The 49,214-nt window shown below is 33.0% G+C and carries 34 protein-coding genes (1 of these 34 only partly in view); 26 read left to right on the forward strand and 8 right to left on the reverse strand.

The genetic code is table 11. From position 1 onward, the window contains the following. From ACTJIW_RS19310 to miaB, 3 genes are all read right to left on the reverse strand, one after another. A protein-coding gene (locus ACTJIW_RS19310) for a sigma-54 interaction domain-containing protein (RefSeq protein WP_149208367.1) crosses the window boundary here: on the reverse strand, window positions 1-656 show its 5' portion. 604 nt of this gene lie to the left of the window's left edge; only the first 656 of its 1,260 coding nucleotides appear in the window; its start codon is at window positions 654-656; the stop codon falls past the left edge of the window. 56 nt (window positions 657-712) lie between these two features. Beyond that, on the reverse strand, window positions 713-1,084 hold the full coding sequence (locus ACTJIW_RS19315) for a GxxExxY protein (RefSeq protein WP_149208366.1): 372 nt from the start codon (window positions 1,082-1,084) through the stop codon (window positions 713-715). An 81-nt stretch (window positions 1,085-1,165) separates the two neighbouring features. Beyond that, window positions 1,166-2,611, reverse strand: a complete 1,446-nt coding sequence (gene miaB, locus ACTJIW_RS19320) for a tRNA (N6-isopentenyl adenosine(37)-C2)-methylthiotransferase MiaB (RefSeq protein ID WP_149208365.1) — start codon at window positions 2,609-2,611, stop codon at window positions 1,166-1,168. A 323-nt stretch (window positions 2,612-2,934) separates the two neighbouring features. Between miaB and topA the strand changes: the two genes are divergently transcribed. The 8 genes from topA to ACTJIW_RS19360 all read left to right on the forward strand — a co-directional run bounded on the left by topA (window position 2,935) and on the right by ACTJIW_RS19360 (window position 13,964). After that, the gene (gene topA / locus ACTJIW_RS19325; protein WP_149208364.1) at window positions 2,935-5,454 is read left to right on the forward strand and encodes a type I DNA topoisomerase; all 2,520 of its coding nucleotides are present in this window, start codon (window positions 2,935-2,937) and stop codon (window positions 5,452-5,454) included. Between the two features lie 3 nt (window positions 5,455-5,457). Further along, window positions 5,458-6,609 carry a formimidoylglutamase gene (locus tag ACTJIW_RS19330; protein ID WP_012023928.1) on the forward strand — a complete coding sequence of 384 codons (1,152 nt, stop codon included), beginning with the start codon at window positions 5,458-5,460 and terminating at the stop codon, window positions 6,607-6,609. Between the two features lie 263 nt (window positions 6,610-6,872). Beyond that, entirely contained in the window at window positions 6,873-8,267 is a 1,395-nt protein-coding gene (gldK, locus tag ACTJIW_RS19335; RefSeq protein WP_012023929.1) for a gliding motility lipoprotein GldK, read from the forward strand. A gap of 81 nt (window positions 8,268-8,348) precedes the next feature. After that, a complete protein-coding gene (gene gldL / locus ACTJIW_RS19340; protein WP_121362161.1) occupies window positions 8,349-8,996 on the forward strand; it encodes a gliding motility protein GldL in 648 nt (215 codons plus the stop codon). Between the two features lie 51 nt (window positions 8,997-9,047). Beyond that, complete coding sequence (gene gldM / locus ACTJIW_RS19345) at window positions 9,048-10,589, forward strand: gliding motility protein GldM (protein ID WP_012023931.1); 1,542 nt, start codon at window positions 9,048-9,050, stop codon at window positions 10,587-10,589. A gap of 44 nt (window positions 10,590-10,633) precedes the next feature. Further along, entirely contained in the window at window positions 10,634-11,623 is a 990-nt protein-coding gene (gene gldN, locus ACTJIW_RS19350; RefSeq protein WP_012023932.1) for a gliding motility protein GldN, read from the forward strand. Between the two features lie 200 nt (window positions 11,624-11,823). Then, a complete protein-coding gene (gene gldN, locus ACTJIW_RS19355) occupies window positions 11,824-12,813 on the forward strand; it encodes a gliding motility protein GldN (RefSeq protein WP_440714770.1) in 990 nt (329 codons plus the stop codon). Window positions 12,814-12,890: 77 nt separating this feature from the next. Beyond that, entirely contained in the window at window positions 12,891-13,964 is a 1,074-nt protein-coding gene (locus ACTJIW_RS19360; protein WP_012023934.1) for an NAD(P)/FAD-dependent oxidoreductase, read from the forward strand. On the opposite strand, the gene ACTJIW_RS19365 is transcribed toward ACTJIW_RS19360, so the two are convergent. Then, the gene (locus ACTJIW_RS19365; protein WP_012023935.1) at window positions 13,945-14,328 is read right to left on the reverse strand and encodes a DUF983 domain-containing protein; all 384 of its coding nucleotides are present in this window, start codon (window positions 14,326-14,328) and stop codon (window positions 13,945-13,947) included. The genes ACTJIW_RS19360 and ACTJIW_RS19365 overlap by 20 nt on opposite strands. 66 nt (window positions 14,329-14,394) lie before the next feature. Here ACTJIW_RS19365 and ACTJIW_RS19370 point away from each other — a divergent pair, with 66 nt between their 5' ends. Continuing rightward, window positions 14,395-16,308 (forward strand): ABC-F family ATP-binding cassette domain-containing protein, encoded by a 1,914-nt coding sequence (locus ACTJIW_RS19370; RefSeq protein WP_440714393.1) that lies wholly within the window; start codon window positions 14,395-14,397, stop codon window positions 16,306-16,308. A gap of 144 nt (window positions 16,309-16,452) precedes the next feature. Here the strand turns inward: ACTJIW_RS19370 and ACTJIW_RS19375 are convergent, their stop codons facing one another. Beyond that, window positions 16,453-17,415, reverse strand: a complete 963-nt coding sequence (locus ACTJIW_RS19375; RefSeq protein ID WP_012023937.1) for an App1 family protein — start codon at window positions 17,413-17,415, stop codon at window positions 16,453-16,455. Between the two features lie 65 nt (window positions 17,416-17,480). Between ACTJIW_RS19375 and ACTJIW_RS19380 the strand changes: the two genes are divergently transcribed. Next, on the forward strand, window positions 17,481-18,350 hold the full coding sequence (locus tag ACTJIW_RS19380) for a diacylglycerol/lipid kinase family protein (protein WP_012023938.1): 870 nt from the start codon (window positions 17,481-17,483) through the stop codon (window positions 18,348-18,350). 14 nt (window positions 18,351-18,364) lie between these two features. On the opposite strand, the gene ACTJIW_RS19385 is transcribed toward ACTJIW_RS19380, so the two are convergent. Together ACTJIW_RS19385 and ACTJIW_RS19390 are read right to left on the reverse strand one after the other, a co-directional pair. Beyond that, window positions 18,365-19,510 carry a peptidogalycan biosysnthesis protein gene (locus tag ACTJIW_RS19385; RefSeq protein ID WP_440714392.1) on the reverse strand — a complete coding sequence of 382 codons (1,146 nt, stop codon included), beginning with the start codon at window positions 19,508-19,510 and terminating at the stop codon, window positions 18,365-18,367. A 118-nt stretch (window positions 19,511-19,628) separates the two neighbouring features. After that, on the reverse strand, window positions 19,629-20,117 hold the full coding sequence (locus tag ACTJIW_RS19390) for a DUF1761 domain-containing protein (protein WP_012023940.1): 489 nt from the start codon (window positions 20,115-20,117) through the stop codon (window positions 19,629-19,631). A 184-nt stretch (window positions 20,118-20,301) separates the two neighbouring features. On the opposite strand from ACTJIW_RS19390, the gene ACTJIW_RS19395 reads away from it, so the two are divergent. The 16 genes from ACTJIW_RS19395 (at window position 20,302) to ACTJIW_RS19470 (ending at window position 47,870) form a co-directional block, all read left to right on the forward strand. Beyond that, window positions 20,302-21,015: a leucine-rich repeat domain-containing protein gene (locus tag ACTJIW_RS19395; RefSeq protein WP_440714391.1), complete on the forward strand. Its 714-nt coding sequence runs from the start codon at window positions 20,302-20,304 to the stop codon at window positions 21,013-21,015. Window positions 21,016-21,259: 244 nt separating this feature from the next. Further along, window positions 21,260-21,565 carry a hypothetical protein gene (locus ACTJIW_RS19400; RefSeq protein ID WP_121362154.1) on the forward strand — a complete coding sequence of 102 codons (306 nt, stop codon included), beginning with the start codon at window positions 21,260-21,262 and terminating at the stop codon, window positions 21,563-21,565. Window positions 21,566-21,975: 410 nt separating this feature from the next. After that, entirely contained in the window at window positions 21,976-23,964 is a 1,989-nt protein-coding gene (locus tag ACTJIW_RS19405) for a fibronectin type III domain-containing protein (RefSeq protein WP_440714390.1), read from the forward strand. A 4-nt stretch (window positions 23,965-23,968) separates the two neighbouring features. Then, window positions 23,969-29,098: a T9SS type A sorting domain-containing protein gene (locus ACTJIW_RS19410; RefSeq protein ID WP_440714389.1), complete on the forward strand. Its 5,130-nt coding sequence runs from the start codon at window positions 23,969-23,971 to the stop codon at window positions 29,096-29,098. A gap of 1 nt (window position 29,099) precedes the next feature. Continuing rightward, entirely contained in the window at window positions 29,100-34,232 is a 5,133-nt protein-coding gene (locus ACTJIW_RS19415) for a hypothetical protein (protein WP_440714388.1), read from the forward strand. Beyond that, window positions 34,229-34,750: a hypothetical protein gene (locus ACTJIW_RS19420; RefSeq protein ID WP_440714387.1), complete on the forward strand. Its 522-nt coding sequence runs from the start codon at window positions 34,229-34,231 to the stop codon at window positions 34,748-34,750. Before ACTJIW_RS19415 ends, ACTJIW_RS19420 begins: the two co-directional genes overlap by 4 nt. A 76-nt stretch (window positions 34,751-34,826) precedes the next feature. Beyond that, window positions 34,827-35,480, forward strand: a complete 654-nt coding sequence (locus tag ACTJIW_RS19425; protein ID WP_440714386.1) for a hypothetical protein — start codon at window positions 34,827-34,829, stop codon at window positions 35,478-35,480. A gap of 3 nt (window positions 35,481-35,483) precedes the next feature. Continuing rightward, complete coding sequence (locus ACTJIW_RS19430; RefSeq protein WP_440714385.1) at window positions 35,484-35,891, forward strand: hypothetical protein; 408 nt, start codon at window positions 35,484-35,486, stop codon at window positions 35,889-35,891. 25 nt (window positions 35,892-35,916) lie between these two features. Next, the gene (locus ACTJIW_RS19435) at window positions 35,917-36,378 is read left to right on the forward strand and encodes a hypothetical protein (RefSeq protein WP_440714384.1); all 462 of its coding nucleotides are present in this window, start codon (window positions 35,917-35,919) and stop codon (window positions 36,376-36,378) included. 166 nt (window positions 36,379-36,544) lie between these two features. Then, window positions 36,545-36,808, forward strand: a complete 264-nt coding sequence (locus tag ACTJIW_RS19440; protein WP_440714383.1) for a hypothetical protein — start codon at window positions 36,545-36,547, stop codon at window positions 36,806-36,808. Between the two features lie 31 nt (window positions 36,809-36,839). Continuing rightward, window positions 36,840-37,685: a hypothetical protein gene (locus tag ACTJIW_RS19445; RefSeq protein WP_440714382.1), complete on the forward strand. Its 846-nt coding sequence runs from the start codon at window positions 36,840-36,842 to the stop codon at window positions 37,683-37,685. 28 nt (window positions 37,686-37,713) lie between these two features. Beyond that, the gene (locus ACTJIW_RS19450; protein ID WP_147408449.1) at window positions 37,714-38,757 is read left to right on the forward strand and encodes a hypothetical protein; all 1,044 of its coding nucleotides are present in this window, start codon (window positions 37,714-37,716) and stop codon (window positions 38,755-38,757) included. Between the two features lie 55 nt (window positions 38,758-38,812). Further along, window positions 38,813-40,156, forward strand: coding sequence for a PKD domain-containing protein (locus ACTJIW_RS19455; RefSeq protein WP_121362143.1), 1,344 nt, complete (start codon window positions 38,813-38,815; stop codon window positions 40,154-40,156). Window positions 40,157-40,163: 7 nt separating this feature from the next. Beyond that, on the forward strand, window positions 40,164-42,620 hold the full coding sequence (locus ACTJIW_RS19460; protein ID WP_440714381.1) for a hypothetical protein: 2,457 nt from the start codon (window positions 40,164-40,166) through the stop codon (window positions 42,618-42,620). Between the two features lie 92 nt (window positions 42,621-42,712). Beyond that, entirely contained in the window at window positions 42,713-47,401 is a 4,689-nt protein-coding gene (locus ACTJIW_RS19465) for a hypothetical protein (protein ID WP_440714380.1), read from the forward strand. 160 nt (window positions 47,402-47,561) lie between these two features. Continuing rightward, window positions 47,562-47,870: a hypothetical protein gene (locus ACTJIW_RS19470; protein ID WP_433815503.1), complete on the forward strand. Its 309-nt coding sequence runs from the start codon at window positions 47,562-47,564 to the stop codon at window positions 47,868-47,870. A gap of 68 nt (window positions 47,871-47,938) precedes the next feature. Here the strand turns inward: ACTJIW_RS19470 and ACTJIW_RS19475 are convergent, their stop codons facing one another. After that, the gene (locus ACTJIW_RS19475) at window positions 47,939-49,033 is read right to left on the reverse strand and encodes a Ppx/GppA phosphatase family protein (RefSeq protein WP_073407722.1); all 1,095 of its coding nucleotides are present in this window, start codon (window positions 49,031-49,033) and stop codon (window positions 47,939-47,941) included. Between the last annotated feature and the right edge of the window lie 181 nt (window positions 49,034-49,214).

Genomic DNA, 49,214 nt, shown 5'->3' on the forward strand with positions numbered 1-49,214 from the left:
TGAACGGCATCGTCATCTAATTTTAAAGGAGGCATTTTGTATTTATGAGCAAAATCAGCTACAAACTTTCTGAATAACAAATGAATATCATCGTTTCTTTCTCTTAAAGGAGGTAAAGTAATTTCGACTGTACTTAAACGATAGTACAAATCTTCACGGAATTTACCTTTTTCAATAGCATTAAATAAATTTACGTTGGTTGCAGCAACGATACGAACATTTGTTTTCTGAACTTGAGAAGAACCTACTTTTATGAATTCACCATTTTCCAAAACACGAAGTAATCTTACTTGTGTAGTCAATGGTAATTCTCCAACTTCATCCAAAAAGATTGTCCCGCCATCAGCCACTTCAAAATAACCTTCACGCGTGCTCGTTGCACCTGTAAAAGCTCCTTTTTCGTGACCAAAAAGTTCACTGTCAATAGTTCCTTCCGGAATTGCACCGCAGTTGACAGCAATATATTTACCATGCTTTCTATGTGAAAGCGAATGTATAATTCTTGGAATATTTTCTTTACCAACACCACTTTCCCCAGTTACCATAACCGAAATATCAGTTGGAGCAACCTGAATGGCTTTTTCAATGGCGCGATTTAATTTCGGGTCATTACCAATAATTTCAAATCGTTGTTTTATTGCTTGAACTGTTTCCATATCGATTTTATCTTTTGCCACGAATTTCTCGAATTTCACAAATTCTTGAAAAGTGGTCAATGAATAACTCTTTTGTGTTGTAATGTCTTTTTATTAAAATTAACGATAATTCCTAAATCACTATCAGCTAATTTTAAATAATTTATTGTTTGAGCGATATATTCATCAATTATTTCTTTTGATGCTTTTACTTCTAAAATGATTTCGTCATAAACTACAAAATCGGCATAAAATTTATGTGCTAAAACAATTTCTTTGTATTGAATATCGTATTCTTTTTCACGTTTATAGGGAATATTATGTTTTTTAAACTCATATTCTAATGCATCTTTGTAAACAATTTCCAAAAGACCTCCGCCTAAAATTCTATGAACTTCCATGCAAATTCCAACAATTTTATAGTACTCTTCTTTTCTGTATAATTCCATGCTTGTTTTTTTTTAAAACAAAGCTATAGAAATTTTTGAAAGAAAATTCGTGTAAATTTGTGAAATTCGCGGCAAAAAAACTTAATTCATGCTGCTAAGCCCAACCGCTTCACCTTTTAAAGTTCCAGAAGTACAGCTTGTGATTTTTACATTTACGAAATCTCCAATTTTATAATTCTCTTTAGGGAAAACTACCGTAATACTTTGAGAATTTCTTCCAGAGAATTCGTCTTTAGATTTTTTAGAAACTTTTTCTACTAAAACTTCAACAGTTTTTCCAACAAATTCCTCGCTTCTAAACCAAGCATGTTTTTGCTGTAAATCAACAATTTCCTGTAATCTTCGGGCTTTGGTTTCTTCTTCAACGTCATCTTTCATTTTTCTTCCAGCCAAAGTTCCGGGACGTTCAGAATACGAATACATATAGCCGAAATTATATTTTACATATTCCATCAAACTCATTGTATCTTGATGATCTTCTTCTGTTTCTGTTGGGAAACCGGCAATCATATCCTGCGAAATCGAAGCATCTGGAACAATTGCTCTGATTTTGTCAATCAAAGCCATATATTCTTCACGAGAATGCAGACGATTCATTTCTTTTAAAATTCTATTGCTTCCAGATTGAACCGGCAAGTGAATGTGTTTGCAGATATTTGGATATTTTGCCATTACATGCAGAATACTTTCGTGCATATCCTGCGGATTTGAAGTCGAAAAACGAATTCTCATTTTAGGGAAACCAACAGCAACCATTTCTAATAATTGGTCAAAATCGACAGCAGTTGCTTTTTGCATTTCAGAAGCGTTTACGAAATCCTTTTTTAAACCGCCGCCATACCAAAGGTAGCTGTCAACGTTTTGCCCAAGAAGTGTAATTTCCTTAAAACCTTTGCTCCATAAATCCTGAATTTCAGCCATGATACTTTGAGGCTCACGGCTGCGTTCGCGTCCGCGTGTAAAAGGTACAACACAAAACGTACACATATTATCGCATCCGCGGGTGATAGAAACCAAAGCGGTGATTCCGTTACTCATTAAACGAACTGGCGAAATGTCTCCGTACGTTTCTTCCTTTGATAAAATTACATTAATGGCGTCACGGCCTTCTTCAACTTCAGCCAATAAATTAGGAAGATCTTTATAAGCATCAGGACCAACCACAAGATCTACTATTTTTTCTTCTTCTAAAAACTGGCTTTTTAAACGCTCAGCCATACAGCCTAAAACACCCACTTTCATTTTCGGATTTGTGCGTTTTACTGCATTGTATTTTTCAAGACGTTTACGAATAGTCTGTTCAGCTTTGTCTCTAATTGAGCAAGTGTTTACCAAAACCAAATCGGCTTCTTCTAAAACAGAAGTAGTGTTATATCCTCCGTCAGACAAAATGGAAGCTACGACTTCACTGTCCGAAAAATTCATCGCACAGCCGTAACTCTCTATAAATAGTTTTTTAGTATTCTCAGGTTTATTTTCTAAAACAAGACTTTCACCTTGTTTGCTTTCTTCAATAATCTTTTCCATTGTAAAAATTCAAAGTGCAAAGATAGCGTAAATACGGTCAATATGACAAGATGGCAGAAAAGAATTTTAGATTTTAGATTGCTGATTATAGATCGTAGAACGAAAAAGATTTTGATGAGATAATCTTGAATCTAAAATTGGAATTCTAAAATAAAGAAATTTCTTGGTTAGAATCTGATAAAAGTTATACCTATATATATAATGCAGAATATTACAGATAAATCTGCAATTTTAAGTTTCATAATATCAAAATACCTCAAAAATGCATTCGTAAGGTTAATATTTAAAAAAAATAAATACTTTTGTTGCAGAAAATAAGAGCAATGGCAAAGAATTTAGTAATAGTGGAGTCACCTGCAAAGGCGAAAACGATCGAGAAATTTCTTGGGAGTGATTTTCAGGTGGAGTCAAGTTATGGTCACATAGCAGACTTACCATCCAAGGAAATAGGGGTAGATGTAGAGAATGGTTTTAAACCTAAATATGAAGTTTCCCCGGATAAAAAAGCCTTGGTAACGAAACTAAAATCGCTATCTAAAAATGCCGAAACGGTTTGGTTAGCATCCGATGAGGACCGCGAGGGAGAGGCTATTTCATGGCACTTGGCGGAAGAATTAAAACTGGATACAAAAAAGACCAAACGAATTGTTTTTCACGAGATTACAAAGTCTGCGATTCTTAAAGCAATTGACAATCCAAGAGAAATTGATTATAATTTAGTAAATGCCCAGCAAGCGAGAAGAGTATTAGATCGTTTAGTGGGTTATGAATTATCTCCGGTTTTATGGAGAAAAATTAAAGGCGGACTTTCTGCAGGTCGTGTACAATCTGTTTCTGTACGTTTGATTGTTGAAAGAGAACGCGAAATTCAAAGTTTTAATGCAGTGGCAACCTATTCAATTGTTGCTGAATTTGTAAACGAAGCTGGAAAAGCTTTTAAAGCAAAACTGCCGAAAAACTTCAATACAAAAAAAGAAGCCGAAGATTTCTTAAACAAAAACATCGGTTCTAAATATAAGGTAGCCGATTTAGAAACTAAACCTACCAAAAAATCTCCAACAGCACCTTTTACAACTTCAACGTTGCAGCAGGAAGCGGCAAGAAAATTATACCTGCCGGTTGGAATTACCATGCAGTTAGCACAGCGTTTATATGAGGCGGGACTTATTACTTATATGAGAACTGACTCGGTAAACCTTTCAAAAGAAGCAATGGATGCTGCACAAGCAGAAATCATAAAATCTTACGGGAAAGAATTCTCTAAACCGAGAACTTTTGCAACAAAAAGCAAAGGAGCACAAGAAGCACACGAAGCAATTCGTCCGACAGATATGTCACGCCATACTGTAAATATCGATCGTGATCAGGCTCGTTTGTACGATTTGATCTGGAAAAGAACTTTAGCATCTCAAATGAGCGATGCACAGCTTGAAAGAACAAACGTAAAAATAGAAGCTGATAATCATGATGAGCTTTTTACAGCTTCTGGAGAAGTTTTGCTTTTTGAAGGTTTCTTAAAAGTGTATTTAGAAGGTCATGATGATGATGAGGAAGAGCAGGAAGGAATGCTTCCGGCTTTAAAAGTAAACGAAAAGCTGACTAATAACTATATTACAGCTACAGAACGATATTCAAGACCGCCTGCACGTTATACAGAGGCGTCTTTGGTTAAAAAATTAGAGGAACTTGGTATCGGACGTCCGTCTACTTATGCACCAACTATTTCAACAATTATCAATAGAAATTATGTTGAAAAAGGAACGCTTGAAGGTCAGGAACGTAACTATACACAGTTGACTTTGCAAAATAGTAAAGTAGGTGAGAAGCTTTTAAAAGAAAATACTGGTTCTGATAAAGGAAAGCTGGTTCCAACAGATATTGGGACTATTGTAACAGATTTCCTTGTTAAGAACTTTGGGAATATCCTGGATTATAATTTCACGGCAAAAGTTGAACAGGATTTCGACGAAATTGCTGAAGGAAATATCGACTGGGCAATCATGATGCAGGATTTCTACAATAAATTTCACCCAAATGTAAAAGAAGTTGAAGCTAATGCTGAGCGTGAAAGCGGTGAAAGAATTTTAGGAAAAGATGCAGATGGAAGACAAGTTTCTGTTCGTTTAGGAAAATTTGGTCCAATGGCTCAAATTGGAGAAGCAGATGATGAAGATAAAAAGTTTGCCAGCCTGATGGCAGATCAAAATATTGGAAATATCACACTTGAAGAAGCTTTGAATTTATTCTTACTTCCTAAAAATTTAGGAGAATACAAAGGAGAAGAAGTAGAAGTGAGCAATGGTCGTTACGGTCCGTATGTTCGTCACGGAAGTGTGTTTATTTCATTACCTCGCGGTGAAGATCCTTTGAGTGTTACAAAAGAAAGAGCTCAGGAATTAATTGACGAAAAAGCACTTGCTGATGCGCCAATTGCTGTTTACAAAGGAGAAGCAGTTCAAAAAGGTGTGGGACGTTTTGGTCCTTTCATTAAATGGAACGGTCTTTTTGTAAATGTGAGCAAAAAATACAATTTCGATAATTTATCTCAGGCAGATGTTGAAGAATTAATTGAAGATAAATTACAAAAGAATATTGATAAAGTTCTTCACAATTGGGAAGAAGAAGGAATTGTAGTTGAAAAAGCCCGCTGGGGACGTTCAGTTATTTTAAAAGGTAAAATCAAAATTGAATTAAGTAAAGATGTTGATGCGACAAAATTAACATTGGCAGAAGTTCAGGAAATGATCGAGAAAAAAGCACCGGCTAAAAAAACAGCAGCAAAGAAAACCACAGCAGCTAAAAAAACTACAACTGCTAAAAAAGCACCAGCAAAAAAGAAATAAAAAATGGAATTTGATTTTCTAGAGCCTTTAAATGACGGAATTTTAAAATTCATTAGTTCATTGTCTACACAAGAACTGGGGAGCAAAATTGTTTTGCATACTCAGGATCAATTTCCGGATATAAGCAAAATTAATATTGCGATCGTAGGTGTTCTCGAAGATCGACGCAACATTAATATGGTTAATGAAGTTAACCTTACTGCAGTTCGTAAAAAGCTTTACGGAATGTTTCCTGGTAACTGGGATGCATCAATTGCAGATTTAGGAGATATTCTTGCAGGTGATTCTGTAGAGGATACTTATTTTGCAGTAAAAAAAGTTGTGGCTGCTTTAATTAAGAATAAAGTCATTCCTATAGTCCTGGGAGGTTCTCAGGATTTAACCTACGCTTTGTATCGTGCTTACGACGATTTAGAGCAAATGGTAAATATGGTTTCTGTAGATAATAAATTTGATTTTGGTAAAGAAAATGAATCGGTTTCGGCTAATTCTTATCTAACGCAGATTATTATTAATGAACCAAATAACCTGTTTAATTACTGTAATATAGGATATCAGACTTATTACAATTCTCAGGAAGAAATTGATTTAATTGAAAAGCTGTTTTTTGATGCTTACCGTTTAGGTGAAATTTCAAATAATATTGCTTTGGCTGAGCCTGTATTTAGAGATGCAGATTTAGTTAGTATTGATTTGAATTCTGTAAAGTCTTCTGCATCAGGTAATATGGTTTCTTTTGAGCCAAATGGTTTCAACGGAAAAGAGATTTGCTCTCTGGCTAGATATGCCGGAATAAGTGATAAAGTTTCTTCTTTTGGAATCTTTAATCATAATAGTACATTGCCGGAATCTCCTATAATGGCTCAGATAATCTGGTATTTTATAGAAGGATATCATTACAGATCAAAAGAATATCCGTTTGGAAGCAGAACAAATTATTTAAAATACATCGTTCCGCTGGAAGAAGAGGAACTTGTGTTCTATAAAAGTGACAAAACTGAGCGTTGGTGGATTGAAATTCCATTCGAAACAAACGGCAGCAATAAATTAAAAAGAAATACGTTATTACCATGTTCTTACGACGAATATTTGTCGGCTTGCAATCAAGAATTGCCAGAAAGATGGTGGAAAGCACAGCGAAAAAACGCTTTGTAGAAGAAAATTTCGAAAGAAATCTTAAAATATTTAATTTTTAGGAAAATAAGTTAAAATTATTAGTAAGAAAAGGTGTATTTATTATAAAATTTAACGTTTTACGTCGATTTTTTTAATCAGTTTATCGAGGAAATATTTTTTTTTTATTTTATTTAACATTATTTTTGAACGGTAAAAGAAAATTCGCAAATAGGTATTGTTTTTTAGATAAATAATAAATACGTTTACGGACTTTTAGTAATGAATAGATAATCCAAATTTATATGAAGAAGTTTATTGCATTTGCAGCAATGTTAACACTAGTAATCGGCTGTGGTAAGTCAGGTGACAAAGGTGAATTAGTTGGTGTTACAGGAGGGAAATGGCATCCTGAAAAACCGTATGGAATGACTTTGGTTCCGGGTGGATCTTTTATTATGGGTAAATCTGATGGTGACTTAGCTAATGTAGAAGATGCTCCAACAAGAACTGTAACTGTTCGCTCGTTTTATATGGACGAAACTGAGATCACTAATAGTGAGTACCGTCAATTTGTAGAGTGGGTAAAAGATTCTACAATGAGAGTTCGTCTTGCTATTTTAGCTGATGAAACTGGTCAAAAAAGTACTGGTGACAAAGGTAAAAAAGGCGGTAGTATTGCTGATTATGCATTTAATGATTCTGAGCCGGATAAAATGACGGCTTATGATAAGTATATGTATGATAACTACTATAGTGTAGGAACAAAAGATGATCCGTATGCTGGTAGAAAATTAAACAAAAAAGTAAAATTAATTAGAGATACTAAAGCTTATCCAGATGAGTATTATGCTGAAGTAATGGATTCTATGTATCTACCAATTGAAGAATCATACAATGGTTTAAGAACAATTGATGTAAATAAATTGAAATTCCGTTATTCTTGGATGGATATTCAGGCAGCTGCAAAAGCTAAAGTTGGAAAAAGAAAAGACTTCGTTAAAACTGAACAAGTTAATGTATACCCTGATACAACAGTTTGGATTAAAGATTTCGCATATTCATATAATGAGCCAATGCACAATGATTATTTCTGGCACAAAGCTTATGGAGATTATCCAGTAGTAGGTGTGACTTGGAAACAAGCTAAAGCATTCTGTGCTTGGAGAACTTTAAATAAAAACAGCTACATTAAATCAAAGAAAAAAGGACGTGATTTAGTTAACGCATTCAGACTTCCAACAGAAGCAGAATGGGAGTATGCTGCAAGAGGTGGTCTGGAGTCTGCTACATACCCTTGGGGAGGTCCTTACACTAAGAGTGACAGAGGATGCTTCATGGCAAACTTTAAACCAAATAGAGGAGATTACGCTGCAGACGAGGCTTTATATACTGTTGAAGCAAAATCTTACGAGCAAAACGGTTATGGACTATATAACATGGCAGGAAACGTTTCTGAGTGGACAGATTCGGCTTACAATCCAAATGCATACGAGTATGTTTCTACAATGAACCCTAACGTAATTGATGGAAACAACCAAAGAAAAGTTGTTCGTGGAGGATCTTGGAAAGATGTTGCTTACTTCCTGCAAGTAAGTACTCGTGATCACGAATATGCTGATTCTGCAAGAAGCTACATTGGTTTCAGAACTGTACAAGATTACATGGGAACTCAAGTAACCGGAGGCGGAAGAAAATAATAATAACTTAGTGTATAATTAAATCAATATACAAAAACCAAATCGAATCTATTTAAAATTAAAACCTAAAAAAGAATTATTATGGCATTATTAAGTAAAAAAGTTATGAATTTCGCTTATGGTATGGGAGCGGCAGTGGTAATCGTTGGAGCTTTATTCAAAATTACTCACTTTGAGATTGGGCCATTAACAGGGACAGTGATGCTTTCTATCGGTCTTTTGACTGAGGCATTAATCTTTGCGTTATCTGCTTTTGAACCAGTTGAGGATGAATTAGATTGGACTCTAGTTTACCCAGAATTAGCTAACGGACAAGCTAGAAAAAAAGAAGTTAAAGCGGAAACTGCAACTGATGCCCAAGGTTTATTGTCTCAAAAATTAGATGCAATGTTAAAAGAAGCTAAAGTTGACGGTGAGTTAATGGCAAGCTTAGGAAACAGCATCAAAAACTTCGAAGGAGCTGCAAAAGCAATTTCTCCAACTGTAGATTCAATCGCAGGTCAAAAGAAATATGCTGAAGAAATGTCTATGGCAGCTGCACAAATGGAATCATTAAACAGTTTATATAAAGTTCAATTAGAAAGTGCTTCAAGAAATGCACAAGCAAACAGCGAAATTGCTGAGAACGCTGCTAAGTTAAAAGAGCAAATGGCTTCTATGACTGCAAACATCGCTTCTTTAAACAGCGTTTACGGTGGTATGCTTTCTGCAATGAGTAACAAAGGATAATTAGTTTTTAACTAGATATTACATTTATTAATAAGAACTAATTAGACAAAAATGGCAGGAGGAAAATTAACCCCTAGACAGAAGATGATTAACCTGATGTATCTGGTTTTCATCGCAATGTTAGCAATGAACGTATCAAAAGAAGTTATTTCTGCTTTTGGTTTGATGAATGAAAAATTCGAAGCTGCAAATACATCTTCAGTTACAACAAATGAAAGTTTGTTGACATCTTTAGATCAAAAAGCTGCTGAAGCAAAAGGAGAATTTGCTAAAGCTGCAGAAACAGCTCACAAAGTTCAGGCTGCTTCAAAAGAATTCTATGATTACATCGGGACTTTAAAAACTCAGGCTGTAAAAGGTTTTGAAGTTGATAAAGAAACTGGAAAAATGCCATACGAAGCTATGGATAGAGGTGATAACATCGATGACTGGTTTACAGGAGATGGTTACACTAAAAAAGGAAATGAAATTATCGCTAAAATCGAGAAATATAAATCAGATATTAAAGCTGCTTTAGGTACAGATAAAAAATATGCTGGAATTATTTCTGAGGTTGAGAAAAAATTTGATGTTTCTGACGTAAAAAACAAAGAAGGTATTAAAGAAAAATACTTAGCATACCACTTCAAAGGATTTCCTGCGATCGCTTCAGCTGCAAAACTTTCAGCTTGGCAGAATGACGTTAAGAAAACTGAAGCTGACGTTTACAACAGTGCATTAGGTAAAGCTGCAGTTGCTGCTGCTTCTTACAGCAACTACCAGGCAATTGTTGTTTTAGACAAAAATGCTTATTTCCAAGGTGAAAAAGTAACTGGTAAGGTAGTTTTAGGACGTTATGACGAAAACACAAAACCAACTTCTTTCCAAGGTCCTGGACAAATTGTTAACGGACAAGCAGTAATCTCTTTAACTGCTGGTGGAGTAGGAGAACAAGATATTAACGGACAATTTACTTTCTTAGAAGATGGTAAAAACATTCCTTTAAAATTCTCTGGAAAATATGTTGTAGTTCCTAGACCAAACTCAGCTACAATTTCTGCTGATAAAATGAATGTAGTTTATAGAGGAGTTGTTAACCCAATCTCTGTATCATTCGCTGGTGTTGATGCTAACAAAATTGTTGCTAGCGCTCCGGGATTATCTTCTGCAGGAAAACCAGGAAAATATAACATGAGCCCAGGTCAAGGTACTGAGGCTACAATTTCTGTAACTGGTACATTACCAAACGGAGATAAAGTAACAGATAAGAAAACATTCAGAATTAAAGGTATTCCTGGTCCAACAGGTACAATTAGAGGTGAAATGGGAGTTGTTAAAGGTCCTAAATCTAACTTAGAAATTGCTACTATTGGTGCTAAATTACTTGATTTTGATTTTGAAGTTGGTTTAGATGTTGTTGGATTCAATATGAAAATTGCTGGACAGCCTACTGTTGTTGTTACTGGTAATAAAATGAATGCACAATGTAAATCAGTTCTTGCAAGAGCTGGTAAAGGAGACCAGGTTACTATTTCTGAAATTAAAACTAAACTTGTTGGAGCTGGTAGTTATTTATTACCAAGAACTGCTCCGGTAATTTACGAAATACAATAATAAAGTAGTTAAAACTACGTTCAATATCTTATAATGATACCACGATGAAAGTAAGAAATTTTTTAATAGCTATTGTTTCTATCGCTGGAGGTTTTGCTTCTAATGCGCAATCTAATTTGCTTAATGCAAAAACTCCTGCTCAGATCGGACTTAAAACTCCTGCGCAGCTTATCTCAGATAATGATAAGCCTTTAGCTTACGGTTATGTTGATGATAGAGATATCTTGATGGGTAAAACTACTTGGGAAATCATTGATTTAAATGAAAAAATCAACTTTCCAATGTATTTTCCTGTAGATACAGCTAATATTGGTTCTGATAGACGTTCTCTTTATGACGTTTTGACGAAAGCCATCACAAAAGGCAAAATAACTGAAGTTTATGCTGATAGTTATTTCAATACTAAAAAATCTATGAAAGACATCCAGGGTGCATTATCTCGTATTGATACTACAGATGCTGGTAGAGAACTTATCAACCAATATCCAGATGACTACAAATCACGTGTTGTGAAGAAAAAAGTAGTTACTGGAAGCGGTAAAAAGAAAGTTGTTACTTATGTAGATGAAACAGTTGGTCCAACAAGAACGGTTCCTGCTGAGTATATCTTAAAACAAGATCTTACTTCTGCTGATGTTACACAGTATAAAATTAAAGGGTACTGGTATTTTGACAAACGCCAGAGTGAATTGAAATATCGTTTACTTGGACTTTGTCCTGTAACTCCAGACGTTTATACAATGAATAGTGACGAGAAAGATTATATTGAATTGTTTTGGATTTTCTTCCCAAATGCACGTGAAGTACTGCATGAAGCAAAAGCTTTTAACGACAACAATTCAGCACTTCCAATTTCTTTCGATCAAATCCTAAACTCTAGACGTTTTAATGCGGTAATCTACAAAGAGGAAAACCTTTATGGAGATAGAGCTATTAGTGATTACATGAAAGATAATGCACAAAATCAATTGTTAGAATCTGAAAGAGTAAAAGAGAAGATTCGTAACTTCGAACAAGATATGTGGAATTACTAAGTATCTGAAAATAAAATATTTAAAAAACTCTTACTACCTTTGTAGTAAGAGTTTTTTTTTGGATTGATGTTAAATGATAAAAATTTCAAAGAATTAATTCTCGATTAGAATTACTTTTTTTTAGTAATTTTGAATTTATGTAGGAAAAATAACAATATTTAATATGTAATTACGTTTAATTTCTTATAATATTTATCATGATGAAAGTAAGGAATTTTTTAATCGCTGGTTTTGTTGTCTTTAGCATATTTGTTTGTAATGCGCAATCTAATTTATTAAATGCTAAAACGGCTGATCAAATAGGGCACAAAACTGCAGCACAGCAAATTTCTGATAACGACAAGCCTTTGGCTTATGGTTATGTAGATGACAGGGATGTTTTAATGGCAAAGACAACTTGGGAAATTATCGATTTAAATGAGAAAATCAATTTTCCATTATATTTTCCGGTTGATACTGTGAATATTGGACCTGAAAGACGTTCCCTTTATGACGTTTTGACCAAGGCCATTCGAAACGGCAGAATAACTGAAGTTTATACAGATAGTTATTTTAATACCAAAAAATCACTAAAAGATATTGAAGGATCTTTGACTCGTGTTGATACTACAGATGCTGGTAGAGAACTTGTGAATCAATATCCCGATGATTTCAGAACACGGGTTGTTAAGAAAAAAGTAGTGACAGGAACTGGTAAGAAAAAAGTAGTTAGCTATGTTGATCAAACTGTAGGGCCTACAAGAACGATTCCTGCTGAGTATATCTTAAAGCAAGATCTTACTGCTGCCGATGTTTCACAATATAAAATTAAAGGGTACTGGTATTTTGATAAACGTCAGAGTGAATTAAAATATCGTCTGCTGGGAATTTGTCCTGTAACTCCTGATGTCTATACAATGAATAGCGATGAAAAAGACTATATAGAACTGTTTTGGGTTTTCTTTCCTAATGCGCGGGAAGTGCTTCATGAAGCAAAAGCCTTTAATGATAAAAACTCTGCGCTTCCTATTTCGTTTGATCAAATCTTAAATTCAAGACGTTTTAATGCGGTTATCTATAAAGAAGAAAACGTATATGGAGATCGTGAAATTAAAGATTACATTAAAGACAATGCGCAAAGTCAATTGTTAGAATCTGAAAGAGTAAAAGAGAAGATTCGCAACTTCGAAGAAGATATGTGGAATTACTAAGTGCTTAAATCCAAATTATACAAAAAACTCTTGCTACCTTTGCAGTAAGAGTTTTTTTTATTTTATCTATATTACCAATGCTTGATTATTTAATCGTCGGATCTGGATTAGCCGGAATTTCCTTTGCTGAAATCGCCCTTAAAAACAATAAATCTATTTTAGTTGTTGATGACAAATCTCAAAATTCTTCGAGAATTGCAGGAGGCTTGTACAATCCGGTTATCTTAAAACGTTTCAGTGAAGTCTGGAATGCAAAAGAGCATTTGGTTTTAATGAATGAATTCTATGAACAAGTTGAAGGAAAGCTGCAGGAAAAATTCAATTTTAAAATGCCAATTCTTCGAAAGTTTTTTTCAATTGAAGAGCAAAATAATTGGTTTGCCGCTTCAGATAAAATTAACCTGGCTCCCTTTTTATCTACAAAACTCATTACTAAAAAATATCAGGGTATTGACTCACCTCATGATTATGGAGAAGTTCTGCATACCGGTTATGTAAAAACTGGGCAATTATTAGAAAGTTACAGAGAGTATCTAAAAAAGAATGATTTACTTCTTGAAGAATCTTTTCACAGCTCTTTTCTGGAAATTCTTGATTCAGGAATTCAGTATAAAAGTATCAAAGCCCGTCATATCATATTTGCAGAAGGTTTTGGACTGCATAAAAACCCTTATTTTAATTATCTGCCTTTGGATGGAACAAAAGGTGAACTGTTTTTAATAAAAGCACCTGATTTAAAACTAGATGTTATTGTTAATACAAGTGTTTTTATTCTGCCTGTTGGAGGTAATTTATATAAAGTTGGTGCAACTTACAATTGGCATGATAAAACGGATCTCCCAACCGAAGAAGGAAAACAGGAGCTTATAGATCGTATTAAAGAAATTATTACCTGCGATTTTGAGATCATAAAACACTTTGCCGGAGTAAGGCCAACAGTTGCCGACAGAAGACCTATAATAGGAACTCATGAGGCATACAAATCTATTCATCTTCTTAACGGATTAGGAACACGCGGTGTAATGCTGGGACCGGCATTGGCAAAAATGTTATATGACAATATTGAAAACGGAACTCCAATAGACCGCGAAGCAGATATAAAACGCTTCCATAAAAGATATTTGAAATCTCTTATTCCTGACCGGCCTTAGGATCGTATGAAATAAACATATTGATATATAAATTTCTCGACAGTCTTAAAACAAACGGAAATAATAGAATCAAAGTAATAACAATTGCAATAAAAGATTGTTCTATACTTGCTCCAAAGAAAACAAATGAGACAATAAATGCTGCAATTCCAACGGCAACATTTAAACCGTAACTTACATACATTGCACCATAAAAGAACGAAGGTTCAATTTGATATTTTAAACCGCAATGACTGCAATTCTCATTCATTTTTAGAACATTAGTCAAGTGAAGCGGATTTTTGTCCGAATACATGCTCTCTTTTTGACATTTAGGACAACTTCCTGTTAAAATACTATTTAGTTTGGATCCTTTTTTTAACATTTGCAAAAAATTTAAACAAAGGTACGATTTTTCAACCTTTACTGCTGATAACAATAGTTATAAATTATGCTTAATATACACAATCTTTCCGTTTCTTTTGGAGGAACATATTTATTTGAAGAAGTTACTTTTCGTTTAGGAGCCGGAGACCGAGTTGGTCTTGTTGGTAAAAACGGAGCTGGTAAATCTACAATGCTTAAAATGCTGGCAGGAGATTTTGCACCAGATTCAGGTGTTATCTCACAAGAGAAAGATATCAGAATGGGGTTTTTACGCCAGGACATTGATTTTGAACAAGGAAGGACTGTATTGGAAGAAGCGTATGAAGCTTTTACAGAAATTAAGGTTGTAGAAAAAAAACTGGAACAAATCAATCATCAATTAGTTACAAGAACTGATTATGAAAGTGAAGAATACAGTCAGATTATTGAAGATTTATCTGATTATACACATCGTTTTGAACTTCTTGGCGGTTATAATTATGTTGGAGATACAGAAAAAATTCTTTTAGGACTAGGTTTTAAAAGAGAAGTCTTTAATAACCAAACTGAAACATTTTCCGGAGGATGGAGAATGCGTATCGAATTGGCAAAATTATTATTGCAGGCAAATGATGTATTGCTTCTGGATGAGCCTACCAACCACTTAGATATCGAAAGTATTATTTGGTTAGAGAATTTCCTTCGCAATTATCCGGGAGTTGTGGTAATTGTATCGCACGATAAAATGTTTTTGGATAATGTTACCAATAGAACAATTGAAATTTCTTTAGGAAAAGCATACGATTTTAATAAACCATATTCGCAGTATTTAGAATTGCGTCATGAAATACGTGAAAAGCAATTAGCCACTCAAAAGAATCAGCAGAAAAAAATTGAAGAGACAGAAAAATTAATCGAGAAGTTCCGTGCAAAAGCTTCAAAGGCTTCAATGGCGCAATCGTTGATTAAAAAGTTAGATAAAGTAGAAAGAATTGAAGTTGATGAAGATGACAATTCTGTAATGAATATTTCTTTCCCAGTTTCAAAAGAACCTGGAAAAGTTGTAATTGAAGCAGAACATGTTACAAAAGCTTACGGAGACAAAACGATTCTAAAAGATATCAGTTTATTGGTTGAAAGAGGAAGTAAAATTGCATTCGTTGGACAAAACGGTCAAGGAAAATCGACTTTCATTAAAGCTTTGGTTAACGAATTTGAGTATGATGGAACTATTAAATTAGGACATAATGTACAATTAGGATATTTTGCTCAAAATCAAGCAGAATATCTGGATGGTGAAATTACATTGCTTCAAACTATGGAAGATGCAGCAACCGATACAAATCGTATGAAAGTACGTGATATGCTGGGGTCATTTTTGTTTCGTGGAGATGATGTAGAGAAAAAAGTAAAAGTACTTTCTGGAGGAGAACGCAACCGTTTGGCGCTTTGTAAATTGTTATTGCAGCCAATTAACGTTCTGTTGATGGATGAGCCTACGAACCACTTAGATATTAAATCTAAAAACGTTTTAAAAGCGGCACTTCAAAAATTTGGCGGTACATTATTATTAGTTTCTCACGATAGAGATTTTCTACAGGGAATGTCGAATATTGTTTACGAATTTAAAGATCAAAAGATCAAAGAATATCTTGGCGATATTAATTTCTTCTTAGAACAGCGTAATCTTGAAAACATGCGAGAAGTGGAGAAAAAAGATGTTGTAAAAACAACAGCTCCTAAAGAAACTACAAAAGCATCTTACGAAGATCAGAAAAAAGGAAAAGCACTTCAAAACCGATTAAGCAAAATTGAAAGTCAGATTCAGCAGTTAGAAAAAGACATTCAGCACGACGATAAAATGCTCGAAACGAATTACGATAAACACATCGAAGACGCATCGTTTTTTACGGCTTACAACAAAAAGAAAGAAGACCTGGAACAATTGCTTATAGATTGGGAAATTGTTCAGGAGGAGATTGATAGTTTTAATGCTTAATTAGTTTCAGTCACAGTTTTCAGTAAATTAAACAGATATAGACCTTTGTTAAAGTTTTAAATTTTGACAAAGGTTTTTTTTACGTCAAAAAAATAAAAAATCTGTTCAAACCAGTTTGATCAGTATGCTGTATTCTCAACAAAGCTATTTAATGACCCCAATAGACCTAGAATGTGCAATCGCCTCACTGCTTTCTTTAAAATAGCAGACAGAAACATCCAGCGATTCTAAATTCTTCATAATTTTTTTAACCGCTTTTTTTTGGGTTTTTCCAGTTTGTCTTATGTAAACTGCGATCACAGTTACTGGAAATATTTTGCAGATTCTTTCGTATAAAACAGGATCATGCTGGGAATCATCTCCAAGTAAAACATATTTTAAGTTGGGATAAAACTCTAAAACATGTTTTATTTTGTCAAACTTATGATCGTGATTACCGCGTCCGCTCATAAAGAAATCAGTAATTCCTCTTTTAATGTCTTTCAGCAAAATAACGGCTCTTGGGAGTTTGTGTATTTTAGTGAATTTTGCAATAAATCGATATAAATTCCACTCACTGCTCGAAACATAAAAAAAAGCATTTTCTTCGCCCATATTATTTCTTCCTGCCGAACTCAAAGCTTGATAATGTTGTACAACATCTTTAAAAACTTTTCGGTCGTTTACATTTTTGAAAAGTAAAATGTACATTTTCCTGAAAATATTCCGCGTATGCGAAATCAAAAAAGTATCATCAATATCAGAGATAATTCCAAGATTTCCTTTATGCGGGCGTATAAAATTAGCATTGCAGGTAATGGTTTTACCTCCGTATTTTATGCTCACCTGATATTCCATCCATCCAAAATGAGTTTCTTTTTCTAGCGGAATACAGAACTTAAAATAGCCGTCATCCAGAGTTTTAGTGTGGATTTCCTGATTGTTGCATTTAAGATAAACATCAAAATTTTCAATTGTTTTTATCCTAAACTGATTAATTATTGAACGTGCATTTTTTAGGTTTTTCTTCTGGAAATCATAGTTATACGTTCTTTTGAAAACATGCCCCATCACAATTAATTCTTCTTCATTGGCATAACCTCGATATAATTGTAAAATTGGTTTCATTAATTGCGTACTTTTATATAATACTGTAAATTAATTATTTTAATTGGTTTTTAAAAATAAAAGAGTTGAAAAAGAATATCATATTTGTTGTAAATCCCATTTCGGGCGATCTTGATAAATCAGATTTAATCGAGGCGGTTCAGGAATTTGCAGCTACAAATCACTTTAATCTGGAAGTTTATGAAACGACCGGCAAAAATGATCAGAGAGAAATACAGGCCCTTTATAAGCAATATCAGCCGGAACGAATTATTGTTGCGGGCGGTGACGGAACTATAAAAATGGCAGCTGAAGCCATGGAAGACCACGATGTAATTATTGGGATTCTGCCGGCTGGTTCGGCAAACGGACTTTCGGTAGATCTGAATCTGCCTGCCGGAATCGAGGAGAACCTAAAAATAGCTTTTCTAAACCATTATATCGAGATGGATATGATTTGCATTAATGGTAAAAAAAGCATCCATTTAAGCGATCTTGGATTGAATGCTAATCTGGTAAAAAACTACGAGCAGAGTGATGTACGTGGTTTTTGGGGCTACGCTTTACAGGCTTTTACAACCTTAACGGAATCTGAAGAACCGTTTGTAGCTTCTATTACCGCAAACAATAAAACTGTCGAACACGTTGCAAGAATGATTGTAATTGCCAATTCGCAAAAATACGGAACAGGCGTAATCATTAATCCAAATGGAGCAATGAACGACGGAAAGTTTGAATTGGTAATTTTGAAAAGTCTGGATTTGCTTTTAATTGGAAAAATTATAACCGGAAATATGCCTATTGATTCAGACGATATTGTGATAATTTCTACAGACAGGGCAGAAATAAAAACAGATTATCCGGTTCATTTTCAAATAGACGGTGAATATTGCGGTGCGCAGAAATCATTAGAAATTCATATTTTGCATAAGCAGATGAAATTGGCGGTTCCGTAATCAATTAAATATCTTTATTTAAACGGATTACGTTCCTGCCATTCTGTTTTAGGCTCAAGGTAATTAAAAAATCTGGCAATGTTATGATTGATCAGTGCGTTGCTGTGCGTTATTAAACCGTACATTTTTACTGGTTTTGCACCAACAGAACTTTTAATTTCAAGCGCTGTTCTGGCAAAAACAATTTCTTTAAAACCTTTTTTAATAGAATACGCAATCATGTCGTACAGCATGTTTAAATACAGCATTTTTTCGCGTTGAATACTTTCGTCATAACCTAAAAAATAAGTATCCATGATCTCTCCGTTTTTTATCAAAGTATTAAAACCAATTAGTTTTTCATCTAAAAAATAACCATACAATAAGAAATCTTCTTTCATGATTTCTTTAAAAAAACTAAAATGATTTCTTGCCAGAAAAAAGGTGTTGAAAGGCGCATTTTTAGCCACATGAAAATACAAGTCGTAAATAACATCTTCATATTTTCTAATATCACTCAAAGACATCTGCTGTTTTTCTATTCCTTCAGATTTTTTTCGGGCGCGTTTATACTGATCACGATATTTTTTTGAAAGTGCATCAATGTAGTCCTGTTCTGACTTCCAGTTTTCATTGATTTCAAAAATCATATTGGGCTGTGTCGAAAACGTATAATTGTTCTTGAATTCAGCTTGAAGCGGTTCGATTTCTTTGGCGGTAAAATCTTTTATACTGGTTATATGAACTTTTTTACCGCTTGCTTTTAAATCTTTTTTGAGTTGATTAATGGCTTTATGAAGCGTTTTGACAGCTTTTGATTCTTTTATATTTTTATCAAAAATGAAAGCATTTTGACCAGTAAGCATATTGTTTCCTATGAATAAAACATGTGAAGCAAAATTTTTAAGAGCAAAATTACGGACAGAAGTTTTTAAGCATTGATCACGTTCTCCAAAAGACTCTAGTTTTTCGGCAAATAAAAATTGGGTTAAAACAATTCCAATGAGTTTTGTTTCTTCAAAAATTCCAATAAAATGACAGATCATATTTACCGGACAAGAATTTTCGAGTACTTCCAGATATTCACGTGTTAAAAAAATGTTGTCTGAGGCCAGCAAATTCCATTCTGAAGGCAGTGAAGATGTGCTGTTGTAGATTTGAAAAGAATAAGTTGTATTCAAAAGTGTGCGCTAATTTTTTCAAAATTAGATAATATTTATAATAACTGACTTTCTTTAAGTTATTATTAAGAAAAACCCGTTTGGGTTTTGTTTTCAAACGGGTTTATATATTTGTAAATTATGCAAATCCGCAGATAATACCGCCCATTAAAGTAAGCGTAACAATCCAGTATCCGGCATGAATGAAAATGTATTTCCAGGATTTTCTTTCAAACAAACCGTTGATTCCAATAATTGGTAAAGCAAAAAACAAACCTGACATAAAACCATGCAAAGCACCGTGTTTAAAAGTGCGGTAAGCCGTTCCGTAATCGGCCATAAAAGCTGCAAAAGAAGGTTTTGCATTAGCAATTAAAGGCGGACCTCCAACCATGCCTATTGCTCCAGACTGATGAATGGTTAGTGACATTAAAGTCATTGTAATCATGAGTGAGAAAATGTAAGTAAGCCCAAAAATTTTGAGCATGCTTCCTTTTTTAAGATCTTCTTCGGTAAGGTTACTTTCTCTCATCCAGATTGATCCAAAAACTTTTGGATGATACCAGGCAAAACCAACAAGTAAAGTTACAACCGCAGCGGTGAGTAATGCGTAAAAGTTAAATTCCATGATATTAGGTTTTTATAATTAGTTGTTTCAAAATTAATCAAAAAAGAAGAACAAAGATGATATTTTAAAAGAGGGAAAAATCTTATTTATTTTTTATTTATCAACACTTTATTGACATGCGATGCTTTATATCTTGTAATTATCTAATTTTGATGCAAGAAAAACATAGTCCCCAAGTCTAGTTATGAAAAGCTTTGCAACACTTTTTTTAGCATTTGTTTTTTCTCTTAATACTTTTGCAGATACTGTTTCAGATAAAGAGAAAGAGGTGCTGATAAAATTATATCACGCGACTAATGGTTTGCAGTGGAAAATTAAATGGGATTTATCGTTGCCAGTTTCAACATGGTATGGAGTTCATACTGAAAATGGAAAAGTCACAGCTTTAAATTTATCCAATAATAATCTGCAGGGAAAACTGCCTGCTGAGTTTTTTGATCTGGTAAATTTGGTAACTGTAGATTTGCATAAAAACAATTTAAAGGGAGAACTATCAGCTGAAATAGGGAAGTTGAATCAATTACAAATTCTGTGTTTGTCTGATAATGAAATTGAAGGAATACTGCCTGATTCGCTTTATAAAATTGCAACTTTAAAAGTACTTCTTTTAAACAGTAATAAATTTTCGGGTAATTTAAGTTCTGATATTATGAATTTAAGTGTTTTACAAAACCTGAGTTTATTCAACAATAATTTTGAAGGAAAGATTCCAAAAGAATTAGAAAAGTTATCTAACTTGTCTGAATTGAATCTTTCTTACAATAAATTCAAAGGTTCGGTCTCAAGAAGTTTAACTGTGCTGGATTCTTTGAATATGACAATGTTTGACGAGAATGGAAATCCATTTTTGCTGGACATAAACGAAGAAAGAAAAAATGAAAATATTACCATAAATTAATCGTGCTTATGAATGAATTTTACTCGTTGAAACAAGTTGATTAAATATATTTAGTTAATTGCGAAAAAGCCGTAGAAATACGGCTTTTTTATTTTTAATTTATCCGGACTTTAAAATATATTTTAACTTTGCATCAATAAATTTGACTTTAGTTTTAAAGCAGTCAATTTTTTTTATAACTTTAAAATTAGATTCAATTCTAAATTAAGCTGAGAACAAAATATTAACCTTTTACTCTAAAATTATGACACTACAATATCAGGGTGAACAATACGGAAAGGCAACAACATTTACACTAAGAATTATTGGAAACAACCTTTCAAAAAGCAGTTCTAATTATCAAATTGATTTATTGGTTGGAGATAAAAAACTGCCAACGTTTACAAGTGAAATTCACCAAAGTCTTTCAAACTGTTTAAAAGAAATTTATTTATTTAGAAAACATAACGGAATAAAATTTGACGAATCATCAGAGAAAATTGTTTCTCTTTATGTTCCTTATGATAAGGTTTTATTTAACTACAATAAATATGCTTTGTTTAGAGCGTAGCTGAAAATCTAAAAATATTTAAGATGACCGTTCTTGTTAAGGACGGTTTTTTTGTGTCTGCATTTTAATTTTGAGAAGTATTTTCAGTTTTTTGTTAAATATGGTTATTGTAATAAAATTAGGATCAATTTTTAATTTTTTTTGACTCTTAAATTGTTTGATTTTTCTTATTTTTTATTGTTATATAAATGAATTTTCTTACCTGTAGAAAATAGCTGAACCCTTGTTGCTTATGGTCTGGCAATTTTTTTTTTTATTGTGTGAATTATCTTTATTAATTTATATAAAATATTATTTTTGCTTTTTTTAACATGGAAATAATTACATCCTAAATGTCCCTAAATAAGTTTCTTTTTTTCTTTTTATTATTTATATCAATATCATATTCGCAGACTAAACGCGCTGCTGTTATGGTTAATGCCAGAGCACAAAAAGATAAAATCTTAATTCGCTGGGCTGTTAATTCTCCAGCCGAATGGCAGAAAGCAAATAAAAAAGGATTTATAATTACCAGAAGTACAGTTTTAAGAGATGGTAATGTCTTGTCTAAGCCAGAAAAAACACTTCTTACCCCAAAACCGTTAACCCCGGAACCTTTAGATTCCTGGATGGATGTTGTTCAAAAAGATAACAATGCGGCGATTATTGCACAATCTATTTACGGAGAAAGTTTTGAAGTAACTTCTGCTAAAGAAGGCGATTTGGCAAAAATAGTAAACATGGCAGACGAATTGAATCAGCGATATACATTTGCTTTGTATGCTGCAGATATGAGTTTTGAAGGCGCAATAAAAGCAGGCTGGGGATATGTAGATACAAACGTAAAAAAGAATGAAGTATATGCTTATCAGGTAACCGTTTTTGAAAGTCCGCAGGTTAAAGAGTCTTCTTATATGATAGGTTTAAAAGATTATAGTGTTCTTCCTGCTCCAACTGATTTTATTGCTGTTCCTGATGATAAAAAAGTATTGCTTTCATGGGATTATGAAACCTTTAAAAGAATTTATACTTCATTCATGGTCGAGAAATCTTCGGATGGAATAAATTTTAGTCCAATATCAAATACAGCACTTGTTAATTTAAACGATAAAGATGATCATCCATCTAAAAATATGTATTATGTTGATACACTTAGCGTAAATGATAAAGTTTATCATTATCGTTTATACGGAATCACTTCATTTGGAGAAAAAGGAGAACTAACAAAACCAATTACAGTAACAGGAGTTGCAGCGATAGTTACTCCAGCCAGATTAGTAGATTATAACATTATAAATTCAAACGAAGTTAATCTGGAATGGGATTATCCAAAAGAGTCAGAAAGATTTATTCAGGGTTATGAAATTAATTTAGCGAATAATGATAAAGGACCTTACAAGGTTGTTTCTAAAATTATTCCGCCTGCTGAAAGAAAACTCAACTTTAAAGATAACTTATATCCGTCTAACTATTTTACAATTTCTGTCGTTGGGAAAAATAATCAGAGATTAACTTCTCAAAGTATGCTTGTACAGCCTGTAGATTCTATCCCGCCCGCTAAACCTATTGGACTGGAAGGAGTCATTGATAGTCTTGGAACGGTTCGATTAAAATGGAAACCTAATACCGAAAAAGATTTGCGAGGATATCGAATTTTAAAGGCAAATAATGCAGGCGAGGAATTTGTAGATATTTATCATCAATCTTACGTTGGTACAGAGTACAAAGACAGTGTGAGTTTAAAAATGACTAACAGCAAAGTATACTATAGAATTGCAGCCGAAGATATGCGTTATAATATCTCTGACCCTTCTGATATTCTTGTTTTGGATAAACCAGATAAAATTCCGCCGGCAGCGCCTATTTTTAAAGATTATGAGAATAAAGATGGAAAAGTACATTTAAAATGGATACGAAGCTATAGCGAAGATGTGGTAAGTTATAGTTTAAGAAGAAGGGAAAAAGGTCAGGAAAAATGGCTGGAGATCAAGCAGATAAACGATACTATTCAGGAATTTACAGATGACCGTGTTGAGAATAGAAAAACCTATCAATATGCAATTTTGGCTAAGGATAAAAGTAATCTTTGGTCATCGCTGGATCATTCTACAGTAACAGTCAGTGTATTAAATTTTACACCAGTAAAAATAATTACATTCCTACAGGGAACAGCAGACAGGGAAAATAAAAAAATAGTTCTTTCTTGGGATTATGCTAAAAATAAAAGCAAAGTAACAGGACTAAGTATTTATAAAAATGTAAAAGGAACTCCACCAACTTTATGGAGAGAATTAAACGGCAATATTTTTACATTGGAAGATAAAAATTTAAAAATTAATCAGGAATACGAGTATCATTTAATTCCAAATCTGGAGAGTGATAGTCCGGCAAAAGCAGAGACTTTAACCGTTATATATTAAGCCTATGAAGAAATTTTACTTATTAGTTATTTTATTGATTTCAGTATTTGGGTTTTCACAAACTGTTGGTACATATTCGGTTATCGCGAAATTGTATATTAAACCAGGAGGCGGAAGCTATGGAGGGAGCTGTAGAAATGATGTTAGAGTTAATTTAATTTACAATGATGGTCCAAGGCAGATAATAAGTCAGGATTTAAGCTCTATTCCTTCTAACAGCTATACTTTTTATACCAATACACTTCATGTACTCGCTACAAGTATACCAACAAAAATTCGAGTTACTTCTTCAAGAAACTGGAAAAGAAGTCTGGGAGGCTGTGGAGGTAACGGTTCATTTAATGATGATGCAAAAGAGAGTACAGCAGCTTTTTCATGTTTAACGTCTTATAATGATATTGTTAGATGGTGGGAAGACCAGCTGACAATTGAGAATATTCCTGAATTGAAAGTTATTCAAGGGGCTGATAATGCTCTGCCGACAGATACACCTATTACAATATATTCTAATACAGGTTTTGCACGATCTGAATACAATTGGCAGTATACTTTAAATCCAACTTCAAATCCTAACGATTGGATTGATTTTCCGGCAGGGCTAAATGGTTCGGATAAGGTTACAATAAGCGCTAAATCTCTTTTGGCTGATGCTGGAAAATATCACGGACAGACTATTTATTTTAGACAAAAAGCATGTAATACTTATTCGCCTCCTGTTAACTATATTATTAGACAATCGGCTCCTTTAATGAGTTCAGTACCAGCAGTTGAAACCACTTGTTTTGATTCTGCAGATGGTAAATTGGTTGTTAAGTTTGACAGACCTTTGATTGATAAAGAAAAATTTACTTTTTCTATTATGCAATTAGATGAAAAAGGAGTTCCTATGGAAGTTCTTTGTTCATCACAAGATGATGAAAATATTGTTTTGGATAATACTAACAGCTATAAATTTCCCTGTGATTTTGCTGCTGGAAAATATGCACTTAGTTTTATTGGTTCCATAAACGGAAATAATACCAATCCTCCAATTGATCCACAACATCCTTATATTTTTGATGTTACTTCGCCCACACCCGTAGATTTTAGTTTAACCCCAACAAACGTTAATTGTTATGGCAGTAAAGATGGTACATTAACAATTAATGCATCTGGAGGTAGTAGAGAAGGATACCAATATTCATTAGACAATGGTAATTCCTGGATTCCTTTTACAGACGTGAAAAGTACAAAAGAAGTTTTAACAGGTTTATTTCCAGTTGTAAAACCGTCAATAACTTATAGTGTAATAGTTAAAGACAAGAAAGGCTGTATAGCAAAACAAGGTGCTAATACAAAAGTTTTGACCGAAACCATATCAGAACCTTTATCACCGTTAGCTTTAAATTATACTTTTAAGAAAAATCCAACTTTTTATGGAGCAGAAAACGGTATAATAACAGCATCAGTATCTGGAGGTACAATAAAGGATGATAATTCGTATGATTTTGTATGGAAAAATAGTAAAGGCGATATATTAACTGCCACAGGTCAATATAACTCAACAGATAAAACTTATAATATTACATTAGAAAATATTCCTGAGGGTGAATACAAGTTAACTGTTACTGATAAAAATTATGGAAAGGCTTCTAATAAAACAGGCTGTTCTGTTATTGAAGCATCAGAGAGTTTAACTCAGCCTAAACAAATAAAAATTACATTAACAGAAACACAATCTATTTCATGTAATACAGAAAATCTAGAAACAGATGCTGATAAATTTTCGGATGGAATTTTGACAGCAGCTGTTAAGGGAGGAATTCAATTCGAAAAAACAAAAAATGGAGGTTTACCCTATATATATACTTGGTCGAAGAAACTGGCAGATGGTACATGGGAGGTGATGAGTGAAGTTAAAGATTCAGTTGCAATAAATCTTCCAAAAGGTACTTATGCTGTAAATGTTGAGGATGCTAATGGGATAAAACAAGGAGAATACAGCACTACAGATATAATAAAAGAAATTCCTGAGGTAGAAGAAATTTCAGAGCCTGCAAAACTTGTGTTATCGTTTGATTCTGAAAATGTATCTTGTTATGAAGGTAATAATGGATGGGCAGTTGTTAATGTTACTGGAGGAACTCTTATTGAAAAAAACGGTATTAAAGATTATAAATACTCATGGTATAATAGAGGAAATAAAGTAGCAGATACACAAAAAATATCTCAATTAATTGAAGGGACATATTACATTGAAATCGAAGATTCAAAAGGCTGTATTATAAAAAATAGCATTACAATTACGCAGCCTTCAGGGCGAGTTGAAATAAATTATCCTACAATAGATACTCCTACTTTTGCAGGAGCAAGCAATGGAAAAATTGTAGCCGAGATTACAGGAGGTACGGCATTTGATCCTGCATTAAATGATGGAAGGTTATACGATTACGAATGGAAAAATTCGGCTGGAGTGGTGCAAAACCCAACTGCCGAAGTAGTAAATGGAGTTTATACAATCACTTTAAGCAATGTACCTGCAGATTCTTATTTTTTAACAATAAAAGATAAAAATTACAATCAGGCGACAAGTCAAACAACTAATTGTTCTGTAATAGAATCTGAAATAAAGCTGACACAGCCAGATCCTTTAAAAGTTGTTTTTGAAGTCATTCAAACTATTTCTTGTAATGCAGGAAATGAATATGGAGATAAAACAGATACGACTCCAAATGATGGACAGCGTGATGAATCGCAGGATGGAATTTTGAAAGCACATGTTACGGGAGGAACTCCGCTTGCATCAAATAAAAATGGAGGACTTCCGTATTACTTTTATTGGAAGAAACAGCAAGATGATGGAACCTGGAAAGATTTAGGTGTACAAGATTCAATTATCTCAAACCTTTCTTATGGGAATTATGCTCTTAATGTCAAAGATAGAAATGATGTTATTTTAGGTACTTATACAAATGGAAATTGGATTGCAAAAGATTCTATTCAGTTTATGGACCAGCCTCCAGTATTATCAGTAAAAATTGAAAAGGGAGATGTTTTTTGTAATGGAGGAAATGACGGATGGGCAACTGCAACTGCAGAAGGAGGAAGCGGATATTATACGTACAAATGGTCTAATGAATTTGAATCGGATAAAAATACCATTTTAAAAACGGGAACTTATTGGGTAATTGTTACAGATAAAAGAGGCTGTACTGCTTATGCGGAGGTTTTTATTAATGAACCTAAAAAACCGCTGGCTATAAAGTATAAAGATGTTGTTAACCCAAGTTTTTACAAAGCAACAAATGGAAAAATTGTAGTAGAAGTTACAGGTGGAACTATTGCGGCAGATAATACTTATTGGTTTGAATGGAAAAATAGTAAAGGAGTAATACAAACTACAACAACGACGAGCTTTGTAAATGACATTTATACCATTTCTTTAAACGGACTTGGAGAAGAAATTTATACTCTGACTGTTCGTGATGCTAATTACAATGCAGCAACAAATAAAACAAGCTGTACAGTAGCAAATTCAGTAACAGAATTAGATGATCCGGATCCGCTTGAAGTTACTTTTGAAGTTATCCGTACTATTTCTTGTAATGTAAGTAATGAATTTGGAAATGAGACAGATGCCAATCCTTTAGATAATCAAAGAGATGAATCTCAGGATGGAATTTTAAAAGCTCATGTAAAAGGAGGAATTCAGTTACCTGTAAATAAAAATAACGGATTACCATATTATTATACTTGGAAGAAAAAACAAAAAGACGGTTCATGGACTCTTTGGAATAATACAGGAGATACGGCAGAATATCTTTCAGAAGGAACCTATGCATTGAATATTGAAGATGCCAACGGAATTAAACTGGGAACTTACGTTAATAATGTTTTAGTTGAAGAAAAAGATGCCGAAAAATATATTCCGCAGCCAGATCCATTAAAATTAAGCTTTACCAAGTTTGATGTTGGTTGTACAACTGGTGATGACGGCTGGGCAGAAGCACACGTAACAGGTGGAACGCCGCCTTATACGTATGAATGGACAAACGGTGAAACAACATCAAAAATAGAAAATATCACTACAAATAATTATTTTGTAATAGTAAAAGATGATAAAGGATGTGTGGTTCAGGGAAGTATTTTTGTGGGTGATCCTAACGGAATATTGACTACAGAAACGGTTAAAGATCCTATTTGTTATCAAGGAAATGATGGATCTATCGAACTCAATGTTACAGGAGGAAACCTGCCTTATACTTATTTGTGGAATACAGGAGCAGTTACCAAAGATTTAAATAATCTTACCGCAGGAAATTATGAGGTTACAATTACCTGTCCTGATTGTTGTGTTTACAAGAAAAGATTTGTTTTAAAAGATCCACAACCGGTTATTGTAAATATTGGGGCAGACAGGACTTTGTGTATTGACCAAAGTTTAGATTTAAATGCATCAATTGCTGATCCAAAAGCTCAATACAGCTGGACATCTACAAACGGATTTACTTCAAATGAAGCAAAAATCAACGTGTCAAAAGCCGGAACTTATCGTGTAAAAGTAACTTCAGGTTTGGGTTGTATTGGTGAAGATGAAATTGTAATCAAGACAAGTCAAATGGCAATCAGCGCAGAGTTTTTATTGAGCTCTCAAGCCTATTTAGACGAAGAAGTAATTTTAGTTAATACCAGTAACCCTTTTGGAGAAAGTACAGACTGGGTAATTCCTAAAGGAGTTAAAATTGTAGAACAGAAGGAAAAATTTATAACATTAAAATTTGATGCTGCAGGAGTATATTCAATTGGCTTACAGCAGACACAGGGAGAATGTTATGCGGTATATACCAAGAATATTACAGTTGAAAAGCGAGGAACATTACCAAATACAGGAACAACATCACAATTTGTTCTGGATTTTATAGTTACTCCAAATCCAAGTGACGGTAATTTTAAAGCAATCGTGAATTTAGAAAATAATAGTGCCATAAACTTAAGACTCTTCTCATCTGCAGGGCAGAATACAATGATTCAAAAACAGGAATCAGGAAAGAAAAAATATGAAGTAGATTTTAATACCTCATTATCATCTGGAATTTATGTTTTAGTATTAGAGACGGGACAGCAAACATTGGTTAAAAAAATTATCATCTATTAAAATGAAGAACCTTTTCAATAGCATATACTTATTTGTTGTATTCCTGTTTTTTAATGTAACAGGATATGCACAATTATATCCAGTTCAGTTAACACCAGTTTTTAATAGCCCGTACAGCGTCAAAATATCTGATTATGCCACAAGCATGGATACTAAGATGCAATTATTGATTAACCCTACAGATATTTCTATATCGCAGAGACGAGTACGTTTAAAACTATATATACAAGGTAACGGACTAAATATCCAAACTTCTGATTACGCTCAGGAACAAAGACCTATATATATTAATGGAGGTGAATTGCAAACGTTGACCAATGTAGACATTGCATCACTTTTCAGACTGGAGAACCTGCAGGGAATTTCTCCAGCACAATATGCAAATCCTTTACCAGAAGGAATGTATAATTTTTGTTTTGAGATGTATGATTTTGTAACCAATCAAAAAATATCTCAAAAAAGCTGTGCCAGTTTGTATCTGATATTAAATGATCCGCCAATATTAAATACACCGCAGAAAAACGAACAAATTGCTTCGACGGAGTTTCCTAATATTTTATTTACATGGACACCACGTCAGATCAATGCAACAAATGTGTCGTATAAATTTGAGCTTAAACAGCTTTTCGATCCGTCATTAGATCCTCAGATTGGGTTTCAAATGTCACCGACTTTATATGAAGAAACTTTATTTGGGACTGCATTATTATATAATTTAAGTATGCCAATCCTTACTCCCGGACTGCGTTATGCATGGAGAGTAAGAGCTATTTCTACGACAGGACTTTCAGAGAATGCTATTTTTAAAAATGACGGATATAGTGAAATATACTCCTTTAAATATACTGCTTCCTGTGCCGCACCAACATTTTTGTTAAGCGAAGCACAAAGTTCCAAAAGTGTAAAAATTACCTGGGAAGGAATACCAGAACATACACGTTATCAAGTACAGTATAAAAAGCAAGACGTTCGTAATGCCCAGTGGTTTTCGTCAAATAGTTTAAACAGACAAAGTTTAATTACCAATTTAGAACCGGGAGTTACTTATCAGTTTAGAGTAGGTTCAAGTTGCGATCCTGCCGAAGATGGAGTGCAGTCGTTTACTTACTCCAATATAAGCACTTTTACAACGCCAACAGAAACCAGCGGTGTTCCTGCTTATAATTGCGGTATTGTACCACAAATAAATATTCAGAATCAAAAACCACTTACGAATTTAATTCAGAGTGAAACATTTAAGGCTGGCGATTTCCCTGTAACTATTTTAGAACTGCAAGGACAAAACAGTCCATATTCAGGAAGAGGATATATTATTGTACCTTATTTAGCCGATACTAAAATTGCAGTTGAGTTTAAAGACATTGTTATCAATACCGATTACCAATTAATAAGCGGTATTGTAGAGACAAGTTATAATGCTGATTGGAAGAATATTACAGATGTTGAAGATTTCACTGGTGAAGGTCAGGGAGGACAAATCGAAGAAACTGTTCCGTTTGAAGTAAAAGACATCGTAATCAATGCCAATGGAGATATTCTTGTAAATGGTAAAGACGGCCAGCAAATAACTATTCCAGGCGGAAAAGATACTGTAATTACAGACAGCAAAGGAAATATTTATACCGTAGATAAAGATGGAAACGGCAGCAATGAACCTGCAATAGCAGCGGCAGGAGGAAAACCTACTCCTGAAAATACAGATGGAGTAGATAAAAGTGGTCAAGCGACAGCCTTTACTGCCAAAGGAATTTCGATTGCTTTTTCTGGAAACGGAAGTAAATATGCTTTTGATGTAATGCCTGAAAATGCATCTGCTGCTTTAAAGAAAATATATGCCAAAGCTGGAGATAATGTACTGCCTTATAAAGCAGTATTAAATGGCGATTCCGATACAATGCTGGCTACAGTAACCCTTACAGATGCCAAAATAAATCTGGATAGCATTGTTTTTAAAACGCAGAATGGAGCTAAAATCGATTTTACAAGAAAAGAAAAAATATTCTATCTTACTGTAAAAGGAAATCTGAGTTACGCAGAAGAACAGATATTAGCAACTATAAAACAAGGTAAAAAATGGCAGGTTATTGGCGCATTTATGCTAGTGCATATTTCACCAAAAGATGTCAATGTAGCATTGGTGCCTACAGATGGTAATTCTCAAAAAAAGCTTGATGATATTATTACCAAGACTCAGGAGATTTACAGTAAAGTTGGGGTTAAAATCAACTTTAAAAAAGAAGGTGCTCTGAATATTGACAACGTTGTTTCAGGAAATACAATTCAAACAGAAAAAAACACCCTTACTTCAACTTATAGTACAGACCAACAAGCTATAAATGACTTGTATCAAAGTACGGATAATAGTTATGTGCTTTTTGTAACAGATAAAACTTCCAGTACAGGACAACAGGGTTATATGCGTTTGAATGGTCAGTTTGGTTATGTATTTAATTCAGGGCTGTCAAAAACTCCTGCACATGAACTAGGTCACGGAATTTTTAAACTCGAGCATCCTTTTGAGCAGTACAAAACAACAGATTCTAGTACTGATTTCTTAATGGATTATAGCTCGGGAACAGTTTTAAACCATCAAGATTGGAAACAGATTAATGATCCTGCGTTTAAGTTGTATGCCTTTCAGAGTCAGAGTAGTGGGGAGCTTAATAAATTTGCCCATTTAGCATTAACACCAAGTGGAGTTCTTATAGATGAGTTTTATTTTAATAATGAGAGAATAGTAGTTTCAGTCGCAATTGCGAAAAATTATATTATTAAAACCATTAAATATAATGATAAATATTATGAATGGGATATAAATGCAAAAGTATTCATTAATGGTACTGAAAAGATTGTAGCGAAAAAAGTTTCTAAAACGATTAATGATAAAGTTAATTTATTCAGATCTAGAGGAGATGGATGTGACTATGATTATGTATTAGTTGAATGGAATGCTGAAGATGAAAAGGTTAAAGATGTTAACGCACGAGTTTTAGAAAAAATAAAAAATATTACTGAAAGCGATTGGAAGCTTTCTCCTTTTGACATTAAAGACGGCTCTTGTTATAATAATTTTACACAAGAATTATTGTCAAGAGATCTAAGAGATTGTTCATCTTCTGAAATGAAAGATGGAATTGCAGAATTAAGAGAGGTAATGAAATTAACAGACGGAGAGAAAGTTGCGACCTCTGTTAATAATGCTTGTATGTCAGCTATTAGAAACTTAGCTTACACAGAAATTGAAAGCCTTATCAATACAATTTCAACGCAGTCAGCGTTAAAGGAACGTTCTGAATTGGCGATTTTGCGCTTAATGAGTGCTATTAGAACGGATAACTATACCAACTTTTATGCATTTTTAGAGAAGGACACTAATAAGGTTTTAAAAAAGCTTATAGGAGAAATAGATGATGCTTCTGTTTACTTTTTAACTGATAAGAAAAACTATACAAATTTTATAGGGGCTTTAGTAACAATGTTTAATCAGGCTCCAAAATCTATAGAGAACAGATGGCCTAAGGAAACAGATGATTTTGCAAAAAGAGTAATAAATCTACAAGGAATAGATTATAGTAGTGATACATCATCATTAATTAGTCCAGTATTTACCTCTAAATACAATGAGGGAGTATATAATGAAAGTACAGGAAACGTCACGTTGAATGATAGGTATATTACTTATTTCTATAAGGCATTTGATACTAAAGGTAGTGGAGTAAATAAAGAAGAACATATTGAAATTATAGAAGAAGTTTCTCCTTTGACTCCAATTATAATAGTACCACAACAAGGAAAACTACCTTTGATAGCAACAGCTTTAGGAGATAATGATTTAGGAAATAACCATTATATTGTTCCAGCAATTTTCTTAAAATACCAAGATGATAAAGTAAGGAATGATTATATAGAGAAAGGTATAGTGACCACACTAGATGTGGCTACTATTTATTTTAGCGGTGGTACCCTATTGGCTACTAAAGTGACTTGGGTGCGTCGAGCTTGGGCACTAGGAGAAGTGGCAGGTGCAGTTGGTAATATTGGAATAAATACTCAAACAATAGATCCTGAAAGTTTTTTAGGAAAAGCTGTTACGGCTTATAATCTTGGTATGGCTGTTATTGGAATAAAGAGTATCGCTGTAGGTGGTTACAAATTTGTATCGAAATTGCCAGCAACTACTAAAGCCATTCTACAACAAAATAAAAGCATTAAGGTTCTGTTGCTTGCTCACTATACACAATGGAAAAGTTTAATAACCAAGATAGATAAAATATCATCTGAAGAAAGAAAATTAATCGCAGATCAAGAAGAAGTCTGGAGAGTGCTTGGGTTTATTGATGAGGTAGGTGACATGGTCTATAAAAATGTGAAATTTAAAGATTTTGTAAATTCCGTGAATGATTTTGCAGGTGGGGCTAAACCAGAAATTGCAGAACAAGCATATAAATTATGGGGTGAGAATAAATGGGACGAACTTTATGATCTATTTAAAACGAATGATCTTAATCATTATAATGGAATTAATTGGCCACCATATAGTGGGTTTTCTAAAATAAAGCAGATTATTAGTGGGAAAAATTATAAGTTTAGAATTGATAGATTTCAAAAAGAATCAAGTTTGGGAGGAGGATTTGGAAGTCCTATTTTAAAAAATTCTGCAGGAGTAGATGATTTAGTTTACACTTATGATTCAAGGATGTTGAGTAATGATATTAGCGAAGGAAGTTATTATTTTGTTTTTGAAATGAGTGATAAAGCTGCCGATGTAGATCTTAAAATAGGCGATGTAGCACCATGGTTTAAAAAGGAAGCAAATTTAGCAGGAGAACAAATAGAATTTTCTAAAAAACTGCATAGTATGAGTGCCGACTATTTCAAAAATTTAGAAGCTAAAATATATTTAAATGGCAAGTGGAGAAACTGCGTTGTAGAAGGAAAAGAGGTAGTAACCGATTTGCAAACAGCGTTTAATAAATTACCTTTAGATGTTTCAGATGATATAGTAGATTACATAAATGCATCTTCTAAGATACTTTCGGATTTTAAAGATGCTCAGAAAGCTGGGAAATTAGATGAAATGATAGAAGCTTTCGAGATTTTTAGAAAAAATAATATTAAAAAACCATGTTTATGAAATTAGATAGTCAACACTTTTATAAAGCTTTAAAAAGTAATACAGAACTTACAGCAACAGAATTAGAAGAACTTAATTATGGTCGAATGTTTTGGAAATTCGATTTTTTTGTAAATAATGAAAAAATCGATATTCCATTGTTGCAATGTGAATTTGAAGGACTTTTTGTAAATCTGGATCATTTTAAAATGGAATCAGAAAATGGAATATATATTTACATTCCAAAATATAATCCCATAGTTTACAATGTAGAATCTAAAGAATTTAAAGAATATAAATCTCCTATTGAACCGAGGAATAATGATTTTGTGAGAAATTATTTTTTTGATAATAATTTGATTATTCTTCATGAAAGAAGTATTTATAAAATCAATTTGGAGACAGGTGATATTGCACACATTTCATTCGAATTCGGAAGTGTTCTGTTGAATGATATTTATTTTTTAGATGGAAAATATGTACTAAAGTTTAAGAATTTGAGCAATTACGAAGATGAGGAAAAAGAAATTAAATTGTAGTATGATGAAAAAAATTGTAATTCTATTTTTTGTATTGCATTCGTGCTTTTCTTATTCACAATGCCTTAAGTTTTTGATGGAAGATTTAGCAATAAATGGTAAAGAATTTAAAGCGCTCGTTAATGAAAATTCAGGTTTTAAGGCTTGGCAAGTTTTAGCAGAACATGCTCCATCGCTTCGTACAGATTTGAATGAGTTAAATTTAGTGTCTAAAAATTTAGAAGCTATTGAAAAAGCTGGAGGTTATACAAAATGGAAAGGATTGCAAAGTGGTGGAAAGATCGAAAAACTATGGACAAAAATAGATGAACACGATGGTGATTTTCATGGAAACCATGCGACTTATTATGATGTTAATGTTACATATCAAGTTTATAGAGAACAAGTGGGAGTGGCCTTTTCTAACAATAATATCTTAGAGTTTCATTTAAATATTCCTGAAAAATTGCAAGGACAAGGAATCGGTTCGGTTATATTTAAACAGGCAATTGAAGATTATGCTCCATCAAAAGTAAAGGGATGGTGGAAATCATCAGATATTTATACGGGAAATGAATCGATAAATCTTACCATTTTTAAGCAAAAGCTAAAAGACGGACTATCTCCCGAACTTGCTGTTTTTGAAACTCCAACAGGCAAAATTCTTAAAGCAAATAATTTTGATGGAACTGTTGAAATAATAAAAAACACACCAAATGAAGTTATTATCTATTTTAACCCTAAAATGTAAATAATGAAGTTCTTTTATATATTAAATAATAAAAATGAGGCTGTAGAATTTGGAAAAATAACATCTGAAAGATATGCGATATTAAAAAAAATTAGTTCAGTTTTTGATGATCAGAAAGTCCATCAATTAATAGATTTCAGTGTTTATCAAATTGAGAAGTTATTGGAAGAATTACTTAAAGAAAGAAATTTTAGACACTCAGAGGGTTCAGAGAATAATAAATTTCATCAAGAGATTAACCTTTTTATAACTAAAACCTATAAAGAGAAAGAATTATTGCTTTGCCAAACAGGGTTTGATAATAAAATTATATTCTTAATCAATATAGTTAATGCTTTATTGAAGAATGAAGGTCCATATTATTTATTATTTACAGAAAATCACAGAGATTTTAGAGAATGGCAAAATTAAATGATTCAGATAACTCAATGTGGTAATGAAAGAATTATTAAAACAATTAGAAATTACAAATTCGACGGATAAAAAGGTCGAAATTGAAACCTTATTAAGTAAAGCGTATACTAGCATCTGTAATTTAAGAAAGCAAACATTAGCTAAAACTTTAACCCTTGAATCTATTGAAGAAATAGAATTTTTTTTTCAGAATAATGAATTGAATATTGAAATGCTAAATTTTGAAAATAGATACTTTTTAAAATATGTAAAGTGTTTGAGTTTGTTTTGGGAAAGTTACACTTACTATGGGGAAGGACAAAGAAGTAAAGGGAAATTTGATTTGTTTAAATCACTAAAAGAGAATGATTTGGTTTTGAATATTCACCATTCAGAAAGTGATTGTGCAAAGGTTTTACGAAAAATGGAAAATTATTGGATGGCATCAAATCAAATTTACACTAAGTACAAAATTGATTTAATAAATAAAGAATATATCCGATAGTATTTGGGAATAGTATATTTAGATAAGAAGTGAAATTTCAGAAAAATTATAAGAGTATATTATTGTTACAATTTGATTAAGAGGTAAAAGTGAAGACATTGATAGGCAATGAAAAGAATGCAGATGGTTCATATAAATATGTTACATCAGTAAAATTCGTAAAATAATGTTTGAAGTATATGTAAGTAAGCAGAATAATGATCAAGTAAAAAGATTTATCATACCTAAAAATAAAGGATATAATATTTCTACTTGGATCTTAATAACTATTAAAGGGAATAAAGAATTCATTATGGAAAGATTTTTTAAAGAACTGGAAATAGTACAAGAAGAATGGGAATTAAAAACAAATTATGCTTTTCCATCAGCACTAATGAATGAGTTTTTAAGGTTGGATTTCGATGATGAAAATCTTAAAGTTCATTTATAATGTGCGATATCAATAAAGAAAGAATAACACAATGAATAATACTAAAAAAAGCTTTTTTGCTCTATTAATTATTTTAATAAGCATTCAAAGCTTCGCACAAAAAATAAAAATAGACAAACAAGAAATAAAATTAGACGATAAAACAATAGGTTTTATAGAAGGCAAAAAGCCCTTTTTTAAGATTTTAAGTTTAGACAAAAGTTATGCAGTTATAGTAGAATTAAAAAAAGCTCCAAATGAAGAGTCTTTAGTATTGCCTTGGATTGAACTGCAGGATGAAAAAACAGGAAGATATAATGAATTAGAATTCAAAAGCAGAAAATTCAGCGCTTTCAATTATGACCGAAGCGTTGTGTATGAGCTATTCGACAGAAATTATATCAATACAGAAGGTTTAAATAAAACAGCCTTTGAAAATTTTATCAATGGAGAATTAACTGGTATTTCTGCCAAAAGATATGGAGTTCAGGATCAAATAGAAAACGCAGAAAATATTGCAGACACATATAAAATAGGAATTGATGACTTTGGTGTTATTTATAGCATAAAAGCACAAAATCCGGATCCGGAAGATAAAAGAATTGGATTTATAAGAATGATTTCACCTTCTTCAAACGGAGACTTAAAATATGAAGTTATAGACCTTGATAATAATTTAATAGCGACATGGTTTGCCAGAGGCGGCACATTCAGCGGATATGAAAAATTATTAAATCAAGAAGTGATTACATTCAACGGAAAAGTGTTTAAAGCAGCTTTTGAAAATAGAGGAAACCCAGTAGGTTATAAAATGAGTAATGATATTACTGCAATGAATATCGTAAGAGTTTTGGTTGGCAATGGTAATAATTTAGGAAGTCACCTTAAACGCAATTAAATAACGAATTAATATAATAATGATAAAAATGAAGAAAATTATTTTAGCAGCAACAGCATTACAGTTTTTGTTGATTTTAAATAGCTGTTCAGGTTCCGATAGTGAACCAGCAGTAACTCCAGAAGAAAAAGGAGAAATAAAAGCAGATTATATTTCAAATGGTTTTATTAATGATTTTGTTATTAATGCCGACAATACGGTTTATACAATAGGACAGAATCAGAACGATAAAGGAGGAATCTTTACAAGTTTAAAAAAGGTTGGTCTTGACGGGAAAGAAACTACACTTAATTATCTTGATTTAGGAACTTATAATTTCGCTAAACTTGCCTTAACAAATAACGGAGATGTTCTACTGGTTGCAAAAGGTAATGACAGCCCGGATCAGGATAAAATAATGCGTTTTGAAAATAACTTTTCAGAGTTAAAAGCATTTTATACCATGAAACCAATAAGCTCTCCATTTGCCAGTAAAATCAATCTTTTTAGTATCTGTAATAATAACGATAACACCTATTTTGTTTTTGATTATAACGCAAAAAATATAAAACGAGTTTTGCCAGATTTAAATGGTGACGTGTTTGTTGCAGGTTCAGGTAAAAGTGAAATAAAAGATGGAGCAGGATTAGATGCAAGTTTTAATACTGTAACAAAAATAATTAGTATGAACAGTATTTTGTATTTAATTGATGATGTTTATGATCCAAGTACGGGAACTTACAAAAATTCTGCAATTAGAAAATTAGAATATGTGAATAATGAGTGGAAAGTAACAACTCTAGTTTCGGCAGCAAATGGCGATCATTTTTCTGATATTACTTTTGATACAAAAAATGATTTATATGTAGTGAGTGAAGGAAAAGGAATCTTCAAATTAAATCTGCAAAATAATACTTTATCTCTTTTTAATGATGGAGAGTTAAAAATAAGAGCTGGTGGAAACAGGACAGGCACATCTTTCAAATATGTTCATATGGTTAAGTTTAAAGGAAATGATATTTATTTAATGTTCCAGAGTGAATTAGTGAAAATTTCTGATTTCCAAACAAAATTTGCCGACGCTCAAAAATAATACATCAAAAACACTGCAGTCTTTTTATTAACTGCAGTGTTTTAAAATGCACTGAATGAAAAAAACTTTACTCTTATTCTTACTTATTATTGCTGCTTCATGTTATCAGGAGACTGCTATAGCTATAGAAGGTGATTTTACGACTTCGTATGCCAATCAGGATGAATCCATACCCGTTATTATTGAAATAGATAACAAAATAACTGGTGCAGATACTTATGAATGGACATTTGAAGGAGGAAACCCTTCTGCATCAAATTCTAAAAATCCGGGCGAGATTCTGTACAATAAACAAGGCACTTATACCATTAAGTTAAAAGCTTCAAATGTAGATGGAGAGAGTAGAGAATTCACCAAAACTGTTGTAATTAAGGATGGAATCAATATTGAGTTTACTCATGAAATTGTAAAAAGCAATTATTCTCCTGTTGAGGTAATTTTGAAGAATTCTACTATTGGAGAAGGACTGACTTTTAAATGGGAATTTCAAGAAGGATCGCCCGCATCTTTCACAGGAAAAACACCTCCAAATGTGATATTTATAACTCCGGGAGAACATACTATAACGTTGACTGTTTCTAATGGTTTTGAATCTGAAAAACAAACAAAAACAATTACTGTTGATCCCTATTTAGTAAGCTTATTTACCTACGAGCCAAGTTTTGAAGATGATGATTACGAAGCTCCAGTAAAAATTATTTTCACTAATAAATCAGTTAGTGCGACAAGTTATAAATGGACTTTTGAAGGCGGTAATCCAGCCGTTTCTACAGAAGAAAATCCAATTGTTGTATTTACAAACCCAGGTACTCATGAAGTGACTTTAGAAGCTTTTAACGATAAAATAAGTCAGATTTTTAAATCAACTATTACAGTTCTTCCAGATACCAATCTGCGTACTTTAACGAACATAAAATTGGGAATCAATTCGGCGCATAACAATAATAATATTGGTGCAATGTTCTCAACAGTAACGCGTCAGGTTTATAAAGCAAACGAGATTAATGATGAGAACAGCAGTTTAATAGATATTGTTTTTCAAGGTTTAAACAGCAATTTTACTTACAATAGATTTGTATCACCGGATCAGGCAAATAACTATGGTTTTTTAGCATTAAAAAATGCACAAAGCACCATTTTTGTAAACTCTCAAAATTTATGTAACTGCGGTTTAAATTTTACTGAGTCGCAATTTGATGCCATGGTAAATGATACACCAATTAAATCATTAAACATAAGTTATACTGCTGCAGGAGCACAGGAATTCGGTTTTACTTATCCAAGAATAATTTTATTTAAAACACAAGACGGCAGAAAAGGCGCCATTAAAATTAAAGAAATGGTAAAGAACGGCACAAGTTCTTACATTTTATGTGATATCAAAGTCCAAAAACAATAACCAATAAATGAAGATAAAGAATAATAAAATCTTGTTTTGGTTATGTATTGTTTTTGCCTGTTGTTTTTGCAGGAAAGGATATGCACAGGATGTAGATTTAGAGAATTTTTATAAACCAAATTTTAAAGTAACAGGGAATATCAATGCCAATATGATGTACTATACTTCTAATATGGAAAATTCGCGTGAACCTTTTACTTACCTGTTTTCAGGAAATTTAAACGTTAGTGCTTTTAATTTTAGCGTTCCGGTCTCTTATAGTATTACCAATCAAGGGAATAATTTAGGCTACACAGCCCCATTCGATTTTAACAGATTAAGTATTATGCCCAAATACAAATGGGTAAAAGCCTATATAGGAAATGTGAGCATGACATTTTCTCCTTACACATTAAGCGGTTATCCGTTTAAAGGAGTTGGATTGGAACTTACACCAAGAAGCCCCTTTAAAATATCCTTAATGGGAGGGCAGCTGCTTAAAGCCGTTTCAGAAGAAAATGCTTTAGGAGGAGTTCCGGTATACCAGCGTTTTGGATATGGAGCAAAAGTAGGATTTGAGAAAGCCCAATACAAACTAGGCTGGATTGGTTTTTATGCAAAAGACGATGTCAACTCACTAAATATGGTAAATGACAGAGGAGTTACACCAAAAGAAAACTTTGTAAACAGTTTAATTTTCAGTACATCATTAGTCAGAAACTTAAATTTAAATGTAGAGTATGCCTTGTCTGTTTTAACAGATGACATTCGAAGTAAAACTATTTCGGGCGGAGGTCTTAGAGATAAGATTTTTTCTAGTAAAGAAACGACAAGTTTTATGAATGCCTTCAACGTTAATTTTGATTATAACATTCAAAAAAGTACAGTAGGATTAACATACGAACGCATCGATCCTAATTATAACACTTTGGGAGCGTTATATTTTAATAACGACTTAGAAAATATATCGCTGCGATTTGCCCGTCCATTTTATCAGGATAAAATTACCATTTCAACCAGTTTAGGATTTCAAAGAGACGATCTTGAAAAAGTAAAAAAACAGGATACAAAACGTGTAGTAGGATCTATTAACATGAATTACAGAGTAACAGATCAATTAAATATTACAGGTAGTTATTCTAATTTCTCAACCTATACCAATAAAAAATTAGATCAGTTTGAGCTAATAAACAATCCCAATGTAGTACCGTCAGATACGTTAGATTATAGACAGTTGTCTCAAAATGCCAATATGAATATGTCGTATGCTTTTGGAAAAAAGAGAAATCAAAATCTGAATTTTAATTACAGCATCGCTGGTCAGGCCAATGAACAGGGAGGTGTAATTCGTAAAGGTCAGGCAAGTACAGTTCAGAATTATAATTTGGCGCATACAGTTAGTTTTCTGGCAGCAAAAGTTGCTTTAAACAGTTCGCTTAATTATACCAATAATCAAGTAAGCAGAAACAATAATTCTTCGATGGGAGCTTCGGTTGGAGCTTCAAAAAAATTATTCAAAGACAAGCTGAATACCAATCTTGGGTTTCTGTACAATAACACGCAGGGAAATATGAATTCGAGTTCTGTGTTTGGAGTTAAGTTTAACAATAGTTACGTAATGCTCGAAAGACACAACTTTAGTTTAAATATTATTTCAATGTTTCGAAGCAGTACAAACACTCAAAAATTCAATGATTTAACAGCAACTCTAAATTATTCCTGTTCGCTTGATAAAATCAAACTGCCTGCTAAAAAAGAACCTAAGAAAGAAAAAGAAACAGTTTTAAACCCTGTTCTAAAAATAAATCATAAAGACAAAACTTACGAAGGCACCAGAGACGAAATTATAAAACAGCTTCAGGATATGCAGTCTGCACTTCGCCCAATGCCCAAAGAAGATTCAGATGATTTACAGCATTTACTTACGCTTACAACTTTGACTCCTGATGATCAAAGCTTCAAAGAAAAAGCATTGAATTATTTAAAAGTTTATGATTTAAATAATGACATCTTAGATAAATACAATAAATATCTTCTTGATACTGCAAAAAGTTTAAGAGAAGAAATGATTCGTAAAGACGAAGGATTTGAAAACGATTATGTTATGGCTCTTGGAAGAGTGAATAAACATAAAATGCACGGCGTAAATGAAAAAGATGTAACTGATAAAGTAAGTTATAATTCTTATTTAAAACTGGTAGAAAGAAAAAATAAAAAGTTACAGCCTTTATTAGTTCATAGGTGGATGATTAATGAAATTACGATACTTTCAAATACACCTGTAGATCAAATTCATCAAAATGATAATCTCTCAGTTTTTAATAAAGAAGAACTTGGGCATTTCTTTAAGATGATGAAAGAGAAAAAGACAGAAACAGAAACTATCGAAGAAATAAAAATAAAATTGATTCCTTTTTATCATGATTTAGCACTTAAAAATGTAAAAGATGATGAGGTTGATTTTAAATTTTTAAAGAACAATTAAAGACAAAATAAGTACTCTTAAATAAAATGAGAGTATAAAATATAAAAGAAATAGGTATGCTTTATTTTTCAAAAAAACAGAATTATTTGCTTATGAAAAAAAATTACAAAATACATTTCGCATCGTTACTTATCTTGTTTTCGGTTGTTTTTTCTTATGGGCAGGACATTGCACCTCCAAAAGAATTAGGTGCAGCTTCGAGCTCTATCGAAAAGATCGAAGCATCTGACCGCTGGGTAGATAAATTTTCAAATCAGGATTTGGTAGAACTGCCAATAGGTATTCGTAATACGGTAAATAATATTCAATACTCTATTGGGATTACTAAAGCAACTTTTACTCCAGAGTACACAACTTTGACTGTTTTTTGCCGCGTTGATATTCCACAGAAAGATAAAAATGGACAGCCTATGCAGCTTTTCTTTGGTGCAGATAATGTTAAATTATCACATCAGGGAGGTATTATGGGCGAAGCAAAATTAGTGTTACTGGGCAATGTCGATATTCCGTTCAGCGATAATAAATGGCAGCTTTCATTATATGGAGGTTTCGACATGGCAACCGGAAATGTAAATGATCTTACCTATGTAAAAATTGACTGTGATGGATTTAAAGAAATGAAAGTTTCTGGAGCAGTTGAGTTTTCAAGAAATTTAATCCTGCCAATAGATCCATTAACAAAAACGGTTGACGAAGCAAAAACTACAATTCCAAAAACATATTACAACGGAAAAACTGTTCAAATACCAAATAGAGTTAGAGGGGAGTTCAGCTTTACAGCAGGAAGCTGGAATGATATTCTGGTAAATGTAAGTTTGCAGCCTTTTGTTTTAAAAGACAAACGAAACGGAAAAGACTTTGATGGTAATTTCCAATTTTTGGTAAATAATGCAGTACTGGATTTAAGCGATTTAAAAAACGATCCTGTAGTTGTTTTTCCAGAATATTATGCAAAAAATGCACTTTTAGTACCCAGTCAGGAAGCATGGAAAGGAGTATTTGTTCAGACTTTTGATGTAGGTCTGCCAAAAGAATTTCAAACTACAGATACAGCGTCAAGCAAAGAAAGACTTCATGTAGGAGCTCAAAACCTTATTATTGATAAATATGGAGTTTCGGGAACTTTTTATGCAGATAATGTTTTTCCTTTAGACAGAGGTATAACAAGTCAGGAAAAATCCTGGGCCTATTCCTTAGACCATATCGATGTTACAATTGCGGCAAATACTTTTGTAAAAGCAAATTTAAAAGGACAGATTCTTTTACCAATTAGTAAAGCAGGAACAGAGAAAAAAGAAACCGCTGCCACTCCGGCTGCAAATGCAAATGCGTCAGGAGATGCAGCATCAAATACTGCGGCTAAACAAAAACAGACCAATAGAGCCGGTTTAGAATACAACGGATTTATCTCTATGGAAGAACAGCAATTAGTTGTTATTACAAAAGATTCCATAGCCTTTGATATTTGGAAAGCAAAAGCCTTATTACTGCCTAACAGTTCGGTTGAATTAAAATTAGTTAACGGACGTTTTTTACCCAAAGCAAACTTAAATGGTTCCGTTTCTTTTGGGACCAATAAAGGAGCAACAGACGATAAAGATGTAGAAGGAAAACGCACTGTAGATTTTAAAGGTATTACTTTTGAAAATCTGCAGTTACAAACCGTTTCGCCTATTATTTCGGTTCGAAATATGGGTTATAAAGGCACAGTTGCCTTTGGAAACTTTCCGGTTTCTATAGGAAATATAAATGTTGCCATTAATGGAGATAATTCCAGAATCGATTTTGATTTAGGAATTAACCTGATGGAAAGCGTTGGTGCCGGAGCTACAGCCCGAATTGGGATAAAAGGTAAAATGTATGACGACGGATACAGGCAGCGAAGCCGATATGACGGTCTCGACCTTTCTGCCATTAATATTAACTGTAAGTTTAGTGGTCTAACCATTAACGGAGGTTTGATTTTAATGGAAAAAGATCCGGTTTATGGAGATGGTTTTAGTGCTAATCTTGCGGTTGATGTTGCGGGTGTTGTTAATGTCAAGGCAAAAGCTATTTTTGGCCGTACCACTTTTAGATATTGGTATTTTGATGCATCGGTTAAATGGCCGGCTACTCCAGCTCCTTTTATGATTAATGGTTTTGCAGGAGGAGCATATTATAAAATGCGTCGAAATGAAAATGTAGCGGTGGGTACATTTTCTGACTCAGGATTAAATTATTCTCCTGATGAAAAAATAAGTTTGGGAGTTAAAGCTTTAATATTTTTTCATATTGGTACAGAATCTATTTGTGATGGAGAAGCTGGATTTGAAATAGCATTTAACTCAAAAGGAGGAATAAACAGATTAGCTATTTTTGGTAAAGCAAATGTAGTTTCGCCAATTCCTCCAGCGTTAAAAAACATGGACAAGTTAATGGAAAAAGTATCTACAAATGTTACAGCAAAGAAAAGTTTCTTAGGAGTTACAGATAATGATCTTAAAGGTTCCTTTGCCAGTAAATATATTCCAGAGGCAAAAGAGGCAATTCCAGGTGATCTATCAGAAGCTATAGGAATAAAAATGGCTGCCGCTATCGAATTTGATTTTGAAAACAAATCGATGCACGCCACAACAGATGTCTATATTAATACACCAGGAAATTTCCTTTCAGGAATAGGACCGGGGGGACGAGCAGTTTGGGGCGTTTTTCACAAAGATCCAAAAGACTGGTACATGTACATGGGAACACCAGATGACCGATGCGGTATAAAAATAGGAGTAGCCGGAATGTATTTAAAAACAACAAGTTACTTTATGGCTGGAACAGTACTTCCGGGAAGTCCGCCGCCACCGCCTCAGGTTGCTCAGATTTTAGGTGTCGATTTAAAAGAACTGGATTATATGCGCGATGAAAACGCATTGGCAAACGGAGGAGGTTTAGCCTTTGGAGCCAGTTTAGATTTTGATACAGGAGATTTAAGTTTCTTACTTTTTTACGCACGTTTTCAGGCAGGAATGGGATTCGATATCATGCTTAAAGATTATCAGGAAGCAAGATGTTCGAATACAGGAGGTCGTGTAGGTATAAACGGATGGTATGCTAACGGACAATCGTATGCTTACCTGCAGGGAGAATTAGGAATTAGAATTAAACTATCATTCTTAAAATTAAAAGTGCCAATTATTTCAGGAGGAGCTGCAGTTTTATTGCAGGCAAAACTGCCAAATCCGGTTTGGATGCGAGGATATATGGCCGGAAATATGAATATACTGGGAGGACTGATAAAAGGGAAATTCCGCTTTAAATTTGAATTAGGAGAAGAATGCCAATTTGAAAACGCATTACCATTAGGAGGAATTAAACTAATAACCGATGTAACGCCAAAACAAAGCTCGACAGACGTAGATGTTTTTGCCGTACCGCAGGCGGCGTTTTCAATGAAAGTAAATGAAGCTTTTGTAATTCCTGAAGACTCAGGCGATGTAACTTATAAAGTAATTTTAGAGAAGTTTAAAGTATTTGACGGAACAAAAGAAATTCCGGGTGTTTTTGAATGGAGTTCTATGAAAGACAGAGTTAATTTTGTTTCAACAGATATTCTGCCTCCGCATAAAGAATTAAAAGTTCAGGTTGAGGTAAGTTTCCAAAAAATGGTAAACGGTACTTTCCAGCCAGTAAAAGTAGATGGAAAAATAGCTACAGAATATGAAGAAAGGTTGTTTACAACAGGAGGTGCGCCAAACCATATTCCGCTTACAAATATTAAATATTCGTACCCAATTGTAGATCAAAAATATTTCCTTGAAGAAGAATATCCAAAAGGTTATATTCAGCTGAAACGAGGTCAGGATTATTTGTTTGAAGATGCAAATTGGGAAACCAGCATAAAAATGGATCAGGACGGAACTTCTAATTCAAAACCTGTTGCCTTTAATTATGATACAAGTTCAAACGAAGTGTATTACAACCTGCCAAACATCGATCAGGACAAGAAATACAATTTTTCAATTGTGAGTAATTTGAAACAAAATACGGCGAAAAGCACAACATTAAATACAAAAACAAATACAATCAGCGATGAAGGAAATGATATCCAGATAAAAGAAAATCAAGCCGATGCGTTGTCTAAAGCCGAAGGAAGTATTGACCGTTTGAACTATTCGTTTAATACAAGTAAATACAAAACGTTTGCTTCTAAAATGAATGCAATAAATACGCAAAACTATAATTTTGGAGTTCTGTATTCAGATGTTATTTATTTAACCAATACCATTTCGAGCCAGGAAGCATTTGATTTAGTTGAGTTGAGCGGCGTAACGTACAGCGATGGTAAAGCACTTGTAACGGCAGAATCGAAACTAAACGATCAATATTATGCAACAGATATTTATCCTTATTTATATAAAGATTATCCTTTAAACGGTAGTTTCGCGATAAGTAACAGAGATACAAGTGAGTTAGGCGTTATTCCTGCAAAAGCAATTCCGCTTAATGCTTATTATATGACAAGTATAGAAAATGACGTTAACCAGTCGTGGACAAAAGGAAATTTCCCATTTAAGTATAATATGCCACTGCTTTACAAACAAGACTGGGTTGATTTAAGCAATCAGATTGTAAACTCTTATGTAAATGGCGAAGCAGGTGCCACGGCAATTGCTCAGCGTTTTATAAACAACAATTTCCAGTTTATGCGATACGGAAATTACGAAATAGTAATGAAGTATAATTTACCGGGAAATAAACAGGCAAATGAGTTTGTTTACAAATACAAAAACAATAATAATTTTAGGTAAACTAAAATTATTCAATTAAAAAGAAAATGCCGCTTAATTTTTAAGTGGCATTTTCTTTTTACACTTTTTTATTTTCTTGATTATCATATATGATAACCGAATTGAATTAGAATATCATCAAATTTGTTTTTTATAAAAAGATAATTTTAATCTGATAAAAATGAATGAAATTAAAAATTTAGAAGATATTAAAAAACTAACAACAGAGTTTCTAAATACTTTAAAACCAGCAAAAGATGAAAAAGATTGTTATACCGCAGAGGTTAAAGTATTAGATTATTATGAGTTAGGCTGTGTTATAACAAATATGCTGAAACTTTGTATTTTAGCACTAGAACATGAGGAACATAAAATCTTGGAAACAAGAAAAGATCAATCTATTAATGTAGCATTAATGCTCGAAGTAGTGCTGCAGCTTTTTCCTTTAGACGAATTTGAGTTTCTAAGCGAAATAAAACAACTCGTTTAATATAAAACCAAAATAAAAAGGCTTCAGATTTTCTGAAGCCTTTTAAAAATTGTAAAAACAGAAATGTTTTAAAAATTAGTGTTTACTTTTTTAGAACGTTCTGCTATAAATGAGATAAGCCATGTTACTTGTCCTTCTTTTACAAAGTATATTTTCTTTGTATCTAAGTTTGGCATAGCTTCCAGACAAGAAACAAGAATATTGTTTGCAGAGATTAAGTATTTCTGTTCGTAAGTACTTAAAACTCTTGCTGCTTCTGAATTGGTTTTTGCGAGAGCAGTAAACTTACCAAAATTATTTTTTAGAATTGCATCATAATCAATAACGTCTTGCAGAGTTAAAGCAATATAATGTTCTTTTACGTTTTCATTGTAGTATAAGGTAGAAAATGCCCAAACAGCACCACCTGATAAATACATTTTATCTTTTTTGAATAAAAGAGGATTTTTGTCAAATAAGTCTTTTACTTTTTTACGAAGAACGGAGTTAAAGTCAAAAGATTTTTCCTGATAAGCAGACATGTCATTTGCCTGAGATGGATTTACAACTGTTTTTTGTACAGCATCTGTAAGTGTCATTGTTCCAAAATCCAGTTCAAGAGGAATAAACTCTAATTTGTTGTCTTTAAGTTCGTCGATATAACCGCCTTTTGTAGTTTGAGCACCAATATCAAGAAGGAAAGCATTAGCGTAATCAACCGGAGGAATAGCACCTTTTACAAGTGTTTTTGCTTCTTCGTTAACATCTAGAACTTCAAGTTGTTTATTTGTAAGAGAAGCGATTTTGTTTTTTAAAACATCAATATTACGAGCAGATTGAAAAACCGGAGCTGCAACGATAAAAATGTTTTCTTCAAGAATTTTATATTCAGATCTTATTTTTTTTAATTGATCGCTGACAATAACGCTTGCTCTGTTTATATCTTCCTGAGGAAGTGCGTTTGATGCAGCAATATGATCAGCAAAAGGAATTCGTTCTGTCCAGAAAGAAAGGATTTTATAGTCAGCTTTTTTGATATTGTTTACATCAATAACTGAAACTTTTATAGCTCTTCTTCCAATTTCAATTCCTGCATAAATACTTTTTTGAGAAAATGCATTGATGGAAAAAAATAAATTTAAAAGAATAAAAAATAGAATCTGGGGGTTGTGTCTTTTAAGCATTGTTATTACGATTATATTATAATTTTAAATAAATTATTGTTTTTTATCTTAAGAACGCAAATAAAACCAATCAAATATTTATCAATTTTGAGATGTTTTTGGTTTTATACAAAAAAAGCTTCAGATTTCTCTGAAGCTTAGTCTTAGTAGCGGGAACAGGACTCGAACCTGTGACCTTCGG

Origin of the sequence: Flavobacterium sp. 22659 (assembly GCF_052044235.1) — a bacterium.
In the GTDB taxonomy this organism is placed as follows: Bacteria; Bacteroidota; Bacteroidia; order Flavobacteriales; family Flavobacteriaceae; genus Flavobacterium; species Flavobacterium johnsoniae.

Excerpts from the sequence above, each read along its gene's own strand:
- ACTJIW_RS19315 (WP_149208366.1), bottom strand. The coding sequence starts at position 1,084 with ATGGAATTATACAGAAAAGAAGAGTACTATAAAATTGTTGGAATTTGC.
- ACTJIW_RS19445 (WP_440714382.1), top strand. The coding sequence starts at position 36,840 with ATGAATAATACTAAAAAAAGCTTTTTTGCTCTATTAATTATTTTAATA.
- miaB (WP_149208365.1), bottom strand. The coding sequence starts at position 2,611 with ATGGAAAAGATTATTGAAGAAAGCAAACAAGGTGAAAGTCTTGTTTTA.
- ACTJIW_RS19470 (WP_433815503.1), top strand. The coding sequence starts at position 47,562 with ATGAATGAAATTAAAAATTTAGAAGATATTAAAAAACTAACAACAGAG.
- ACTJIW_RS19410 (WP_440714389.1), top strand. The coding sequence starts at position 23,969 with ATGAAGAAATTTTACTTATTAGTTATTTTATTGATTTCAGTATTTGGG.
- ACTJIW_RS19450 (WP_147408449.1), top strand. The coding sequence starts at position 37,714 with ATGAAGAAAATTATTTTAGCAGCAACAGCATTACAGTTTTTGTTGATT.
- ACTJIW_RS19425 (WP_440714386.1), top strand. The coding sequence starts at position 34,827 with ATGGAAGATTTAGCAATAAATGGTAAAGAATTTAAAGCGCTCGTTAAT.
- ACTJIW_RS19475 (WP_073407722.1), bottom strand. The coding sequence starts at position 49,033 with ATGCTTAAAAGACACAACCCCCAGATTCTATTTTTTATTCTTTTAAAT.
- ACTJIW_RS19400 (WP_121362154.1), top strand. The coding sequence starts at position 21,260 with ATGACACTACAATATCAGGGTGAACAATACGGAAAGGCAACAACATTT.
- gldK (WP_012023929.1), top strand. The coding sequence starts at position 6,873 with ATGAAGAAGTTTATTGCATTTGCAGCAATGTTAACACTAGTAATCGGC.
- ACTJIW_RS19360 (WP_012023934.1), top strand. The coding sequence starts at position 12,891 with ATGCTTGATTATTTAATCGTCGGATCTGGATTAGCCGGAATTTCCTTT.
- gldM (WP_012023931.1), top strand. The coding sequence starts at position 9,048 with ATGGCAGGAGGAAAATTAACCCCTAGACAGAAGATGATTAACCTGATG.
- ACTJIW_RS19375 (WP_012023937.1), bottom strand. The coding sequence starts at position 17,415 with ATGAAACCAATTTTACAATTATATCGAGGTTATGCCAATGAAGAAGAA.
- ACTJIW_RS19415 (WP_440714388.1), top strand. The coding sequence starts at position 29,100 with ATGAAGAACCTTTTCAATAGCATATACTTATTTGTTGTATTCCTGTTT.
- ACTJIW_RS19440 (WP_440714383.1), top strand. The coding sequence starts at position 36,545 with ATGTTTGAAGTATATGTAAGTAAGCAGAATAATGATCAAGTAAAAAGA.
- topA (WP_149208364.1), top strand. The coding sequence starts at position 2,935 with ATGGCAAAGAATTTAGTAATAGTGGAGTCACCTGCAAAGGCGAAAACG.
- ACTJIW_RS19455 (WP_121362143.1), top strand. The coding sequence starts at position 38,813 with ATGAAAAAAACTTTACTCTTATTCTTACTTATTATTGCTGCTTCATGT.
- ACTJIW_RS19465 (WP_440714380.1), top strand. The coding sequence starts at position 42,713 with ATGAAAAAAAATTACAAAATACATTTCGCATCGTTACTTATCTTGTTT.
- gldN (WP_440714770.1), top strand. The coding sequence starts at position 11,824 with ATGAAAGTAAGGAATTTTTTAATCGCTGGTTTTGTTGTCTTTAGCATA.
- gldL (WP_121362161.1), top strand. The coding sequence starts at position 8,349 with ATGGCATTATTAAGTAAAAAAGTTATGAATTTCGCTTATGGTATGGGA.
- ACTJIW_RS19435 (WP_440714384.1), top strand. The coding sequence starts at position 35,917 with ATGAAAGAATTATTAAAACAATTAGAAATTACAAATTCGACGGATAAA.
- ACTJIW_RS19395 (WP_440714391.1), top strand. The coding sequence starts at position 20,302 with ATGAAAAGCTTTGCAACACTTTTTTTAGCATTTGTTTTTTCTCTTAAT.
- ACTJIW_RS19390 (WP_012023940.1), bottom strand. The coding sequence starts at position 20,117 with ATGGAATTTAACTTTTACGCATTACTCACCGCTGCGGTTGTAACTTTA.
- ACTJIW_RS19330 (WP_012023928.1), top strand. The coding sequence starts at position 5,458 with ATGGAATTTGATTTTCTAGAGCCTTTAAATGACGGAATTTTAAAATTC.
- ACTJIW_RS19370 (WP_440714393.1), top strand. The coding sequence starts at position 14,395 with ATGCTTAATATACACAATCTTTCCGTTTCTTTTGGAGGAACATATTTA.
- gldN (WP_012023932.1), top strand. The coding sequence starts at position 10,634 with ATGAAAGTAAGAAATTTTTTAATAGCTATTGTTTCTATCGCTGGAGGT.
- ACTJIW_RS19420 (WP_440714387.1), top strand. The coding sequence starts at position 34,229 with ATGAAATTAGATAGTCAACACTTTTATAAAGCTTTAAAAAGTAATACA.
- ACTJIW_RS19460 (WP_440714381.1), top strand. The coding sequence starts at position 40,164 with ATGAAGATAAAGAATAATAAAATCTTGTTTTGGTTATGTATTGTTTTT.
- ACTJIW_RS19405 (WP_440714390.1), top strand. The coding sequence starts at position 21,976 with ATGGTTAATGCCAGAGCACAAAAAGATAAAATCTTAATTCGCTGGGCT.
- ACTJIW_RS19430 (WP_440714385.1), top strand. The coding sequence starts at position 35,484 with ATGAAGTTCTTTTATATATTAAATAATAAAAATGAGGCTGTAGAATTT.
- ACTJIW_RS19365 (WP_012023935.1), bottom strand. The coding sequence starts at position 14,328 with ATGTTAAAAAAAGGATCCAAACTAAATAGTATTTTAACAGGAAGTTGT.